General features: G+C 68.2%; 51 protein-coding genes (2 of these 51 only partly in view). 24 read left to right on the forward strand and 27 right to left on the reverse strand.

What is annotated here, in order from left to right:
* A protein-coding gene (locus tag G6N14_RS15420; protein WP_234808781.1) for a TetR/AcrR family transcriptional regulator crosses the window boundary here: on the forward strand, positions 1-231 show its final stretch. Its footprint begins 372 nt before the window's first position; the window shows 231 of its 603 coding nt (coding positions 373-603); its start codon lies beyond the left edge, outside the window; the stop codon is at positions 229-231.
* A 48-nt stretch (positions 232-279) separates the two neighbouring features.
* On the opposite strand, the gene fadA6 is transcribed toward G6N14_RS15420, so the two are convergent.
* From fadA6 to ipdE1, 4 genes are read right to left on the reverse strand one after another with little or no spacing between them, the layout of a single operon-like run.
* Positions 280-1,446, reverse strand: a complete 1,167-nt coding sequence (gene fadA6, locus G6N14_RS15425; RefSeq protein WP_085134008.1) for a steroid 3-ketoacyl-CoA thiolase FadA6 — start codon at positions 1,444-1,446, stop codon at positions 280-282.
* Positions 1,447-1,448: 2 nt separating this feature from the next.
* On the reverse strand, positions 1,449-2,027 hold the full coding sequence (gene kstR2 / locus G6N14_RS15430; protein ID WP_046320835.1) for a TetR family transcriptional regulator KstR2: 579 nt from the start codon (positions 2,025-2,027) through the stop codon (positions 1,449-1,451).
* 4 nt (positions 2,028-2,031) lie between these two features.
* The gene (gene ipdF, locus G6N14_RS15435) at positions 2,032-2,835 is read right to left on the reverse strand and encodes a (5R,7aS)-5-hydroxy-7a-methyl-1-oxo-2,3,5,6,7,7a-hexahydro-1H-indene-carboxyl-CoA reductase (protein WP_085134009.1); all 804 of its coding nucleotides are present in this window, start codon (positions 2,833-2,835) and stop codon (positions 2,032-2,034) included.
* The gene (ipdE1, locus tag G6N14_RS15440) at positions 2,832-3,980 is read right to left on the reverse strand and encodes an acyl-CoA dehydrogenase IpdE1 (protein WP_085134010.1); all 1,149 of its coding nucleotides are present in this window, start codon (positions 3,978-3,980) and stop codon (positions 2,832-2,834) included. The genes ipdF and ipdE1 overlap by 4 nt, the downstream gene beginning before the upstream one ends.
* Before the next feature lie 106 nt (positions 3,981-4,086).
* On the opposite strand from ipdE1, the gene fadD3 reads away from it, so the two are divergent.
* Genes fadD3 through G6N14_RS15485 form a run of 9 tightly spaced genes read left to right on the forward strand, consistent with a single transcriptional unit; the run spans position 4,087 to position 13,764 of the window.
* On the forward strand, positions 4,087-5,628 hold the full coding sequence (fadD3, locus tag G6N14_RS15445; protein ID WP_085134011.1) for a 3-((3aS,4S,7aS)-7a-methyl-1,5-dioxo-octahydro-1H-inden-4-yl)propanoate--CoA ligase FadD3: 1,542 nt from the start codon (positions 4,087-4,089) through the stop codon (positions 5,626-5,628).
* Positions 5,628-6,761, forward strand: coding sequence for an acyl-CoA dehydrogenase family protein (locus tag G6N14_RS15450; protein ID WP_085134181.1), 1,134 nt, complete (start codon positions 5,628-5,630; stop codon positions 6,759-6,761). Before fadD3 ends, G6N14_RS15450 begins: the two co-directional genes overlap by 1 nt.
* Complete coding sequence (locus G6N14_RS15455; protein WP_085134012.1) at positions 6,758-7,723, forward strand: acyl-CoA dehydrogenase family protein; 966 nt, start codon at positions 6,758-6,760, stop codon at positions 7,721-7,723. Before G6N14_RS15450 ends, G6N14_RS15455 begins: the two co-directional genes overlap by 4 nt.
* A complete protein-coding gene (gene ipdE2, locus G6N14_RS15460; protein ID WP_085134013.1) occupies positions 7,724-8,671 on the forward strand; it encodes an acyl-CoA dehydrogenase IpdE2 in 948 nt (315 codons plus the stop codon).
* Between the two features lie 18 nt (positions 8,672-8,689).
* The gene (locus G6N14_RS15465; protein WP_085134014.1) at positions 8,690-9,676 is read left to right on the forward strand and encodes a bile salt hydrolase; all 987 of its coding nucleotides are present in this window, start codon (positions 8,690-8,692) and stop codon (positions 9,674-9,676) included.
* A 47-nt stretch (positions 9,677-9,723) separates the two neighbouring features.
* Positions 9,724-10,854 carry an alpha/beta hydrolase family protein gene (locus G6N14_RS15470; protein WP_085134182.1) on the forward strand — a complete coding sequence of 377 codons (1,131 nt, stop codon included), beginning with the start codon at positions 9,724-9,726 and terminating at the stop codon, positions 10,852-10,854.
* 5 nt (positions 10,855-10,859) lie between these two features.
* A complete protein-coding gene (locus G6N14_RS15475; protein WP_085134015.1) occupies positions 10,860-12,035 on the forward strand; it encodes a pyridoxal phosphate-dependent aminotransferase in 1,176 nt (391 codons plus the stop codon).
* Positions 12,036-12,078: 43 nt separating this feature from the next.
* The gene (locus G6N14_RS15480) at positions 12,079-12,480 is read left to right on the forward strand and encodes a heme-binding protein (protein WP_085134016.1); all 402 of its coding nucleotides are present in this window, start codon (positions 12,079-12,081) and stop codon (positions 12,478-12,480) included.
* 9 nt (positions 12,481-12,489) lie between these two features.
* Positions 12,490-13,764, forward strand: a complete 1,275-nt coding sequence (locus G6N14_RS15485) for a hypothetical protein (RefSeq protein WP_085134017.1) — start codon at positions 12,490-12,492, stop codon at positions 13,762-13,764.
* Here G6N14_RS15485 and G6N14_RS15490 read toward each other — a convergent pair.
* From G6N14_RS15490 to hsaA, 4 genes are read right to left on the reverse strand one after another with little or no spacing between them, the layout of a single operon-like run.
* Positions 13,759-14,229 (reverse strand): hypothetical protein, encoded by a 471-nt coding sequence (locus G6N14_RS15490; RefSeq protein ID WP_133054888.1) that lies wholly within the window; start codon positions 14,227-14,229, stop codon positions 13,759-13,761. The two genes, G6N14_RS15485 and G6N14_RS15490, sit on opposite strands and share 6 nt — an antisense overlap.
* Before the next feature lie 35 nt (positions 14,230-14,264).
* Positions 14,265-14,834, reverse strand: a complete 570-nt coding sequence (gene hsaB, locus G6N14_RS15495) for a 3-hydroxy-9,10-secoandrosta-1,3,5(10)-triene-9,17-dione monooxygenase reductase subunit (RefSeq protein ID WP_085128792.1) — start codon at positions 14,832-14,834, stop codon at positions 14,265-14,267.
* Between the two features lie 2 nt (positions 14,835-14,836).
* Positions 14,837-15,736, reverse strand: a complete 900-nt coding sequence (gene hsaC, locus G6N14_RS15500) for an iron-dependent extradiol dioxygenase HsaC (protein WP_085134019.1) — start codon at positions 15,734-15,736, stop codon at positions 14,837-14,839.
* A 50-nt stretch (positions 15,737-15,786) separates the two neighbouring features.
* Positions 15,787-16,977: a 3-hydroxy-9,10-secoandrosta-1,3,5(10)-triene-9,17-dione monooxygenase oxygenase subunit gene (gene hsaA, locus G6N14_RS15505; RefSeq protein WP_085134020.1), complete on the reverse strand. Its 1,191-nt coding sequence runs from the start codon at positions 16,975-16,977 to the stop codon at positions 15,787-15,789.
* Between the two features lie 173 nt (positions 16,978-17,150).
* Between hsaA and G6N14_RS15510 the strand changes: the two genes are divergently transcribed.
* Positions 17,151-18,239 carry a ferredoxin--NADP reductase gene (locus tag G6N14_RS15510; protein ID WP_085134183.1) on the forward strand — a complete coding sequence of 363 codons (1,089 nt, stop codon included), beginning with the start codon at positions 17,151-17,153 and terminating at the stop codon, positions 18,237-18,239.
* 23 nt (positions 18,240-18,262) lie between these two features.
* Entirely contained in the window at positions 18,263-18,823 is a 561-nt protein-coding gene (locus G6N14_RS15515; RefSeq protein WP_085134021.1) for a hypothetical protein, read from the forward strand.
* A 31-nt stretch (positions 18,824-18,854) separates the two neighbouring features.
* Here the strand turns inward: G6N14_RS15515 and treZ are convergent, their stop codons facing one another.
* From treZ to glgX, 3 genes are read right to left on the reverse strand one after another with little or no spacing between them, the layout of a single operon-like run.
* Entirely contained in the window at positions 18,855-20,597 is a 1,743-nt protein-coding gene (gene treZ / locus G6N14_RS15520) for a malto-oligosyltrehalose trehalohydrolase (protein ID WP_085134022.1), read from the reverse strand.
* Positions 20,590-22,887, reverse strand: a complete 2,298-nt coding sequence (gene treY / locus G6N14_RS15525; protein ID WP_085134023.1) for a malto-oligosyltrehalose synthase — start codon at positions 22,885-22,887, stop codon at positions 20,590-20,592. The genes treZ and treY overlap by 8 nt, the downstream gene beginning before the upstream one ends.
* Before the next feature lie 3 nt (positions 22,888-22,890).
* Entirely contained in the window at positions 22,891-25,023 is a 2,133-nt protein-coding gene (glgX, locus tag G6N14_RS15530) for a glycogen debranching protein GlgX (protein ID WP_085134024.1), read from the reverse strand.
* A gap of 191 nt (positions 25,024-25,214) precedes the next feature.
* On the opposite strand from glgX, the gene malQ reads away from it, so the two are divergent.
* Genes malQ through G6N14_RS15545 form a run of 3 tightly spaced genes read left to right on the forward strand, consistent with a single transcriptional unit; the run spans position 25,215 to position 30,394 of the window.
* Positions 25,215-27,206 (forward strand): 4-alpha-glucanotransferase, encoded by a 1,992-nt coding sequence (gene malQ, locus G6N14_RS15535; protein ID WP_085134025.1) that lies wholly within the window; start codon positions 25,215-25,217, stop codon positions 27,204-27,206.
* Positions 27,207-27,236: 30 nt separating this feature from the next.
* Complete coding sequence (treS, locus tag G6N14_RS15540; RefSeq protein WP_085134026.1) at positions 27,237-29,039, forward strand: maltose alpha-D-glucosyltransferase; 1,803 nt, start codon at positions 27,237-27,239, stop codon at positions 29,037-29,039.
* Positions 29,036-30,394, forward strand: coding sequence for a maltokinase N-terminal cap-like domain-containing protein (locus G6N14_RS15545; protein ID WP_085134027.1), 1,359 nt, complete (start codon positions 29,036-29,038; stop codon positions 30,392-30,394). Before treS ends, G6N14_RS15545 begins: the two co-directional genes overlap by 4 nt.
* On the opposite strand, the gene glgB is transcribed toward G6N14_RS15545, so the two are convergent.
* Positions 30,381-32,600 carry a 1,4-alpha-glucan branching protein GlgB gene (glgB, locus tag G6N14_RS15550; protein ID WP_085134028.1) on the reverse strand — a complete coding sequence of 740 codons (2,220 nt, stop codon included), beginning with the start codon at positions 32,598-32,600 and terminating at the stop codon, positions 30,381-30,383. The genes G6N14_RS15545 and glgB overlap by 14 nt on opposite strands.
* Before the next feature lie 151 nt (positions 32,601-32,751).
* A complete protein-coding gene (locus tag G6N14_RS15555) occupies positions 32,752-34,881 on the reverse strand; it encodes an acyl-CoA dehydrogenase family protein (protein WP_085134184.1) in 2,130 nt (709 codons plus the stop codon).
* A gap of 216 nt (positions 34,882-35,097) precedes the next feature.
* Between G6N14_RS15555 and kstR the strand changes: the two genes are divergently transcribed.
* The 3 genes from kstR to G6N14_RS15570 all read left to right on the forward strand — a co-directional run bounded on the left by kstR (position 35,098) and on the right by G6N14_RS15570 (position 38,013).
* Positions 35,098-35,769 carry a cholesterol catabolism transcriptional regulator KstR gene (gene kstR / locus G6N14_RS15560; RefSeq protein ID WP_085134029.1) on the forward strand — a complete coding sequence of 224 codons (672 nt, stop codon included), beginning with the start codon at positions 35,098-35,100 and terminating at the stop codon, positions 35,767-35,769.
* 82 nt (positions 35,770-35,851) lie between these two features.
* Positions 35,852-36,772 (forward strand): MBL fold metallo-hydrolase, encoded by a 921-nt coding sequence (locus tag G6N14_RS15565; protein WP_085134030.1) that lies wholly within the window; start codon positions 35,852-35,854, stop codon positions 36,770-36,772.
* Positions 36,769-38,013 (forward strand): SLC13 family permease, encoded by a 1,245-nt coding sequence (locus G6N14_RS15570; RefSeq protein WP_085134185.1) that lies wholly within the window; start codon positions 36,769-36,771, stop codon positions 38,011-38,013. Before G6N14_RS15565 ends, G6N14_RS15570 begins: the two co-directional genes overlap by 4 nt.
* Here G6N14_RS15570 and G6N14_RS15575 read toward each other — a convergent pair.
* Genes G6N14_RS15575 through cysS form a run of 3 tightly spaced genes read right to left on the reverse strand, consistent with a single transcriptional unit; the run spans position 38,010 to position 41,251 of the window.
* Complete coding sequence (locus G6N14_RS15575) at positions 38,010-38,861, reverse strand: glycerophosphodiester phosphodiesterase family protein (protein ID WP_179960891.1); 852 nt, start codon at positions 38,859-38,861, stop codon at positions 38,010-38,012. The two genes, G6N14_RS15570 and G6N14_RS15575, sit on opposite strands and share 4 nt — an antisense overlap.
* 38 nt (positions 38,862-38,899) lie before the next feature.
* A complete protein-coding gene (rlmB, locus tag G6N14_RS15580; protein WP_085134032.1) occupies positions 38,900-39,841 on the reverse strand; it encodes a 23S rRNA (guanosine(2251)-2'-O)-methyltransferase RlmB in 942 nt (313 codons plus the stop codon).
* Positions 39,842-41,251, reverse strand: coding sequence for a cysteine--tRNA ligase (gene cysS / locus G6N14_RS15585; protein WP_085134033.1), 1,410 nt, complete (start codon positions 41,249-41,251; stop codon positions 39,842-39,844).
* A 99-nt stretch (positions 41,252-41,350) separates the two neighbouring features.
* On the opposite strand from cysS, the gene G6N14_RS15590 reads away from it, so the two are divergent.
* On the forward strand, positions 41,351-42,373 hold the full coding sequence (locus tag G6N14_RS15590; RefSeq protein WP_085134034.1) for a hypothetical protein: 1,023 nt from the start codon (positions 41,351-41,353) through the stop codon (positions 42,371-42,373).
* Positions 42,374-42,387: 14 nt separating this feature from the next.
* Here the strand turns inward: G6N14_RS15590 and ispF are convergent, their stop codons facing one another.
* Genes ispF through carD form a run of 3 tightly spaced genes read right to left on the reverse strand, consistent with a single transcriptional unit; the run spans position 42,388 to position 44,069 of the window.
* The gene (ispF, locus tag G6N14_RS15595; RefSeq protein ID WP_085134035.1) at positions 42,388-42,864 is read right to left on the reverse strand and encodes a 2-C-methyl-D-erythritol 2,4-cyclodiphosphate synthase; all 477 of its coding nucleotides are present in this window, start codon (positions 42,862-42,864) and stop codon (positions 42,388-42,390) included.
* Positions 42,861-43,526: a 2-C-methyl-D-erythritol 4-phosphate cytidylyltransferase gene (ispD, locus tag G6N14_RS15600; protein WP_085134036.1), complete on the reverse strand. Its 666-nt coding sequence runs from the start codon at positions 43,524-43,526 to the stop codon at positions 42,861-42,863. The genes ispF and ispD overlap by 4 nt, the downstream gene beginning before the upstream one ends.
* Before the next feature lie 54 nt (positions 43,527-43,580).
* Complete coding sequence (gene carD, locus G6N14_RS15605; RefSeq protein WP_085134037.1) at positions 43,581-44,069, reverse strand: RNA polymerase-binding transcription factor CarD; 489 nt, start codon at positions 44,067-44,069, stop codon at positions 43,581-43,583.
* Between the two features lie 260 nt (positions 44,070-44,329).
* Between carD and G6N14_RS15610 the strand changes: the two genes are divergently transcribed.
* On the forward strand, positions 44,330-44,884 hold the full coding sequence (locus G6N14_RS15610; protein ID WP_179960843.1) for a copper chaperone PCu(A)C domain-containing protein: 555 nt from the start codon (positions 44,330-44,332) through the stop codon (positions 44,882-44,884).
* Positions 44,885-44,932: 48 nt separating this feature from the next.
* A complete protein-coding gene (gene radA, locus G6N14_RS15615; RefSeq protein ID WP_085134038.1) occupies positions 44,933-46,342 on the forward strand; it encodes a DNA repair protein RadA in 1,410 nt (469 codons plus the stop codon).
* Positions 46,343-46,373: 31 nt separating this feature from the next.
* Here radA and G6N14_RS15620 read toward each other — a convergent pair whose 3' ends face one another.
* Complete coding sequence (locus tag G6N14_RS15620; protein ID WP_085134039.1) at positions 46,374-47,135, reverse strand: hypothetical protein; 762 nt, start codon at positions 47,133-47,135, stop codon at positions 46,374-46,376.
* Positions 47,136-47,214: 79 nt separating this feature from the next.
* The gene (locus tag G6N14_RS15625; protein WP_085134040.1) at positions 47,215-47,844 is read right to left on the reverse strand and encodes a carbonic anhydrase; all 630 of its coding nucleotides are present in this window, start codon (positions 47,842-47,844) and stop codon (positions 47,215-47,217) included.
* On the opposite strand from G6N14_RS15625, the gene G6N14_RS15630 reads away from it, so the two are divergent.
* Positions 47,843-48,781: an iron-sulfur binding domain-containing protein gene (locus G6N14_RS15630; RefSeq protein ID WP_085134041.1), complete on the forward strand. Its 939-nt coding sequence runs from the start codon at positions 47,843-47,845 to the stop codon at positions 48,779-48,781. The two genes, G6N14_RS15625 and G6N14_RS15630, sit on opposite strands and share 2 nt — an antisense overlap.
* Here the strand turns inward: G6N14_RS15630 and G6N14_RS15635 are convergent.
* Positions 48,748-49,434 (reverse strand): alpha/beta fold hydrolase, encoded by a 687-nt coding sequence (locus tag G6N14_RS15635; RefSeq protein WP_234808790.1) that lies wholly within the window; start codon positions 49,432-49,434, stop codon positions 48,748-48,750. The two genes, G6N14_RS15630 and G6N14_RS15635, sit on opposite strands and share 34 nt — an antisense overlap.
* A gap of 99 nt (positions 49,435-49,533) precedes the next feature.
* Between G6N14_RS15635 and mhuD the strand changes: the two genes are divergently transcribed.
* Together mhuD and G6N14_RS15645 are read left to right on the forward strand one after the other, a co-directional pair.
* Positions 49,534-49,851, forward strand: coding sequence for a mycobilin-forming heme oxygenase MhuD (gene mhuD, locus G6N14_RS15640; RefSeq protein WP_046316128.1), 318 nt, complete (start codon positions 49,534-49,536; stop codon positions 49,849-49,851).
* Positions 49,826-51,196 carry a serine hydrolase gene (locus G6N14_RS15645; protein ID WP_085134043.1) on the forward strand — a complete coding sequence of 457 codons (1,371 nt, stop codon included), beginning with the start codon at positions 49,826-49,828 and terminating at the stop codon, positions 51,194-51,196. The genes mhuD and G6N14_RS15645 overlap by 26 nt, the downstream gene beginning before the upstream one ends.
* Before the next feature lie 73 nt (positions 51,197-51,269).
* Here G6N14_RS15645 and clpC1 read toward each other — a convergent pair whose 3' ends face one another.
* From clpC1 to panD, 5 genes are all read right to left on the reverse strand, one after another.
* Positions 51,270-53,789, reverse strand: coding sequence for an ATP-dependent protease ATP-binding subunit ClpC (clpC1, locus tag G6N14_RS15650; protein ID WP_085134044.1), 2,520 nt, complete (start codon positions 53,787-53,789; stop codon positions 51,270-51,272).
* A gap of 352 nt (positions 53,790-54,141) precedes the next feature.
* Positions 54,142-54,477 carry a histone-like nucleoid-structuring protein Lsr2 gene (gene lsr2, locus G6N14_RS15655; protein WP_019738040.1) on the reverse strand — a complete coding sequence of 112 codons (336 nt, stop codon included), beginning with the start codon at positions 54,475-54,477 and terminating at the stop codon, positions 54,142-54,144.
* A 116-nt stretch (positions 54,478-54,593) separates the two neighbouring features.
* Complete coding sequence (gene lysS / locus G6N14_RS15660) at positions 54,594-56,117, reverse strand: lysine--tRNA ligase (RefSeq protein ID WP_234808782.1); 1,524 nt, start codon at positions 56,115-56,117, stop codon at positions 54,594-54,596.
* A gap of 51 nt (positions 56,118-56,168) precedes the next feature.
* Positions 56,169-56,981 carry a type III pantothenate kinase gene (locus tag G6N14_RS15665; RefSeq protein ID WP_085134045.1) on the reverse strand — a complete coding sequence of 271 codons (813 nt, stop codon included), beginning with the start codon at positions 56,979-56,981 and terminating at the stop codon, positions 56,169-56,171.
* 2 nt (positions 56,982-56,983) lie between these two features.
* Positions 56,984-57,188 carry the 3' end of an aspartate 1-decarboxylase gene (panD, locus tag G6N14_RS15670; RefSeq protein ID WP_085134046.1) on the reverse strand. 212 nt of this gene lie beyond the right edge of the window, so the window shows 205 of its 417 coding nt (coding positions 213-417); its start codon lies beyond the right edge, outside the window — the gene reads right to left on this strand; its stop codon occupies positions 56,984-56,986.

Raw genomic sequence — 57,188 nt, forward strand, 5'->3', positions numbered from 1 at the left:
GGCCAAGTCCCTCCGCCGTTTCGGGCGCTGCTCGAGGCACTCGACGCATTGGCCGACACCGGCGTGCTGCAACCCAAGCGGCGCATAGGCGCAGAATGGCCGTGCTGGTCGGCGGTGCACGGGTTCGCCGAGTTGGCCCTGCGCGGACCGCTGCACGGCGCCCCCCGCGCTGACCTGGACGCGCTGGCGCAACGCACGGTCGACGACATCATCTCCGGGCTGGTGGGCTGAGCCGACCAGCCTGGACTGTGCTGCCGGCGGGCGCCGGCAGCGCCGCCGTCAGCTGCCAAGCCGCTCGATGATCGTGACGTTGGCGGTGCCCCCGCCTTCGCACATGGTCTGCAGGCCGTACCGACCGCCGGTGCGTTCGAGTTCGTTGAGCATGGTGGCGAACAACTTGGCCCCGGTCGCCCCGAGCGGGTGGCCCAGTGCGATCGCCCCACCGTTGGGGTTGACCTTGGCCGGGTCGATCGGGAACTCCTTCATCCAGGCCTGCACCACCGAAGCAAACGCCTCGTTGATCTCGACGACGTCGATGTCGTCGATGCTCAGACCGGTCTTCTCCAGTGCGTAACGGGTGGCCGGAATCGGGCCGGTCAGCATGATCACCGGGTCATCGCCGCGGGCGCTGATGTGATGGATGCGGGCGCGGGGAGTCAGGTTGTGCGCCTGCACTGCGCTTTCTGAGGCCAGCAGCACCGCAGCCGATCCGTCACAGATCTGGCTGGAGACCGCCGCGGTAAGCCGGCCACCCTCCACCAGCGTCTTGAGGCCGGCCATCTTCTCCAGGGTGGACTCGCGCGGGCACTCGTCGACCCGGAAACCGTCGACGTCGATGATCTCGTTGTCGAAGCGTCCTTCGGCGATCGCGGTGAACGCCCGCTCGTGGCTCTGCAGCGCGAAGCGCTCCATGTCCTCGCGGGAGATGTCCCAGCGCTCCGCGATCATCTCGGCGCCGCGGAACTGCGAGACCTCTTCGTCGCCGTAGCGCTCCAGCCACTTCTTCGACTCATTGGTCGGGGAGGTGAAGCCGAACTGCTCACCGACGACCATGGCCGACGAGATCGGAATCCAGCTCATGTTCTGCACGCCACCGGCGACAATCAGGTCCGCGGTGCGCGACATGATCGCCTGCGCGCCGAACGAGATGGCCTGCTGAGACGAACCGCACTGCCGGTCCACAGTGACCCCGGGCACCCCTTCGGGGTAGCCGGCTGCCAACCAGGCCAGCCGGCCGATGTTGCCGGCCTGGCCGCCGATGGCGTCCACGCAGCCGGTGATCACATCGTCGACCGCGGCCGGGTCGACGCCGACGCGGTCCAGAAGTCCACGAAAAGCCAACGCACCCAAGTCGATCGGGTGATAGGAGGCCAGCGAACCGTTGCGCTTGCCGACAGCGGTGCGAACGGCGTCGATGACGTACGCCTGCGATACTTGAGCGGCCATTTTCAGACTCCTTCTTTGGTGATTCCACCCAGCACGATGGCGAGGTATTGCCTGCCGACTTCCGCGGCGGTCAGCGGTCCACCCGGTTGGTACCAGCGCACCGATACCCAGGTGGTGTCACGAATGAAGCGGTAAACCAGGTCGACGTCGAGATCGGGCCGGAAGCATCCCGCTTCAATGCCCTGCTGCAGCACGTCAAGCCACATCTTACGTTGCTGGCGGTTGCGTTCGTCGACGTAGGAGAACCGCTCGTGAGACGACAGCCGCTTGGCCTCGTCCTGGTAGATCACGACCTGGGCGTGCCGATGCTCGATCGCGTCGAACGACGCCAGGAACAATCCCTTGAGCCGTTCCAGGGGATCGCTTTCATGATCGATGATCTGCTGATAGCGGGCGAACAGCCAGTCCAGAAAGTCGCGCAGCACCTCGTCGACCATCTCCTCCTTGGAGGAGAAGTGGTGATACAGACTCCCGGACAGGATCCCGGCGGCGTCGGCGATGTCGCGCACGGTCGTGGCACGCAGGCCACGCTCGGCGATCATCTCCGCCGCCAGATTCAGGAGTTCGTCACGGCGCGTCATGGCATCAGGCCCGCTGGCTGGAAACCGAGATGATCTCGCCGGTCAGGTAACTGGAGTAGTCGCTGGCCAAGAATGCGATGGTGGTGGCGATCTCCCACGGCTCGGCGGCCCTGCCGAATGCTTCGCCGTCGGCGAGGCGATCCAGCAGCTCGGCCGAGCTGGTCTTCTCCAGGAACTTGTGCCGGGCAATGGAGGGTGAGACGGCGTTGATCCGCACCCCATACTCCACCGCCTCGATTGCGCTGCAGCGGGTGAGGGCCATCACGCCGGCCTTGGCCGCGGCGTAGTGCGACTGGGAATGCTGTGCACGCCAACCCAACACGCTTGCATTGTTGACGATCACCCCGCCGTGCGGGGCTTCCCGGAAGTAGCGCAGCGCCGCCCGGGTGGCCCGCATCACCGAGGTCAGCGTCACGTTGAGCACGCGGTCCCACTCGTCGTCGGTCATGTCGATCACCGGGGTCTGCCCGCCGAGTCCGGCGTTGTTGACCAGCACGTCGAGCCGGCCCATCTTCGCCACGGCCTCGTCGAACAGCGCGTCGACCGCGGCGGTGGAGGTGACGTCGCAGACCACGGCCTCGACGCGGCCCAGCCCGAGGCCGACCAGTTCGTCGCGGGTCTCGCCGAGCCGGCGTTCGTGGAAGTCGGAGACCACCACGTCGGCGCCTTCGAGCAGCGCACGCCGCGCGGTGGTGGAGCCGATCCCGGTGCCGGCGGCGGCGGTCACCAGGACCGTCTTGCCTTTCAGCAGGCCGTGCCCGGCGACCTCGTCCGGCGCCTTGGACAGATCCTTATTGGCCGAGCTCATCCCTTTGCCTCCCGGGGTAGGCCGAGAACCCGCTCGGCGATGATGTTGCGCTGAATCTCGTTCGACCCGCCGTAGATGGTGTCGCTGCGGGTGAACAGGTAGAGCCGCTGCCATTCGTCGAACTCGCCGTCGCGCAGCACCATCGAGTCGCGGCCGATCACGTCCATGGCCAGCTCACCGAGATCGCGATGCCAGTTGGCCCACAACAACTTCGATACGTTGTCTTGGCCCGGCTGCTCGACATCCATGGTGGCCATCGCGTAGGACCGCATCGAGCGCAGGCCCACCCAGGACCGGGTCAGCCGCTCCCGGATCAACGGATCCTCGGCGGCGCCATTGCGCTGCGCAAGCTCAGCCAGCGAGGAGAGTTCCCGCGCGTACCGGATCTGCTGCCCCAGCGTCGACACGCCCCGCTCGAAGGTGAGCGTGCCCATCGCCACTTTCCAGCCGTCTCCGGGCTCACCGACCACCAGATCCGCGTCGGTGCGCGCGTCGTCGAAGAACACCTCGTTGAACTCCGAGGTGCCGGTGAGCTGCACAATCGGCCGGACCTCGACCCCGGGCTGGTCCAGCGGCACCAGCAGGTAGGACAGTCCGTTGTGCCGCTTGGAGCCCTTCTCGGTGCGGGCCACCACGAAGCACCACTGCGACAGGTGCGCCAGTGACGTCCACACCTTCTGACCGTTGATGACCCACTGGTCGCCGTCGAGCACGGCGGTGGTGGCCACGTTGGCCAGATCGCTGCCGGCGCCCGGTTCGGAGTAGCCCTGGCACCACAGCTCGGTGACGTTGCGAATGCCGGGCAGGAAGCGTTGCTGCTGCTCGGGTGTGCCGAATGCGATGAGGGTCGGCCCCAGCAGCTCTTCGCCGAGGTGATTGACCTTGTCGGGGGCGTCGGCGCGGGCGTACTCCTCGTAGAACGCCACCCGGTGTGCCACCGACAGGCCGCGCCCGCCGTGTTCCACCGGCCAACCCAGGCAGGTCAGGCCGGCGTCGGCCAGATGGCGGTTCCACGCCATCCGCTCCTCGAACGCCTCATGCTCGCGCCCCGGACCCCCGAGGCCCTTGAGCTCGGCGAATTCCCCGACCAGGTTATCGGCCAGCCATGCACGGACCTCAGCCCGGAACTCCTCGACTGCTTGCACCCCTGTAGGCTAACCTACCAAGCACTTGCTCGGCTACGAGCCGTCGAGCCCAGGGAGCCCGCGCTGGCGGCAATACAGAGTTCAGCGACGGGGAGGAGCAGCGCCTATGAGTACCCAACCGCAGACCACACCTGCGGCCCTGGACCACATCGCCCGTGCGCTTCCCGACCATGACGCCCTCGTCACCGAGGACCACCGCTTTACCTACGCCGCCCTGCGCGACGAGGTGCGGCGGGCCGCCGCGGCCCTGATCGCCCTGGGCGTGGAGCCCGGCGACCGGGTCGCGCTGTGGTCGCCGAACACCTGGCACTGGGTGGTCGCCTGCCTGGGCATCCACTACGCCGGCGGCGTGCTGGTTCCGCTCAACACGCGCTACACCGCCGCCGAAGCGACCGACATCCTGGTCCGCAGCGAAGCCAAGGTCTTGGTGGGCATGGGCCGATTCCTCAAGTCCGACCGCCTCGCCGAGCTGGACCGCGACCAGCTGCCCGCACTGCAACACGTCGTCCGCGTGCCCGTTGGGGACGCCGACGGCACCTGGGACGAATTCATCGCCGCGGGCGACGGTGTTTCTGGCGCCGACATCGATGCCCGCGCCGCCGCCGTTCGCCCCGACGACCTCTCCGACATCCTGTTCACCTCCGGCACCACCGGTCGCAGCAAGGGCGTGCTCTGCGCGCACCGGCAATCGCTGGCCGGACCGGCCGCCTGGGCGGCGTGCGGCCAGATGACCGCGCAGGACCGCTACCTGTGCATCAATCCGTTCTTTCACAACTTCGGCTACAAGGCCGGCATCCTGGCCTGTCTGCAGACCGGGGCGACCCTGATACCGCAGGTCACCTTCGATGCGGCCGGCGCGCTGCGCGCCATCGAAGAACACCGCATCACGGTGCTGCCCGGGCCCCCCACCATCTACCAGACGCTGCTCGATCACCCCGACCGCGACCGCTACGACCTGAGTTCGTTGCGGTTCGCGGTCACCGGCGCGGCCACCGTGCCGGTGGTGCTGATCGAGCGCATGCAGACCGAACTCGACATCGACATCGTGCTGACCGCCTACGGGCTGACCGAGTCCGGCGGCTTTGCCACCATGTGCCGCGCCGACGACGACGCCGTTACCGTCGCGACCACCTGCGGGCGACCGATCGGCGACTTCGAGTTGCGACTGAGCACCGGTGGCGATGCGGATTCCGGCGAGGTACTGCTGCGCAGCTCCAACGTCATGCTCGGCTACCTCGACGACCCGCAGGCCACCGCCGCGGCGATCGACGAGCAGGGCTGGCTGCACACCGGCGACATCGGGACTGTGGATGCCGCCGGGAACCTGCGGATCACCGACCGGCTCAAGGACATGTATATCTGCGGCGGATTCAACGTCTACCCCGCCGAGATCGAGCAGGTGCTGGCTCGCCTCGACGGCGTTGCCGACGTCGCGGTGATCGGGGTACCCGATGACCGGCTCGGCGAAGTGGGCCGTGCTTTCATCGTGCGCCGACCCGACTCGACCCTGGATGAAACCGCGGTGATCGCGTACGCCCGTGAGCATTTGGCGAACTTCAAGGCACCGAGATCGGTGACCTTCACCGACTCCCTACCGCGCAATCCCGGCGGCAAGGTGGTCAAGCATGAGTTGAGAGAGTGGGCCTGATGGACCTGAATTTCGATGACGAGACCGAAGCTTTTCGTGTCGAGGTGCGCGACTTCCTGGCCGCGAACTCCGACAAGTTCCCCACTGAGTCCTACGACACCGCGGAGGGTTTCGAGCAGCACCGTCGCTGGGACAAGGTGCTTTTCGACGCCGGCCTGTCGGTGATCGCCTGGCCGAAGAAATACGGTGGCCGCGACGCCACCCTGCTGCAGTGGGTGGTCTACGAGGAGGAGTACTTCCGCGCCGGCGCACCGGGGCGAGCCAGCGCGAACGGCACCTCGATGCTGGCGCCGACCCTGTTCGCCCACGGCACACAGGAGCAGCTGGATCGGGTGCTGCCGAAGATGGCCAGCGGCGAGGAGATCTGGGCGCAGGCATGGTCGGAGCCGGAGTCCGGCAGTGACCTGGCGTCACTGCGCTCGACGGCGACCAAGGTCGACGGCGGCTGGAAGCTCAACGGGCAGAAGATCTGGAGCTCGCGCGCCCCGTTCGGCGAGCGCGGCTTCGGGCTTTTCCGCTCCGATCCGGAGGCCCAGCGCCATCACGGCCTGACCTACTTCATGTTCGACCTGAAGGCCGACGGAATCACCGTGCGCGCCATCGAACAGCTCGGCGGTGAGACCGGTTTCGGCGAGATCTTCTTCGACGACGTCTTCGTCCCCGACAACGACGTGATCGGTGTGCCGAACGAAGGCTGGCGCGCCGCGATGAGCACATCGAGCAACGAGCGCGGCATGAGCCTGCGCAGCCCCGCCCGGTTCCTGGTGGGCGCGGAAAAGCTGGCGGAAATGTGGCGAGAGCACGGCAGCGACCCGGTGTTCACCGACCGCGTCGCCGACGCATGGATCAAGGCCCAGGCCTATCGGTTGCAGACGTTCGGCACCGTGACCCGGCTGGCCGCCGGCGGTGAGCTGGGTGCGGAATCGTCGGTGACCAAGGTGTTCTGGTCCGATCTCGACGTAGCGCTGCATCAGACCGGCCTGGACATCCGCGGCGCCGACGGGGAACTCGCCGACGCCTGGACCCACGGTTACCTGTTCTCGCTCGGCGGGCCGATCTACGCCGGCACCAACGAGATTCAGCGCAATATCATCGCCGAGCGGCTGCTGGGCCTGCCCCGGGAGAAGAAATGAAATTCGATCTAGACCAAGATCAGCGCGACTTTGCGGCCAGCATCGACGCCGCCCTGGGCGCCGCCGACGTTCCCGGCGCGGTGCGCGCCTGGTCGCAGGGTGACACCGAGCCGGGCCGCCGGGTGTGGAATCAGCTGACCGAGCTCGGCGTGACCGCACTGGCGGTTCCGGAGGAGTTCGACGGCATCGGCGCCCACCCCGTCGACCTGGTGCTGGCCGTCGAGGCACTCGGCCGCTGGTGCGTGCCCGGGCCAGTGGTGGAGTCCATTGCGGTGGCGCCGCTACTGCTCGCCGGCTCCCCCGATGCCGGTTCGCAACTGGCCGGGCTTGCCGCCGGCGAGCTGATCGCCACCGTGGCGCTGCCGCCACACGCCCCCCGGGCCGTCGACGCCCAGGCCGCCGACCTGGTCCTGCTGGCCGAGGACGGCCAGGCCGGCACGGCGCAGGCCGGCGCCCGCCACGCCTCGGTGGACCCCAGCCGCGGCCTTTTCGACGTCGCCGCGACCGGAACCACCTGGGACGCCGACACCTCCCGCGCCTACGAGATAGCTGCCCTGGCCACTGCCGCACAGCTCATCGGGGCCGGTCAGGCGATGCTGAACACGGCCGTCGACTATGCCAAGCAGCGCACCCAGTTCGGTCGGGTGATCGGCGGCTACCAGGCCATCAAGCACAAGCTGGCCGACGTGCACATCGCGCTCGAGCTGGCCCGGCCGCTGGTGTACGGGGCGGCCTTATCGTTCGCCGACGACTCTGCCGATACCGCCCGCGATGTCAGCGCCGCGAAGGTGGCCGCGTCCGACGCGGCGCTGCTGGCCGCGCATTCGGCGCTGCAGACCCACGGCGCCATCGGCTTCACCAGCGAATGCGATCTGTCGCTGTGGCTGCTGCGGGTGCAGGCCCTGCGGCCCGCATGGGGTAACCCGACCGCTCACCGGCGGCGAGTGTTGGAGGCGATCTAAGTGGCCCGTAACGACGAACGCGATCTGTTGCGCCAGACGGTGGCGGCACTGGTCGACAAGCACGCCACGCCCGAGGCGGTTCGGGTGGCGATGGACTCCGAGCGCGGCTACGACGAGACGCTGTGGCAGCTGCTGTGCGAACAGGTCGGCGCCGCTGCTCTGGTGGTGCCCGAGGAACTCGGCGGTGCCGGCGGCGAACTCGGCGACGCCGCGGTCGTTGTCGAAGAACTGGGCAAGGCGCTGGTACCGACTCCGCTGCTGGGCACCATCCTGGCCGAGCTGGCGCTGCTGGCAGCGGCCGAGCCCGACGCCGAAGCGTTGGAGCAGCTGGCCGAAGGCGGCGCGATCGGAGCCGTCGTGTTCGACGACGGCTATGCCGCCAATGGTGACATCGCCGATATCGTCGTGGGCGCCCGCAACGGCCGGCTGGAGCGCTGGACCGGCTTCGACACCGAGCCGGTGGCCACCATGGACCCCACCCGCCGACTGGGGCGAATCACCCCCACCGCGACCACGACCATCGGCGACGACCCCGGTATCGCGGACTACGCGTCGATCCTGCTGGCCGCCGAGCAGATCGGCGCCGCGGACCGCTGCCTGGAGCTGACCGTGGAGTACACCAAGAGCCGGGTGCAGTTCGGCCGCCCGATCGGCAGTTTCCAGGCGCTCAAGCACCGGATGGCCGACCTGTACGTCGCCGTTTCGGCCGCCCGCGCGGTCGTCGCGGACGCCATCGCCGAACCGTCGGCGACCTCGGCTGCACTGGCGCGTGTGGTGGCCAGCGAGGCGCTGTCGAAGGTCGCCGCCGAGGCAGTGCAGCTGCACGGCGGAATCGCGATCACCTGGGAGAGCGACATCCAGCTGTACTTCAAACGCGCGCACGGCAGTTCGCAGCTGCTCGGCCTGCCCGCACAACATCTTCGGCGGCTGCAGGCCGAGGTGCTCTAAGGCCCGTACGGTAGCCGCATGTGTACACGACTGGTTTATCTGGGCCCCAACGGCAACATCATCACCGGACGGTCCATGGACTGGAAGCTGGATTTGGCGACCAACTTGTGGGCGTTGCCGCGAGGCGTGAAACGCGACGGCCGGGCCGGCGCGAACTCCGTTGAGTGGACCGCGAAGTACGGCAGTGTGGTGGCCACCGGCTACGACATCTGTACCACCGACGGCTTGAACGAAGCCGGATTGTCCGCCAACCTGCTGTGGCTGGCTGAGTCTGTGTATCCGAAATACGACGGCAGCCGGCCCGGACTGTGCATCTCGGTCTGGGCGCAGTACGCCCTGGACAACTTCGCCACCGTCGCCGAAGCCGTCGCAGCGTTGAGCACCGAGGCGTTCGAGGTGGTCACCGACGGTGTGCCCGGCGAGGACCGCCTGGCCACTCTGCATCTGTCGCTGTCGGACGCCACTGGTGACAGTGCGATCGTGGAATACGTTGACGGCAAGCAGGTCATTCACCACGGGCGGCAGTACCAGGTGATGACGAACTCGCCGGTTTTTGATCAACAACTCGCGGTCAACGCCTATTGGGAGCAGCTGGGTGGCACCGTCATGTTGCCGGGCACCAATCGGGCTGCTGACCGGTTTGCGCGGGCTTCGTTCTACGTCAATGCGATTCCGCAAACCGACGATATGAAGATCGCACTCGCCTCGGTACTCAGCGTGGTGCGCAACGTGTCGGTGCCGTTCGGCATCTCCACACCGGGCGAGCCGAATATCTCCTCGACCCGCTGGCGCACGGTCGCCCACCACACCCGCAAGCTGTACTGCTTCGAGTCGACGCTGACACCCAACGCGTTCTGGGTGGACCTGACCAAGCTGGACTTGCAGGAGGGTGCCGCGGTGCGCAAGCTCGACCTTGGCTCCGACGACAGCAATATCTTCGCCGGTGAGACATCGGCGGACTTCGAAGTCGCCGAGGCGTTCACCTTCCTCGGTCTGAACAGGTGAGGGCGGCTCGCCGCACGGTCCTGCTCTCGGTTGGGCTGGCCGCCCTGATGTTGGCTACACCGGCCGCGGCCGAACCGGGGCCGCAGTGGTCGGGGCTGGACGCGCGCGCGTACGCCGGCGCGATTCCCGCCGAGGGGGATCTGATCACCGTGGTACCGCTCGACCCGGCACTGTCAGTGACCGGCGCGGCCAAGGCATTCCGGATCCTGTACGCCACGCCCGATCAGCACGCCCGGCCCGCGGTGAGCACCGCCGCGGTCTTCGTGCCGCACGGGGCGCCCCCAGCGGGGGGATGGCCGGTGATCGCGTGGGCGCACGGCACCGTCGGCCTCGGCGACGACTGCACCCCGTCGGCCCGGCCACGCAGTCCCCGCGACAACGAATACCTGTCGCACTGGCTCGACCAGGGTTATGTGGTGGTCGGCACCGATTACGTCGGGCTGGGCACGCCAGGACTGATGAGCTACCTCAACAGCGCCACCGAAGCGCACTCGGTGATCGACTCCGTGCGAGCCGTCCACCAGATGGATCTGCCGCTGTCCCCCAAGTGGGCGATCGTCGGCCAGTCCCAGGGCGGCGGCGCGGCAATCAACAGCGCCTGGTGGGCCACCCGGCTCACCGCCGGCACCGGCCTGGACTATCGCGGCGTGGTGGCCACCGGCACTCCGGCCAACATCGAACGGCTGGTCATGGAGGCCGGACCCGATCTGCCGCCGCAATCGGTGCCTCCCGCGGCGATCAGCTACACCTCATACATCGTGGCCGCCCTGCGCGAAGCGCTACCTGATACTCCCGTCGACAGTGTGCTGACTCCTCGCGGGCGCGAGCTGGCAGACCGGGCGGAAACGATGTGCAAAACAGAGTTGGACCAGCAGGCGGCGGGAACCACTCTGAACGAACTGTTCAGCGCACCGGTGAGTTCGCTGGACGGCATCGGCGCGGCGCTCGACGGCTTCATGGGCACCCCGACCGACGGGTATGACAGGCCGATCTTTCTCGGGCACGGCCTGCGGGACACCGACGTGCCGCCCCGGTCCAGTCAGACGCTGTATCAGCAGCTGATCGATAACCACCAGAATGTCGAGCTGCATATCTACCCCGACCACGACCATTCCGGAACCGTGCTCGCCTCAATTCCGGACTCCACCCGGTTTCTCCATCAACTGATGACAGGGTGAATTGCATGACCAACCATCTCGACCGCACGGCGCTGCGCGCCGGCATTCCACCGTTCCACGTCATGGACGTCTGGCTGGCTGCCGCCGAACGCCAGCGCAGCCACGGCGATTTGGTGAACCTGTCCGCGGGCCAGCCCAGTGTGGGCGCCCCCGAGCCCGTGCGTGCCGCCGCCGCGCGGGCACTGCAGGCCAACGAGCTGGGCTACACCATCGCACTGGGCATCCCCGAGCTGCGTGCGGCCATCGCCGACTCCTACGCCGATCGCTACGGTCTGAGCGTCGACCCTGACGACGTGGTGGTGACCACCGGCTCCTCCGGCGGTTTCCTACTGGCCTTTTTGGCCTGCTTCGACGCCGGCGACCGGGTGGCGATCGCCAGCCCCGGCTATCCCTGCTACCGCAACATCTTGACCGCGCTGGGCTGTGAGGTGGTCGAGATCCCGTGCGGACCCGAGACCCGCTTCCAGCCCACCGCCCAGATGCTCGCCGAGATTCCCGGGCCCCTGGCCGGTGTGATCGTGGCCAGTCCGGCCAACCCGACCGGCACGGTGCTCGAACCGGCGGAACTGGCCGCGATCGCCACCTGGTGCGACGCGGCCGGAGTGCGGTTGATCAGTGATGAGGTGTACCACGGGCTGGTCTACCCCGGCGCACCGCAGACCAGCTGCGCATGGGAGACCTCCCGCAACGCTGTGGTGGCGAACAGCTTCTCGAAGTACTTCGCGATGACCGGGTGGCGGCTGGGGTGGCTGCTGGTGCCACCGGCGCTGCGCCGGGCGGTGGACTGCCTGACCGGCAACTTCACCATCTGCCCCCCGGTGCTGGCCCAGTACGCGGCGGTCGCCGCGTTCACCCCGGAGTCGATCGCCGAATCCGACGGGCACCTGCGGCACTACGCCGCCAACCGGGAGCTGCTGTTGGACGGCCTGCGCGGCTTGGGCATCGACCGGTTGGCGCCCACCGACGGCGCCTTCTACGTCTATGCCGACGTCGCCGAGCACACCGCAGACTCACTGGATTTCTGCGCGCGTCTGCTGGCCGACACCGGGCTCGCGCTGGCGCCCGGAATCGATTTCGACACCGAGCGCGGCAACACCTACGTCCGCCTCTCGTTCGCCGGCCCGACCGCCGACATCGAGGAGGCGCTGCGCCGGCTCCGGGAGTGGCTGCCCCTCCGGTAGGTTTACCCCAAGCTTGAAAAACCTGACCGAAGGGACCACTGCTATGCCCACTACCACGACCTCTCGCCTGGCGCTCGGCGCGGCAGCAGTCGGCATGCTCGGCGCGGTGGCCGCAGCAGCGGCCCCGTGGAGCACCTCACCTGAGGCCGATGCCGCACCCGGCCAGTGCACGGCGGCGGGGCTGTCCAACACCGCCAGTGGCGTGCTGGGCCAGGCGGGTGCGTTCCTGCACGACCACCCGGAGGCCAACGACGTGCTGACCTCCGCGGCCACCATGCCCGCGGACCAGGCCAAGTCCTCGGTTCAGGGCTACTTCATCGGCCACCTCGACCAGCTCTCGACCCTGCAGGGCATCGCCCAGCCGCTGACCGACCTGAAGAACGAGTGCGGGATCGCGGTCTCGCCGACCCAGCTGGCCATGCTGCTGGAGACCGTCAGCAAGTAGGCCCGGGCGATGGCCCTGGTGATCACTGAGCATGAACGGGCCGCGCTGGCGCAGGCGGCCGGTTTCGGGCTGTTCGCCGCCATCACCGGACGCCGCTCGCGCCGGTTTCCGGTGGGCGGCGCCATCCCGGCAGGTGCGCTGGCCTACACCAGCCGCCGGCCGGCGCAGCCGTTGTCCGAGGTCGAGCGCGCCCTGCTGCTGTCGCTGATGGCCGGGGCCACCGGCTGGCATGACGGCATCGCGCACCATCCGGGCTACGCCCCGGCGCTGCCGAATTATCCGGGCAGCGCCACCGGGCGGGCCATGCCGTCGGCGGCCGGTTTTCACACCAGCCAGCTGTTCTTCACCGACGACACCGGCTGTTACCTGCTGCCTACGCGCGACCAGCAGCCACAGCAGTTCGACACCATCGAACAGTGGATAAGCCATACCGCCGATTCCTATGTGCGCCTGTCAGAGTCACGCCTGGAATTGCCGCGCGAAGAGCCCTATATGGAAGGTCACAACACCTGGATCGGCAACCATGCGGGTAGTCTGCTGGCCTTCAACGTGGCCGACCTGGCCGAGCATCTGCTGGAGAATCTGTGGTTCTTCGCGGCGAACGGCTATCCGGTCCGTGATGACATCAACAACCGGGAGATCCCCGGCGTTTCAGCCTTTTCCGGTCTGGCCCATGTCGACGACCCGATACCGTTGTCGTTCGTCGAGCAGTACACCCTGACCGAGGCCAGTGCCGAGCTGTCGATCGCCGCGCACAACGGCGCACTGGCCTTGCAGGCGATGGGTTTGGGCGGCTGGATCTTCGACGGGCTGGACCGGTTGTCGGTGCTCGGCGGCTCGGGCGATCCGCGCGCACCCGGCCTGGGCTTCGTCGCCGACACCGATCCCCGCTGGCCTTTCCCGAACGTCACCGGCCTACCCGGCCACTTCGACACCCTGAGCCCACCGCATGTCAGCTCAGTCGCCGAGGGTGTCCGCAGGCTGGTGGCCCGCAAGTTCGGGCCCGGCGGCCCGTCGCACCCCGAGACGCCGGGTCCGTGGTCAGACAGCGCGACGGTGCGCCGGTCGGCTCTGCCGCCGGACGGCATCGCCGACCTGGTCACGTGCGAGGCGTCCTACATCTACGACACTTTCGGCAAGCTGCCGGGCACCGTCCCGACCGTGCATGTGTTGATGTATCTGCAGGCGCAGCATCTGGACACCGACTTCTACGACCAGTTCTACGCGCCGGGGGCCTACCTGCACACCCACGCCGAGCACCAGCGATGCTGGCACGGCTCATGAGCGGCGGTGCACCGCGCCGGTGATGGTGTAGCCGAGCCCGATTGCCAGCAGTGCGAACTTGACCGACGCCGCGCCGCGGGCGCGCCGGGCGTTGGCGTCGAGGTCGACACCGTCGAGTACCCGCAGCAGCGCCACCCCCTCGACCGCGTCACCGGCAACCGCGGCAATCGGTAACAGCCGCAGTGCGATCGGATGTCCGTGGCGACTGCGGGTGCGCTCGATGAGCAGCAGCGCGGCGGTGCCGTAGGTCAGCATGTAGCCGAAATCGAGCCACAGCGACCAGCGCGCCCAGCGCCGGCCCTCCGGTCCCCAAACGTCCAAGATCTGCTGGGTTCGCTCGCGGTTGCCGGCCAGTTCGAAGGGGATGATGCCGGGCCCGCCGGTCTTGCGCATCCCGCGGTCCAGCACCAGCATCACTGCGGCGTAGGCAGCGGTCGCCGCTGCCGACCAACCAAGTCGCTTCACCCGCTGCATGCTAACCACGCAGCCGGCCCAAAGCACTACAACCAGGTGTCGTCAGTGGTGGCGGTGAGGAACGCCTCCAGGTCATCGCGCCAGTGCGCCGGGGTGGTCTTGTCCGGCTCGATGCCGGTGTAGTCACCGCGATAGAACAGCAGCGGCCGCGGCTTCACCTTCGGCACATCCGAAAGCGACTGCACCGCACCGAAGACCACGAAATGGTCGCCTCCGTCGTGCACCGAGGCCACCGTGCAGTCGATGTGGGCCAGCGACCCGGCCAGGATGGGCGACCCCAGTTCAGAAGGCTGCCAGTCCACACCGGCGAACTTGTCCGGCTCGCGAGAGCCGAACCGGGCGCAGACGTCCTTCTGCTCCTCGGCCAGGATGTTGACGCAGAATTTTCCGCTGGACTCGATGGCCTGCCAGGACCGCGACTGCTTGGTCGGGCAGAACAGCACCAGCGGCGGATCCAGGGACAGCGCGGCGAACGACTGGCAGGCGAACCCGACCGGCACCTCGTTGTCCACCGTGGTGATGATCGTGATGCCGGTACAGAACTGGCCGAGCACATTGCGAAACGCGCGCGGGTCGATCCCGGGTTCTTCGGTCACAGCTATTGCATGCCCACGGTGAAGTCATGCCCCCAGAGGCTGACAGCCGTGCTCTCCCGGGCCACCCAGTCCTCGTCATCGACCTCGAGCCCCTCGCAGCCGAACTCGATCTGAAAACCGCTGGGCGCCTTCATGTAGAACGACAGCATCTTGTCGTTGACATGCCGTCCCAGCGTGGCGGCCATCGGAATCTTGCGGCGTGCGACGCGGTCCAGGCAGAGGCCGACGTCGTCGGCGTTCTCCACTTCGACCATCAGGTGCACGATTCCGGTGGGCGTCGGCATCGGTAGAAACGCCAGGCTGTGGTGACGCGGGTTGCAGCCGAAGAACCGTAGCCAGGCCGGGTCGCCGTCGGCCGGGCGGCCGACCATCTGCGGGGGCAGCCGCATGGAGTCGCGCAGCCGGAAGCCGAGCACGTCGCGGTAGAAGTGCAGAGCCTCGGCGTCGTCCTTGGTGGACAGCACCACGTGGCCCAGGCCCTGCTCCTCGGTGACGAACCGGTGGCCGTAGGGGCTGACCACCCGGCGATGCTGCAGTGCCACACCGTGGAACACCTCCAGGTGATTGCCCGACGGGTCGTCGAAGGCGATCATCTCCTGGACGCAGCGCTCGGCCAACTCGGCCGCGGTCGCCTCCTTGTAGGGCGTGCCCTCGGCCTCCAGACGTTGCCGGATGTCGGCCACTCCTTCGGCGTTGGCGCATTCCCAGCCGGATACCAGCAACCGGTCGGTGTCGCCGGGCACCACCACCAGGCGGGCGGGGAACTCGTCCATCCGCAGGTACAGCGCGCCCTCACAGGTGCCTGATCCCTCGACCATGCCGAGAACCTTCAGCCCGAAGTCCCGCCACGCCGCCATGTCGGTGGCCTGGATCCGCAGGTAGCCCAGTGAACGGATACTCATCGGTGATACCTCCAGCTAGCTCGTCGTTGTCCCAGCCAGGTCCAGTTCGATCAGACCATGGTGTCGCCGGGTGGCAACCCGAACTCGTGGTTACCGAAGATCATGTATGCGCGCTCCGGGTCGTTGGCCGCGTGCACCCGACCCGCATGCGCGTCACGCCAGAACCGCTGCACCGGTGCGTCATTCGACAGCGCCGTGGCTCCGGCGGCCTCGAACAGCCGGTCGATGGAGGCGATGGCCCGGCCGGTGGCGCGGACCTGGTCACGCCGGGCCCGGGCCCGCAGCTCGAACGGGATCTCCCTGCCGGCGGCCAGCAGCGCGTACTCGTCGCCGACGTTGCCGATCAGCTGGCGCCAGCCGGCGTCGATGTCGCTGGCGGCCTCGGCGATGCGGACCTTGGCGAACGGGTCGTCCTTGGCCTTCTCCCCGGCGAACGCCGCACGCACCCGCTTGCCCTGGTGCTCGACGTGCGCCTCGTAGGCGCCGTAGGCCATCCCCATGATCGGCGTCGAGATGGTGGTCGGGTGAATGGTGCCCCACGGCATCTTGTAGACCGGCGCGGTGTTGGTCTGGTAGCCGCCGGCGGTGCCGTCGTTCATCGCCCGGTAGGACAAGAAGCGATGCCGCGGCACGAAGGCGTCCTTGACCACGACGGTGTTGCTGCCGGTGCCACGCAGGCCCACCACGTGCCAGACGTCATCGATGCGGTAGTCGGAGATCGGGATCAAGAAGCTGCCGAAGTCGACCGGCTTGCCGTCCTTGATCACCGGACCGCCGAGGAATGCCCAGGTGGCGTGGTCACAGCCCGACGACCAGTTCCACGAACCGTTGACGATGTAGCCGTCGGCGGTCTCGGTGACCACACCGGCGCCCATCGGCGCGTACGACGAGGAGATCCGGACTCCGGTGTCCTCACCCCAGACGTCTTCCTGGGCCTGCTGGTCGAACAGGGCCAGGTGCCAGTTGTGCACGCCGATGATGCCGGCCACCCAGCCGGTGGAGCCGCAGGCACTGGCCAGGCGGCGCACTGCCTCGTAGAAGATGGTGGGGTCGCACTGCATTCCGCCCCACTGCTCGGGCTGCAGCAGCCGGAAAAAGCCGATCTCCTCGAGCGCCGCGACGTTGGCGTCGGGCAGCTTACGCAGGTCTTCTGTCTCCTGGGCGCGCTCACGCAACTGCGGCAGCAGGTCGTCGATGGCGGCCAACACCGACTGCGCGTCACGCTGTTGAATGGACGTCACTAGATTGCCTCCCAGGAGTGAACAGGTTCTTCCGGCCCGATTTCCAACCAGCCTAGTGTGAGATTAGAACACGTTCCGATTTGTGTCGAGCACGGTGTTCCTGCTGCTGGTGGCGATAGCGGACCGCTTTTCTGTAACCTGTTCTAGTTGTGACCGAAGATGAAGGGCGGCCCGTGACGGAGACCATTCCGGACAAATCACTCGGTGCTCATGTGCTGGAACTGCAGATCACCGCAGTCGTCACCGAAACCGACGACGCCCGGTCCCTGGTTTTCGGCGTTCCCGACGGGCCGGACGACCCAGAGATCCCCGCGCAGCGGCTGAAGTACTCGCCGGGCCAATTCCTGACGCTGCGCGTTCCCAGCGACCAGACCGGCTCGGTGGCGCGCTGCTATTCGCTGTGCAGTTCGCCGTTCACCGACGATGCGCTGACGGTCACCGTCAAGCGCACCGCGCAGGGCTACGCGTCGAACTGGCTGTGCGACAACGCCCACCCCGGAATGCGCATGCACGTGCTGGCGCCCTCGGGCACCTTCGTGCCCAAATCGCTGGACACCGACTTTCTGCTGCTGGCCGCCGGCAGTGGAATCACCCCGATGATGGCCATCTGCAAGTCGGCGCTATCGCAGGGCAGCGGCAAGGTGGTGCTGGTCTACGCCAACCGCGACGAACGGTCGGTGATCTTCGCCGCCGCGCTGCGCGAGCTGACCGCCGCCTACCCTGACCGGCTGACGGTGGTGCACTGGCTGGAGTCGGTCCAGGGCCTGCCGTCCCGTGCGGCGCTGGCACAGCTGGCCGCGCCCTACACCGATCGCCAGGTCTTCATCTGTGGCCCGGGCCCGTTCATGCAGGCCGCCCGCGAGGCCCTGGGGGACTGCGACGTTCCCGCCGAGCAGGTCCATCTGGAGGTGTTCAAGTCGCTGGAGGGCGACCCGTTCGCCGCGGTGACGATCACCGAAGCGCCGGAGGGCGAGCAGGCGGCGGCGCCGGCCACCGTCACCGTGGAGCTGGACGGCGAACAGCACGAGCTGGTGTGGCCCCGACACGTCAAGTTGCTCGACCTGCTGCTGGACAAGGGCATCGACGCTCCGTTCTCCTGCCGGGAGGGCCACTGCGGCGCCTGCGCCTGCGAGTTGAAAAAGGGCAAGGTCACCATGGAGATCAACGATGTGCTGGAGCCTCAGGACCTCGCCGAAGGGCTGATTCTGGCATGCCAGGCCCACCCCGAGACCGATTCGGTGGAAGTGACCTACGACCAGTGATCGCGGGTCTAGGTTGGTGCGGCATGAAGCGGTTGCTGATGGTCCCGGCCGCGTTGACGTTGCTGGCCGCGCTGATTCCGCCGGCGATCGCGTCGGCGGCCAGCGACTCCAAGACGTCACTGTTGCCGGTCAACGAAGCTGATCAGCTCCAGACCCACAGCTGGGTCGACTGCAGCGCACCGCCGCTGTGCAGGTTCACCGTCGGGGTGCGGCTGCAGACGCCCGAGGGCCTGACCGGCTTCCCGCCCGACCTGTGGGCACGCCAGAGCACCGAGATCCGCTCGTCGAAGCGGACCGCCTATCTCGACGTGCACACCGACGGCGGCGAGGGCTGGTTCAAAGACCGCGGCGGACCGGGTACCAAGGTGTTCAAGGACGGAACCGGCGCGGTGATCCAATCGATGTACTACGGCGAGGGCCCGCCGGAGAAATACCAGACCAACGGCAGCATCGACGTCCTGGAGTATTCGACCGGCCAGCCCAAGACGGACGCCAACGTCATTGTCTGCACCCACGTGCAGGTGGTCTACGCCGGTGTCAACCTCACCACGCCGTCGACCTGCGCTCAGACGGTGTTCTCCTAGCCCCGGGCCGCAACGCGCCGCGCGGGCCGGCTCATAACCGGCGGGACGATTCGCCCTCCGGGCGCAAGACCACGAAGGAGTGTCCCGGCAGTACGGTCGCGTCGGCCACCGTCTGGGGCGACCCCCAGGCCAGTACCGGCTCACCCCGGACCGGCACGCTGACCTCGGCATCGCTCAGATTGCAGATCAGCAGCACCGGGCCGCGGCGCATCGCGATCCATCGCCTGTCCTCGTCATAGCCGATCTCGCCGGGTGCCAGCCAGGAACCGTCCGTGCCGGTTTCCCTGCGCAACCCGACCAGTGCCCGGTAGACGCCCAGCAGCTGAGCATGGTGTGGGGCCTCGAGCTCGGCCCAGTCCAGTGTGGACCGCTGAAAGGTCTGGGGGTCCTGCGGGTCCGGGATGTCGTCGGCATCCCAGCCGTGGTCGGCGAACTCGGCCTTGCGGCCCTCGGCGGTGGCCCGCGCCACCTGGGGGTCTTCGTGCGAACTGAAGAACTGGAACGGCGTCAGCGCACCCCATTCCTCGCCCATGAAAAGCATTGCGGTGTAGGGCGACAGCAGCGCCAGCGCCGCCTTGACCGCAAGTTGGCCCGATGTCAGGTTCTGCGACGGCCGGTCCCCCAGCGCCCGGTTTCCGATCTGATCGTGGGTACAGGTGTAGGCCACCAGCCGGGTGGCCGGAATCTGCGACTTGGGCACCGGACGGCCGTGCCGCCGGTGGCGGAACGACGAGTACGTGGCCGCGTGGAAGAAGCCGTTGCGTAGCGTGGTCACCAAGGCGGCCAGGCTGCCGAAATCGGCGTAATAGCCTTGCCGCTCCCCGGAAACCGCCGTGTGGATGGCGTGGTGGACGTCGTCATCCCATTGCGCGTGGATCCCGTAACCGCCGTCTGCGCGGCCGGCAACGGTCCGCGGATCGTTGCGGTCGCTTTCCGCGACAAGCGACAACGGACGGCCCAACTGTGCTGCAAGGGCATCGGTTTCAGCGGCCAGCTCCTCAAGAATATGGATGGCCGTGGTGTCGACCAGTGCGTGCACCGCATCCAGCCGGAGACCGTCGGCGTGAAAGACCCGCATCCAGCGCAGTGCGCAGTCGATGATGTAGCGACGAACTTCGTCGGAGTCGGCGCCGTCGATGTTGATGGCACTGCCCCACGGGTTGCGAGTCTGCGACTGATACGGCCCGAGGCGCGGCAGATAGTTCCCCGAGGGGCCGAGGTGGTTGAACACCGCGTCGATCAGCACACCCAGACCGCGGCCGTGGCAGGCGTCGATGAAGCGCGCCAGCCCGTCTGGCCCACCGTAGGGCTCGTGCACCGCGTACCACAGCAGGCCGTCGTAACCCCATCCGTGGGCACCGGAAAAGGCGTTGACCGGCATCAGCTCGACGAAATCGACGCCCAACCCGACCAGATGATCCAGCTTCTCGATGGCCGAGTCGAACGTTCCGCCCGGCGTGAAGGTGCCGACATGCAGTTCATAGATCACCGCACCGTCGACACGCCTGCCCGCCCAGTCCTGGTCGGTCCAGGTCAGGCCGGTGTCGTCCCACAACGCCGAGCGCGCGTGCACGCCGTCGGGCTGGCGGGCCGACCGCGGATCCGGCAGCACCTGCGGATCGTCGTCGAGCAGGAACCCGTAACGTGCGTCGGGCGCCACTTCGAGAGCCGTGCGCCACCACCCGCCGCCCGTCGGGGACATCGGGTAGGCCACCCCGTCGACATCGAGGCGAACGACTTCCGGAGTCGGGGCCCAGACGGCGAAGTCAGCCATCGACGCGCTCCAGCAGAGCTACCGGCAGTTCGGCGAACAGTTCGACAGCCGACACCGCTCCGCGATGGCCGACACCGGAGAACGCGTCGGTCCAGGTGCCCGGCGGGAGCTCGACGACGGTGCCGTGCCATCCGGTGCCCTGCAGGCGCACCGTCCACCGGCTGACCGCCACCACGACGTCCTCGCCGCGCCGAAACGCCACGACGTGTTCGCCCGCCGGCCCCGAAGCCGGCAGCGGGTGATGCCCGCCACGCAGGAAGGTGTCCGGGCGCGCTCGTCGCATCTGCAACGCCGCGGCGACAACCCGCATCTTCGGGGGGCGCAGGGACCGAAGCGCGTCGCGGCGCGCGGCGTAGTCCACCGCCCGCCGGTTGTCTGGATCCACCAAGCTGTCGTCGCAGAATTCGGTGCCCTGGTAGACATCCGGGATACCCGGAACGGTCAGCGCCAGCAGTTTCTGCCCCAGGACGTCGCTTTCGATATGCGGGGCGAGTTCGCGGGCGAGTTCGGTCATCTCCCGTGCGATGGCTCCGTCCAGGACGGCATCGAGCCAGCGATGCAGGGCGCCCTCGAACTCGGCGTCGGGGGTGTGCCATGTGGTCCGCCTGGCCGCTTCGCGAGCTGCCTTTTCGGCATAGGAGTGCAGGCGCTCGCGCAGCGCGGAACTCACCCGGCCGTCGAGGGGCCATACGCCGAAAATGTTCTGCCACAGAAAAAGCCCGGTCGCCAGATCAGGCGACGGTGTCCGGGCCTCCCATCGGGCGACGAAGTCCGCCCACAACGACGGCACCTGCGACAGCACCGCGATGCGGGCCCGCACGTCCTCGCCGCGTTTGGTGTCGTGGGTGGACAGGGCGGTCATGGCGCGGGACCAGTGTTGAGCTCTGGTGGCGGCACGGTGATGAAACTCCGCGGCGCCCACCCCGAAGCAGCTCGGGTCCCCGCCGACTTCGTTGAGCGACACCAGCCGCGCGTCGCGATAGAACTGACAGTCTTCGATCGCCTTGGCGGTCACCGCTCCGCACAGTTGCTGCAACCGCACCGCGGTATCGCCCCCGCCCGCGATCGCTGCCGCGACCAGCTGCAGTGGCTCGTCGAAATCGGGCCGCTGCGCGCGGACCTGCCCCAGCGCCACCGGCAGGATCGCCGTCAGGCCCAGGTAGTCGCTGCGATAGACGCCGATGCGACCCAGCAAGGCCACGATGGCATCGGTCAACTGCGGATGGTCAGCGCCGGTGGCGGCCACCACACAACGGTGCAACCGCGCCAGCTCGCTGGACAGCGTCTCGGTTGCCGCGATCGCCTTCTGCTCGGCCACCAGGGCCGGCATCGCGCGGTAGTCGATTCCCACGGTTTCGAACAGTTCGGTCAGCGCCGGCTCGCCTTCGGGGTCGATGAACAGCCCGCCGATCTCGCGCAGGGCATCGTAGCCGGTGGAGCCCGCCACCGGCAGGCTCGGTTCGAGTGCCTCGTCGACGGCCAGAATCTTTTCGACGACGATCCAGGCGTCAGGACCCACCAGCTCACGCAGCCACGCGAGATATCCCTGCGGATTCGCCAGCCCGTCTGGATGATCGACCCGCAAGCCGTCGACGAGCCCGTCGGCGAACCAGCGGGACACCTCGGCGTGCCACGCGTCGAATACGGCGCGGTCCTCTTGACGCAGGCCGGCCAACGAGGTGATCGAGAAGAAACGCCGGTATCCGCAGCTGCCGTCACGCCAGCCGACCAACCGATAGTGCTGACGATCGTGGACTTGCGCGCCGCTGCCGCCGCCGGTTCCCGGCGCGATCGGCCACACCAGATCACCGAGCCGCAGCACCTGCCCGTCGACGGTCAGATCGGCCACGTCGGCGTCAGATCCCAGTACCGGCAGTATGACCCGGCCGTCACCGATGTCCCAGTCGATGTCGAAGAACGCGGCATACCGCGAGGAGCGGCCGTGCATCAGTACGTCCCACCACCACGGGTTCTGCTCCGGGTGTTGCACACCGACGTGGTTGGGAACGATGTCGATCACCAGGCCCATGCCCCGAGCCCGGGCCGCGGCGGACAACCGGGCCAACCCTTCTGCGCCGCCCAACTCCGCGGAGACCGTGGTCGGGTCGGTGACGTCATAGCCGTGCGCCGATCCGCGCACCGCGGTCATGACCGGCGACAGATACAGGTGCGAAACGCCGAGTTCGTCGAGGTAGTCGAGCTGGTCTTGCGCATCGGCGAAGGTGAACGCGAATCCGCTTTCCGGGCCCCTCAGCTGTAGCCGGTAAGTGGACAGCACCGGGCGGGTCATACCTCAGCGTACTTTCCGCAGGACGAGCAGCGAACGCCCGCGCACCGATACCTCTTCCCCGGCGCGAACAGGCTGCGCCATGGGCGATGCCGGCTCCGCGGTGTCCATTTCAACGGTCCATTCTTGCGCGTATTCTTCGCCGGGAACGGCAAACCCGACCGTCTCCTCGTGCGCATTGAAGCACAGCACAAACGAGTCATCCACCACCCGCTGACCGCGCATGTCAGGCTCGCGGATCGCCTCGCCGTTGAGAAACACCATGATGCATTTGTCGAATCCGTTGTCCCAGTCATCGGAGCTCATCTCACGGCCGGCGGGATTGAACCAGGCGACGTCGCCGATCTCGTCGCCGTGCCGCACCGGACGTCCCTGCAAGAACCGGCGCCGGCGAAACACCGGATGCTGTTTGCGAAGCTGCGTTAGGCCGCGGGTGAAGCTCAGCAGGTCGGCGTTGGTCTCGGCCAGTGACCAGTCCATCCAGGCCAGCTCGGAGTCCTGGCAGTAGGCGTTGTTGTTGCCGTGCTGGGTGCGGCCCAGCTCGTCACCGTGCGCGATCATCGGTGTCCCTTGCGACAGCAGCAGGGTGGCAAGGATGTTGCGCATCTGTTGTCCCCGAAGCGCCTCGATGTCCGGGTCGTCGGTGGGCCCTTCGACGCCGCAGTTCCACGACCGATTGTGGCTCTCGCCGTCGGAGTTGTCGTCGCCGTTGGCCTCGTTGTGCTTCTCGTTGTAGGACACCAGGTCGCGCAGGGTGAACCCGTCGTGGGCGACCACGAAGTTGATACTGGCGCCGGGCCGGCGCCCGGTGGACTCATAGAGATCAGACGAACCGGTGAGCCGGGATGCGAACTCCCCCAGCGTCTCCGGCTGGCCTCGCCAGTAGTCCCGCACGGTGTCCCGGTACTTTCCGTTCCATTCGGTCCACAGGCCGGGGAAGTTGCCCACCTGATAACCGCCTTCCCCGACATCCCACGGCTCGGCGATCAGCTTGACCTGGCTGACCACCGGGTCTTGCTGAATCAGATCGAAGAACGCCGAAAGCCGGTCCACGTCATAGAATTCGCGAGCAAGCGTCGATGCCAGGTCGAAGCGAAAACCGTCGACGTGCATCTCGGTCACCCAGTAGCGCAGCGAGTCCATGATCAGTTGCAGCGCGTGCGGGTGACGCGCATTGAGGCTGTTGCCCGTGCCGGTGTAGTCCATGTACCGGCTGCGGTCGTCGTCGACGAGCCGGTAGTAGGCGGCGTTGTCGATACCGCGGAAGCTGATGGTCGGCCCCAGGTGGTTGCCCTCGGCGGTGTGGTTGTAGACCACGTCGAGAATCACCTCGATGCCCGCTTCATGGAAGCTGCGCACCATGGTCTTGAACTCCGCTACGGCTGCCCCCGGTTGCCGGCCTGCCGCGTACTGGCTGTGCGGGGCGAAGAATCCGAAAGTGTTGTAGCCCCAATAGTTCCGCAGACCCATCTTCAGCAGGCGGTCGTCGTGCATGAACTGGTGTACCGGCATCAGCTCGACAGCGGTGACGTTGAGGGCCTGCAGGTGGTCGATGACCACCGGATGCGCCAGTCCGGCGTAGGTGCCGCGATGCGCCTCGGGAACATCCGGATGCGTCTGGGTCATGCCCTTGACATGGGTCTCGTAGATGATCGTTTCGTTGTACGGGGTCATCGGCGGCCGGTCGGTCGCCCAGTCGAAGTACGGATTGATCACCACGCTGGTCATCGTGTGCCCCAGCGAATCCACCCGGGGCAGCGAATCGGTCTGCGGAAAGTCGCCTCCGGCCGCCATGTCGTAGGAGAACAGGGCCTGGTCGAAGGCGAAGTCGCCCGCGAACGCTCTGCCGTAGGGGTCGAGCAACAGTTTGCTGGGGTCGCATCGGTGTCCGGACGGCGGGTCGAACGGCCCATGGACCCGGAATCCGTAGTGCTGTCCCGGCGCCACCGACGGCAGATAGGCGTGCCAGACGTAGCCGTCGACCTCCTCGAGTGGGATCGCGGTCTGCTGGCCCTCGTCGTCGATCAGGCACAGCTCAACCCGCTCGGCGATCCCGGAGAACAGTGCGAAGTTGGTTCCCCCGCCGTCATAGCTGGCGCCGAGCGGGGCGCGGTTGCCCGGCCAGAACTCAAGCGGCATGGGCGGGTCGCCGATGCGATCCGCGGCGGCGGTCACGGCCTCGGCCTGGTCTGGGGTAACGCTCATACTCACTCCATCTCGTCGGCACCGCCGGCGCCGTTGCCTGAGGCGGGGCTACCCGCCTGCTGGGCGGTCAAACAATCGCCGCGCAGCGACGGTGAAACGCACCGCAGGCGGGTATAGGGGTTGTCGTGGTGCCCGAGGACCTACGCCGGCTGGCGGCGGCGCACGGTGTGGCCACGGCCTATCGCAATGAGCGCCGCGATTTGGTGCAGGTCGACGCCGATGTCGTGATCCGGGTGCTCGGGTTGCTCGATGTCGCGGCCGGCAGCGCAGCCGACCGGCAGCGCGAGTTGCTCCGGCTTGCACAGGGCGACCGGCCCGGGGCGGCACCGTCTACCGCCGCCGTCCGGGTGACCGGCCGGCCGCAACCATTTCCCGGAGCCGTTGCGCTGGTGGGCGAGGACGGGCAGCGCACGGTGGTGCACGACGAACTGCCCGCGGGCCTGCCGCCGGGCTGGTACGACGTGGAGCTGCGTTCGGGCCGGCGGATGACCCTGGCCGCCGCTCCCCCGCAGGTGCCGCAGGCGCCACGCGCGTGGGGATGGATGCTGCAGCTGTACGCGTTGCGGTCCGCCCGCTCCTGGGGCATCGGTGATCTGGCGGATCTGCGGGATTGGATCACGTGGACCGCCGCCGAGCACGGCGCCGCAGCGGTGCTGCTCAACCCGCTGCATGCGCCGGGGCCGACGCATCCGGTTCAGCCTTCGCCGTATACGCCGTCGAGTCGGCTGTTCGCCAACCCCCTGGCACTGTGCATCGGCGACCTCGGCGCCTACCACCGTGCCGACCCGGACACCCGCGCCGAAGTCGATGCGCTGCGTGTGTCCGCCGACACCGCGCGCATCGACTACGACCTGGTCTGGGCAGCCAAACGCGCCGCCTTGGAGTTGCTCTGGCGCGCTGACGGGCGCCCGGGACTCGCGGAACCGGCCGGCGCTGCCCTGCGTGACTGGGCCACCTACTGCGCGCTGGCCGAATGCCATGGCGGTCGCTGGTCGACATGGCCGGCGCCGCTGCACGACCCGGCCGGGCCCGCGGTGGCGGCGGCCCGGCGGGAGCTCGCGCCACGGATCGCATTTCATGCCTGGGTCCAGCAACGCTGCAGCGAGCAGCTTCTCGCGGTGCAGACCGCGGCCAAGGACGCGGGCGTGGGCGTGCTGCACGATCTGGCCGTCGGCGTCGACCCCGATGGCGCCGATGCCTGGGCCCTGTCCGACGTGCTGGCCGGTGCGGCCAGCGTCGGGGCACCGCCGGACACCTTCAGCCCGCACGGGCAGGATTGGCGGCTGCCGCCCTGGCGGCCGGACCGCCTGGCCGCCACCGGCTACCGCGCGGTGCGCGACATGCTGCGCGCCGTGCTGGCCCATGCGGACGGCGTGCGTATCGACCACGTCGCCGGGTTGTGGCGGCTGTGGTGGATCCCGCCCGGCGAGACGCCGGATCGCGGCACCTACGTCCACTACGACGCCGACGTGATGCTCGCGGTGCTGGCCCTGGAGGCGCATCGCGCCAACGCCGTCGTCATCGGTGAGGACTTGGGAACGGTCGAGCCGGAGGTCTCGCGGGCGCTGGCCGACAACGGCATACTCGGGTGCGCGGTCTCCTGGTTCGTCCGCGATCAGTCCGCCTCCGGCCAGCCGCTGCTGCCGCCGGCGAAGTGGCCGGCACAGGTGGCCGCCAGTATCTCCACCCATGACCTGCCCACCGCGGCCGGATTCTTGCGGGCGGAGCACGTGCGGGCACGCGCCGACCGGGGCCTGCTCGACGACGTCGCGGCCGCGCAGGCCGCCGCCGAGGCCGAACGGGCCGAGTGGCTGGCGCTGCTTCGGTCCGAGGGCCTGCTCGAGCCGGTAGACGACACCTTGGCCCCGGACGATTCGCGGATCATCGAGGCCATGCACCGCTTCTTGGCTGCCACGCCCTGCCTGCTGAAGCTGGTCTCGCTCTACGACGTGCTGGCCGATCCCTGCCAGCCAAACCTGCCCGGCACGGTCGACCAATACCCGAACTGGCGTCTGCCGCTGGCGGAGTCTTTGGAGCAGCTGCGCGGCGACGCGCGCATCGCGCGCACGGCGGCGGTGTTCTCCCACCGTCGAGGTCACCAAGCGCCCGGCCGGTAGCCGCGGCCGGATTGGGGTACATGTCGAGATATGGCCACCGACGCCGACGACGTATCTGGTCAGAACCTGCCAGACCCGACAGCGGGGAGCCACGTCGAGCACGGCATAGTCGAGCACCCACGCGCGGAGGACTTCGGCGACGCCGCGGCCCTGCCCGCCGATCCGATCTGGTTCAAGCGTGCGGTGTTCTACGAGGTACTGGTCCGGGCGTTCTACGACTCCAACGGAGACGGCATCGGCGATCTGCGGGGCCTGACGGAGCGGTTGGACTATCTGCAATGGCTCGGTGTCGACTGCCTGTGGCTGCCGCCCTTCTGCGATTCACCGCTGCGCGACGGCGGCTACGACATCCGGGACTTCTACAAGGTGTTACCGGACTTCGGCACCGTCGACGATTTCGTCGAACTGCTCGATGCCGCGCACCGGCGCGGCATCCGGGTGATCACCGACTTGGTGATGAACCACACCTCCGAGAGCCACCCGTGGTTTCAGCAGTCCCGCCAGGACCCGGACGGTCCGTACGGCGACTTCTACGTATGGAGCGACACCAGCGAGCGGTACACGGGAGCCCGGATCATCTTCGTCGACACCGAGGAGTCCAACTGGACGTTCGACGGTGTGCGCAAGCAGTTCTATTGGCACCGGTTCTTCTCCCACCAGCCCGACCTGAACTACGACAACCCGGCGGTGCAGGAGGCCATGATCGACGTGCTGCGGTTCTGGCTGAATCTCGGCATCGACGGTTTTCGCCTGGACGCGGTGCCCTACCTGTTCGAAAGAGAGGGTACGAACTGCGAAAACCTGCCCGAGACACATGACTTCCTGAAGCGGTGCCGAAAGGTGGTCGACGACGAGTTCCCCGGCGCGGTGCTGTTGGCCGAGGCCAATCAATGGCCCACCGATGTGGTCGCGTACTTCGGCAACCCCGAGACCGGCGGCGACGAATGCCACATGGCCTTCCACTTCCCGCTGATGCCACGCATTTTCATGGCGGTACGCCGCGAGTCGCGCTTCCCGATCTCGGAGATCATGGCGCAGACTCCGCCGATTCCTCAGCGTGCGCAGTGGGGAATCTTCCTGCGCAACCACGACGAACTGACATTGGAGATGGTCACCGACGACGAGCGCGACTATATGTACGCCGAATACGCCAAGGATCCCCGCATGAAGGCGAATGTCGGAATTCGGCGCCGCTTGGCCCCGCTGTTGGACAACGACCGCAACCAGATCGAACTCTTCACGGCGTTGCTGCTGTCGCTGCCCGGTTCCCCGATCATCTACTACGGAGACGAGATCGGAATGGGCGACATCATCTGGCTGGGCGACCGCGACGCGGTGCGCACCCCGATGCAGTGGACCCCCGACCGCAACGCCGGCTTCTCCACCGCGAACCCCGGCCGGCTCTACCTGCCTCCGATCCAGGACGCGGTCTATGGACATCAGTCGATCAACGTCGAAGCGCAGCGCGACACCTCGACGTCTCTGCTCAACTGGACCCGCACCATGTTCGCCGTTCGACGCCGCTATGCGGCTTTTGCCCTCGGTGAGTTCCGCGAACTGGGCGGGTCAAACCCGTCGGTGCTGGCCTACGTGCGCGAAATCCCGGGCGAGTGTGGGCGCGTCCAGGGGGACACGGTGCTCTGCGTCAACAACCTGTCCCGCTTCCCCCAGCCGATCGAGTTGAACCTGCAGCACTGGGATGGCCACACACCGGTGGAGCTCACCGGCTCGGTGGCGTTTCCGCGGATCGGAAAGCTGCCGTACCTACTCACGCTGCCCGGGCACGGCTTCTACTGGTTTGAGCTGTGCGAGCCGAAGGAGAAACGGTCATGACTGCTGGCACCGGAGACCCGGCGCGCCTGCCGTGGGCGGAGTGGTTACCTACGCGACGGTGGTACGCGGGACGAAACCGGCAGGTGGCCGAGGCCAAAACCGCTCTGGTGGTGGAGCTGGGCGACGGGCTGCAGCTGGTGATGCTCGACATCGGCTACACCGACGGCACCGCCGATCGCTATCAGGTGATGGTCGGCTGGGATGTGGACCTGGCTCCCGAGTACGCCCAGATCGCCGTGATCGGGACCGCCGGTGGCCGTACCGCTTACGACGCGCTGTACGACTCTGCGGCTACCCGAGCCTTGTTGTCGCTCATCGATTCCGCGGCGCGGCGCGGCGACATCACGTTCGCCCCGCAGCCGGGGGCGACGCTGCCGACGGGCGCCGAGTCTCGGGTCTCGGACGCCGAGCAGAGCAACACCAGCGTCATCATCGAGGACAAAGTGGTTCTCAAGGTGTTCCGGCGACCCAGGGCCGGTATCAACCCCGACATCGAGCTGAACGCGGCGCTGGGACAGGCGGCCAATCCCCATGTGCCGCGCCTGATGGGCTCTTTCCAGCTTGAGCTGCCCGGCGACTCGGGCGTGGTGCCCTACGCGCTGGGCATGGTCAGCGAGTATGTGGTGAACGCCGCCGAGGGCTGGGCGATGGCGACCGCGAGCGTGCGCGACCTGTTCGCCGAGGCCGACCTGTATGCCTATGAGGTGGGCGGCGATTTCGCCGGCGAGTCCTACCGGCTCGGTGAGGCGGTCGCCTCGGTGCACCAGACGCTGGCCGACACCTTGGGAACTTCGCGATCCGCCTTCCCCGCACCGACACTGCTGTCGCGTTTGGCGGCGACGGCTGCGTCGGTGCCGCAGGTGCGTCCCCACCTGGCCGCCATCGAGCAGCGCTATACGGCCCTGGCCGGGCAGACCGTCGCGGTGCAGCGAATCCACGGCGACCTCCATCTGGGTCAGGTGCTGCGCACCCCGGCCGGCTGGCTGTTGATCGATTTCGAAGGTGAACCCGGCGCTCCGTTGTCGGAGCGCCGCAGACCGGACTCCCCCCTGCGGGATGTCGCGGGGATCTTGCGGTCCTACGAGTACGCCGCGTACGGCAAGTTGGCCGACCTGCCGCGCGACGGGCTCGACCGGCAACTGGCGACCCGGGCCCGTGAGTGGCTGGACCGCGCCCGCAGCGCATTCTGCGAGGGTTACGGCGCGCAGTCCGGTACCGACCCGCGCGAGTCGGCGGCGTTGCTCACCGCCTACGAGGTCGACAAAGCGGTCTACGAGGCCGGCTACGAGGCCAGCCACCGGCCCGCCTGGCTGCCGATTCCGCTGCGGGCACTGACTCGGCTCACGGCTGCGTGAGTGGCTCGAGCCACAGGGCCGACAGCGCGGGCAGTACCAGCATCGCCGATGCGGGGCGGCCGTGCCAGGGTTCGTTTATGGCGTCCACGCCCCCGAGGTTGCCGACGCCCGCACCGCCGTAGTCGACGGCATCGGTGTTGAGTATCTCGCGCCACCTGCCGGCGAACGGCAGGCCCAGGCGGTAACCGCTGTGCACCACACCGGAGAAGTTGAACACCGCAGCCAGCACCGATCCGTCAGCCGCATGGCGCAGAAAGCTCAGCACGTTGTTGGCGGAGTCGTTGGCGTCGATCCAGGAATAGCCGGCCGGACTGACATCTGCGCTCCACAGCGCGGCATGGCGGCAATAGATGGCATTGAGATCGCTTGTCAGGAACTGTATCCCGGCTGACAACCCGGATTCCTCCTCTCGTGGGTCGAGCTGGAACCAGTCCAGGCCGTGTTCCTGCGACCACTCTGCGCGCTGGCCGAACTCCTGGCCCATGAACAACAGTTGCTTGCCGGGATGGGCCCACTGATAGGCCAGCAGACTGCGCACCCCGGCCGCCTTGGCGCAGTCGTCCCCGGGCATACGGCTCCACAGCGTTCCCTTGCCGTGCACCACTTCGTCGTGGCTGATGGGCAGCACGAAGTTCTCGCTGTAGGCGTAGAGCATCGAGAAGGTCAGCTCCTGGTGGTGGTAGGAGCGGTGCACCGGGTCGTGGCCGAGGTAGGCGAGCGTGTCATGCATCCATCCCATATTCCATTTCATGGAAAAGCCCAGTCCACCAAGACTTGTCGGCCGAGTGACGCCCGGCCACGATGTCGACTCCTCGGCGATGGTGACGATGCCTGGCGCCGACTTGTGCGCCGTCGCGTTCATCTCCTGCAGGAACTGCACCGCCTCGAGATTCTCTCGACCGCCGTAGACGTTGGGGGTCCAGCCGCCCTCGGGCCGCGAGTAGTCCAGGTAGAGCATTGACGCGACGGCGTCCACGCGCAGCCCGTCGATGTGGAATTCGCTGAGCCAGAACAGCGCGTTGGCCACCAGGAAGTTGCGCACTTCGGGGCGGCCGAAGTCGAACACATACGTTCCCCAGTCCAGCTGTTCGCCGCGCCGCGGATCGGCATGCTCGTACAACGCGGTGCCGTCGAAACGCCCCAGCGCCCAAGCGTCTTTCGGGAAGTGCGCCGGGACCCAGTCCACGATGACACCGATCCCGCCGCGGTGCAGGGCGTCGACCAGCGCCCGGAAATCGTCGGGAGTACCGAAACGAGCGGTTGGGGCGTAGTAGGAGGTGACCTGGTACCCCCACGATCCCCCGAAGGGGTGTTCGGCGACCGGTAGCAGCTCCACATGGGTAAACCCCTGCTCCACAACGTAGTCCGTCAGCTCCTCGGCGAGCTGTCGATAGCTGCGCCCCGACCGCCAGGATCCGAGGTGTACCTCGTAGATGCTCATCGGTTCGAACACCGGATGTGCCGCCGCACGCCGGGCCATCCAGTCTTGGTCGCTCCAGGTGTGGTGACTGACGGTTACCCGGGAAGCCGTCCGCGGCGGAGTCTCGGCGGCGAAGGCCATCGGGTCGGCCCGTTGCGTGACGACGTCGTCCGCGCCGTGAATCCGGTATTTGTACAGACCACCGATGGGGAATCCCGGCAAGAACAGCTCCCATACGCCGGAGCCGCCGAGCACCCGCAGAGGTGCGCCGATGCCGTCCCAGCCCGTGTTGTCGCTGATCAGGCCGACACCTTTGGCGCCCGGCGCCCACACCGCGAACGACACCCCGGTCACCACCCCGTCCGGGGTGTCGAAGGTACGCGGATGCGCACCCAGCACCTGCCACAGCCGTTCGTGGCGGCCCTCCCCGAACAGGTGCAGGTCGACCTCGCCCAGGGTCGGCAGAAAGTGATAACCGTCGGCCTCGATCCGGGGCTGTCCGGCGTCGGGACAGTCGACCTGCAGCCGGTAGTCGATCAGCCCGGTAAAGGGCAGCGTGGCGGCGAACAGTCCGTTGCCCCGGGGTTTCATGGGCACCCGGTCGTCGCCCACCACGACTGTCACGCCGCGCGCGGCCGGGCGCAGCGTTCGAATCACCGTGTGTCCGCCGTGCTCGTGGGCGCCCAGGATCGCGTGCGGGTCATGATGGGTTCCCGACAACAACCGCGCGATGTCCTCGGGCCTGACGTCCTCGGCCTTCATGCGCGGCCCGCCGCGCCTGGACATGCGCGCCCGGGGCGGCGCACCACCACCTCGATTCGGCCCGGCACCCACCACTCCGTTCGTCGGCTGCGATCCGGGCAGTGGGTACCCGCGGCGGCCGAAAGCTACGCGAAGTGGCGACACGCGTCCCGGCGGCGAACGCCGCCGGCGGGGTCTAGCCGCGCGGCAACCCCAGCAGCCGCTCGGCCGCCAGCGTCAACAGGATCTGCTCGGTCCCGCCGGCGATCGACAGGCACCGGGTGTTGAGGAAGTCGTGCACCTGGCGACCGGCCACCGCCCCGGCCCCCTCGGCCACATCCATCCGGAACTCCGCCAGGTTCTGCCGGTAGCGCACCCCGATGAGCTTGCGCACCGAGGACTCCGAACCCGGGTCTTGGCCGCCGACGGCGAGCTGGGCGATGCGTTGGTCCAGCAGCGAACCCGCTTGAGCGGCGATGATCAGCCGGGCCAACCGCTCGGCGGTGGCCGTGTCGGGTTCGGATTCCGCCAGGGTCTGCAGCAGTTCCTCCATCGGATTGCCCAGCGCGGTTCCGCCGGCGATGGCGACCCGCTCATTGGCCAGGGTGGTCCGGGCAAGTCGCCAGCCGTCGTTGACGTTGCCCACCACCAGTTCGTCGGCGACGAACACGTCGTCGAGGAAGACCTCGTTGAACAGGGCGTCACCGGTGATCTCGCGCAGCGGGCGGATGTCGATGCCCTCGGAGGCCATGTCGATCAGGAAATAGGTGATGCCCTTGTGCTTCGGCGCCTCCGAGTCCGTCCGGGCCAGGCAGACGCCCCACTGCGAGTCGTGGGCCCGCGAGGTCCAGACCTTCTGGCCGGTCAGTCGCCAGCCACCGTCGACCTTCACGGCCTTGGTGCGCAGCGCCGCCAGGTCCGAGCCGGCGCCGGGCTCGGAGAACAGCTGGCACCAGAAGATCTCGCCGGTCAGTGTGGCCGGGATGAATCGCTCGATCTGTTCGGGGGTGCCGTGCTCGAGAATGGTCGGCGCCGCCCACCAGCCGACCACCAGGTCCGGACGCTGGACGCCCGCGGCCGCCAGCTCTTGGTCGATCACCAGTTGCTCGGCCGGCCCGGCGGCCCGCCCGTAGGGAACCGGCCAATGCGGCGCCAGCAGGCCCGCTTCGGCCAGCGCCGCCTGTTGCTGCTCGGCGGGCAGCGCGGCGATGCGGGCCACCTCCGCGGCGATCTCGGGCCGGACATCGGTGGCCTCGCCGAGGTCCACCTCCAGCCGGCGCCGCACCCCGTCGCGGGTCAGCGCCGCGGTGCGCCGCAACCAGCGCTCGGGCCCGCCCAACGCCTGCCCGATGCTGTAGGCGCGGCGCAGGTACAGGTGCGCGTCGTGTTCCCAGGTGATGCCGATGCCGCCGAGCACCTGGATGCAGTCTTTGGCGTTGGCCTTGGCGGCGTCGATGCAGATGGCGGCGGCGACAGCGGCGGCGATCGCGAACTGCTGGTCGTCGGGGTCGCCGGCAGCGCGCGCCACATCGCTGGCTGCCACCGCGGCCTGGTCGGCCCGGCACAGCATCTCCGCGCACAGGTGCTTGACGGCCTGGAAGCTGCCGATCGGCTTGCCGAACTGTTCACGCACCTTGGCGTAGGCGACGGCGGTGTCCAGCGCCCAGCGGGCCACCCCGGCCGCTTCGGCGGCCAGCACCGTGACCACCAGGTTCTCGATTCGGTTGCCGGACTCCAGGAGCACCGCCGGCGCGGCCGACAACGTGACCTTGGCCAGCGGCCGGGAGAAGTCGGTGGCCGGCAGGGGTTCGACAGTCACCCCGTCGGCGCGGGCGTCGACCAGCACCCAGTCCTGGCCGTCGGGGCCGACCGGCACCAGCAGCAGCCCGTCGGCGGTGGCACCGAGCACCCGCTCGGCGGTCCCGGAGGCCTGGCCCGTCGCGGCGTCGAAGCTCACCGCCGCCGAGTCGGTGTCGGTTGCCACCCCGGCAACCCGCTCGCCCGCGGCCAGGGCTTCGGCCAGCTGGGGATCGGTGATCACCAGCGTGGCCAGGGCGGTGGTCGCCACCGGCCCTGGGACCAGGGCTTTTGCCGCCTCATCGACCATCGCGCAGAGGTCCTCCAGGCGCCCGCCGGCGCCACCGGCTTCCTCGGGGACCGCCACTCCGAACAGACCCAATTCAGCCAGACGAGCGAAAACGGTTCGCCAGGAATCGGTTTCGCCCAGTTCCGCGGCGCGAATCGCCTCGGTGGTACCCGCCGCAGCGGCCCAGTCGCGGACCAGCTCGCGGGCGGCGAGCTCGTCGTCGGTGATGGTCACGGACACGCTGGGCACCTCCGGGTCGAAACTGACTGATGGCGGGTGGACCTGGAAGACCACCCCACCTACTAGAACGTGTTCTAATAGTGCCAGCGTCGGAGCGTCAAGTCGAACCGTTATGGCTGGACACGTCGGGTCCGGCCGATGTCGGGAGTAATAAATTCAACTACGCGGTGCGTATCGTTATCAGCCAGAGGATCGACGGAGGGAGGCGCGCAGCACATGTCGTCACCAGCCGAGGGCAACTCAGGCCGAGGATCGGCCAGCCAACCGCGCGAGGTGGTCAATGTCGCTGTGCTCAACGAATCCGACCTAGGCTCCGAAGCGCAGCGCGAACGGCGCAAGCGCATCCTCGACGCGACGCTGGCGATCGCTTCCAAAGGCGGATACGACGCGGTGCAGATGCGTGCCGTCGCCGACCGCGCCGACGTGGCCGTCGGCACGCTGTACCGCTACTTCCCCTCCAAAGTTCACCTGCTGGTCTCGGCGATGGGCCGGGAGATCGCGCGGGTGGACACCAAGACCGATCCCGCGACGTACGCCGCGACCACCCGCCACCAGCGGCTCAACCTGGTGGTCAACAAGCTCAACCGCGCCATGCAACGCAACCCGCTGCTCACCGAGGCGATGACGCGGGCCTACGTCTTCGCCGACGCCTCGGCGGCCGGTGAAGTCGACCACGTCCAGAAGCTGATCGACTCGATGTTCGCCGGAGCGATGAGCGACGGGGAGCCCACCGAGGAGCAGTACCACATCTCGCGGGTGATCTCGGATGTGTGGCTGTCCAACCTGCTCGCCTGGCTGACCCGGCGCGCGTCGGCCACCGACTTCACCACCCGGCTGGACTTGGCTGTCCGGCTGCTGATCGGCGACGACGACAGACCCAAGGTCTGACCCGAGGACAACGACGAAGCCCGTCGGCTCGCCGATCGCGACCGCCGGGACCATCGGCGGCCCATCCCGATAGCCTGACCGGATGCGCTTCAAGCTCGGCCGCCCCGACATCGGCCGGTACGCCGATCGATTCGACGTGGCACCCGCGTCGCCGGCCACACCGCTGTCGGTGACCTGGCTCGGCGTCACCAGCCTGCTCATCGATGACGGCTCGTCGGCGCTGATGACCGACGGCTTCTTCTCCCGGCCCGGCCTGGCCCGAGTGGCGCTGGGCAAAGTGGCGCCGTCTGAGGCACGCATCCACGGTTGTCTGGCGCGGGCCGGAGCGCGTGAGCTGGCCGCGGTGATCCCGCTGCACTCGCACATCGATCACGCGATGGACTCCGCCGTGGTGGCCGAACGGACCGGGGCGGTACTGGTCGGCGGCCAGTCGACGGCCAACGTGGGTCGCGGCCAAGGGCTCTGCGAGGACCGGCTGATCGTGGCCGCAACGGGTGCGCCCATCGCCCTGGGCGCCTACGACGTCACCCTGGTGGAGTCGCGGCACTGCCCGCCTGACCGCTTCCCCGGCGTCATCACCGCCGCGGTGGTGCCGCCGGTACGGGCGTCTGCCTACAAGTGCGGTGAGGCCTGGTCGGCGTTGGTGGTTCACCGGCCCTCGGGACGCAGCCTGCTGATCATGGGCAGTGCGGGTTTCGTCCCGGGGTCGTTGGCCGGCCGCAACGCCGACGTGGTCTACCTGGGCATCGGCCAGCTCGGCGTTCAGCCCCGGCAGTATCTGGTCGACTACTGGAATGAGACGGTCCGGGCCGTCGGGGCTTCGACGGTGGTGTTGACCCACTGGGACGACTTCTTCCGGCCGCTGTCGAAACCGTTGCGCGCCTTGCCCTATGCCGGTGACGATCTCGACGTCACCATGCGGGTTCTCAGCGAACTCGCCGAGGCCGACGGAGTGGGACTGCACCTGCCCACCGTGTGGCGCCGTGAGGATCCGTGGGCCTGAATCTGGCTCTTGCGCTGCTGCTGCTTGCTGTGGTGCTGGGCTTTGCGGTGGTCCGCCCACGCGGCTGGCCGGAGCTGGTCGCAGCGGTACCCGCCGCCCTCATCCTGGTTGGCGCGGGCGCGATCTCGATGCACGACGCACTGTCCGAGGCTGCCACATTGCTGCACGTCGTGGCGTTCCTGGGCGCCGTGCTGGTGCTGGCGCAACTCTGCGACGACGAGGGCCTGTTCGAGGCGGCCGGCGCGGCCATGGCACGCGCCGACGTGGGTCCGCCGCAGCACCTGCTGCGCCGCGTCTTCGTCATCGCCGCGGGTCTGACCGCGGTGCTGAGCCTGGACGCGACTGTCGTGCTGCTGACGCCGGTGGTGCTCACGATGGCCCGGCGACGCAACGCCCCGATCCGCCCGCACGCCTATGCGACCGCCCACCTCGCCAACACCGCATCGCTGCTGCTGCCGGTGTCCAACCTGACGAATCTGCTGGCGTTTCACGAGGCGGGCGTCTCCTTCCTGCGGTTCGCGGCGCTGATGGCGGCTCCGTGGTTGGCCGCCACAGCGGTCGTCTACCTGATCTTCCGCTGGTTCTTCCGCGCCGATCTGCGTGCCACGCCGGTGCACGAGCATGCCGGGCCACCGCCCCCCGTCCCGGTCTTCGTGCTGGTGGTGCTCGCGCTGACCCTGGCCGGCTTCGTGGTCGCCGAGACCCTCGGCGTGCCGCCGGCGTGGGCGGCCGTCGCCGGTGCTGCGGTACTGGCCGCTCGCGGCCTGGCGCAGCGGCGCAGCACGCCGGGCAGCATTGTCCGGGCGGCCAACCCGGGGTTTCTGGTGTTCGTGTTGGCACTGGGCGTGGTGGTGCGCGCCGTGGTCGACAACGGCCTGGGCGACCGGATGACCATGGTGCTGCCGGATGGATCGGGCCTGTGCGCCCTGCTCGGTGTCGCGGCGGTGGCCGCGGTGCTGGCCAATGTGGTCAACAACCTGCCCGCAACGCTGGTGCTGGCGCCGCTGGTGGCGCCGAGTGGACCGGTCGCGGTACTGGCCGTGTTGATCGGCGTCAACATCGGACCCAACCTGAGTTACACCGGTTCCCTGTCGAACCTGTTGTGGCGCCGGGTGTTGCGCCGGTACCGTGTGCCGGCCGGAGTGGGCGAATACACCCGCCTGGGCCTGTGCACGGTGCCGGTCACCCTGGTGGTGGCCGTCGTCGCCCTATGGGCAAGTGCCCGGCTGCTGGGGGTCTAACCGACCCGGTAGGCCGGTGGCAGCGGCATGCCCAGTTCGGCCAGCACCGCGCGCGCCCGCGCCGGGTAGTCGGTGATGAGCCCGTCGACTCCGGCGGCGATCTGCCGGCGCATGTCGTCGGCCTCGTTCACGGTCCACGGGATCACCCGCAGCCCGGCAGCGTGTGCGCGTTGCACGAAGGGCCGATCCACCACCGAGTAGTCCGGGGACACGACGGCGGCACCGGCCGCCTGCGCTCCGGAGATCGGGTCGGGGCCCTGCTCCCACAGCGCGACCAGGGGGATGGCCGGTTCGGCGGCACGCACCAACGGCAGGACGCTCCAGTCGGAACTCTGGATAGCGACGGCATCGAGCCGACCGGCCGCCCGCACCGCCGCCAGCACCACCTCGACGATCCGCTGCTGGTTTCCGGAGTCGACCTTGGTCTCGATGTTGTAGCGGATGCCGGTATGTGCGGCCAGCGCGAAGACGTCCGGCAAAGTCCCGATCATATTGCCGGCCACCATTTCTGCGTCGGGAAACTCCGGCAGCAGGTGTCCGCAGTCCAGGGTGCGAATCTGGGCGAGAGTCAACTCGGCGACCCGCCGGCCCACGTACGGGTAATCCGGATCGCCGGCGAAAGCCGGTCCGGTGTCGGCACATTTGGCCGGTTCGATCACCAGGTCGTGCCACACCAGTGGCTGGACGTCGCGGGTCAGCACGACGTCGAGCTCCAACGTGCTGACACCCAGCTGGAGCGCCTTGGCGAAGGCGCGCAGTGATTCCTCGGTGGTCTCGCCCCGCCCGCCCCGGTGAGCCTGCAGATCGAATGCCGGCGACTGCGCGCTCGCCGAGGAAGGGTTCAGCATCGCGGTGAACAACACCGCCGCCAGGACGACGCGGCCGATCACCGCCGCTGACGCGCGATTTCGGCCAACACCACCCCGGCAGCCACCGAGGCGTTGAGCGACTCAGTGGGCCCGGCCATCGGGATCGACACGATGGCGTCGCAGTTCTGCCGGACCAGCCGGGACAGGCCTTTGCCCTCGGAACCGACGACCAGCACCATCGGGCCGGTGCCGTCCAGCTCATCGACCATGGTCTCGCCGCCGGCGTCCAACCCGACGACCTGCAAGCCGCGGTCCGCCCATGCCTTCAGTGTCTGGTTGAGGTTTGCCGCCCGCGCCACCGGAATGCGTGCTGCTGCACCGGCACTGGTGCGCCAGGCCACCGCCGTCACCGACGCCGATCGGCGCTGCGGAATGACCACGCCGTGTCCGCCGAACGCCGCTACCGAGCGCACGATGGCACCGAGATTGCGCGGATCGGAGATGTTGTCCAAAGCGACCAGCAGCGCGGGCGCGGCGTCTTGCCGCGCGGCGGCCAGCAAATCGTCGGGATGGGCGTATGCATACGGGGGAACCTGCAGCGCGATGCCCTGGTGCAGACCGTTGGTGGTCATCTTGTCCAGGTCCGACCGGGGAACCTCCAGGATCGGCAATCCGGAGTCGGCCGCGCGGGTAACCGATTCGGTCAGCCGCTCATCGGCTTCCGCGCCGAGGGCCACATACAGCGCGGTGGCCGGTATTCCGGCGCGCAGGCACTCCAGAACCGGGTTGCGGCCCAGCACGGTTTCGCTCTCGTCGGCACGCTTGGCGGTCCGGTAAGCACGCTGTTTGGCTGCGCGCTTGGCCGCTTTGGCCGCCGGGTGATACTCCCGCTTGTGCGCCGGCGGGGTGGCGCCGCGACCCTCCAGCCCGCGGCGGCGCTGTCCCCCGGAACCTACCGTCGGCCCCTTCTTGGTGCCGGGCTTGCGCACCGCACCTTTGCGCTTGGAATTTCCAGCCACCTAATCCACTCCATCCACCAGCAGAGACCATTGCGGACCGTCGCCGGTGTCGGTGACCTCGATGCCGGCATCCTTGAGCCGACCGCGGATCTCATCGGCCAGCTGCCAATCCCGTTCCGCGCGAGCAGTTTCCCTGCGATCCAATTCGGCACGCACCAATACGTCGACCGCGGCCAGCGCCGCCGAGGTCTGATCGCGCGATTCCCAGCGTTCGTTGAGCGGATCGCAGCCCAGCACGTCCATCATCGCCCGGATCGAGCCGGCGGCGCCCAGCGCAGCCTCGTGGTCGCCGGTGTCCAGCGCCCGGTTGCCCTCAGCCCTGGTCCGGTGCACCTCGGCCAGGGCGATCGGCACCGACAGGTCGTCGTCGAGTGCGGCGGCGAACCGCGGAGTCCAGCTGCCCGGTGTCACCGCACCGACCCGGCTGCGCACCCGGTGCAGGAACTCCTCGATACCGACGTAGGCATTGACGGCGTCACGCAATGCCGTCTCGGAGAACTCGAGCATCGATCGGTAGTGGGCGCTGCCAAGGTAGTAGCGCAGCTCGGCGGGCCGGACCCGCTGCAGCACCGCCGCCATCGACAGCACATTGCCCAGCGACTTACTCATCTTCTCGCCGCCGAGGGTGACCCAGCCGTTGTGCAGCCAGTAGTTGGCGAATCCGTCTCCGGCAGCGCGGCTCTGCGCGATCTCGTTCTCGTGGTGCGGGAAAACCAGATCCATGCCCCCGCAGTGGATGTCGAACTCAGCACCGAGGTAGGACCGGGCCATCGCCGAGCATTCCAGGTGCCAGCCCGGCCGGCCGCGGCCCCACGGTGTGGGCCAGCTGGGCTCACCGGGCTTGGCGCCCTTCCACAGCGTGAAGTCGCGCGGATCGCGTTTGCCGGTGGCGACGCCCTCGCCCTGATGCACGTCATCGATCCGGTGACCGGACAGCTTCCCGTAGTCGGGGTAGCTGAGCACGTCGAAATACACGTCGCCGTCGCCGGTGTAGGCGTGCCCGGTGTCGATCAAGCGCTCGATCAGCTCCACCATCTGGGTGATGTGCCCGGTGGCGCGCGGTTCCACCGACGGCGGCAGCACCCCCAGCGCGTCGTAGGCGGCGGTGAACTCGCGTTCGTGGGTGGCGGCCCACTCCCACCAGGGCCGGCCGGCCGCGGCGGCCTTGGCCAGGATCTTGTCGTCGATGTCGGTCACGTTGCGCACGAAGGCGACGTCGTAGCCGCGGGCGGTGAGCCACCGGCGCAGGATGTCGAACGCCACGCCGCTGCGGACGTGGCCGATGTGCGGCGCGGCCTGAACGGTGGCGCCGCATAGATAGATGGACACCTGACCGGGCCGCAGCGGGACGAACTCACGCACGGCGCCGGTTGCCGTGTCATGCAGTCGCAGGCCGGGGCGTTCGGTCACGACGGGCCAGCTTACCGGGCGTCCTGACCGCGGCCTCCGCACCCGCCGCCACCTGCCGTATCGGTGGACAGGGATTGTGACGTGGCATATATTGCGGCAGTGAGCAAACGTCTGGTGGCAGTCTCGGGAACCTTCTTGGCTGCGGTCGCATTCGTCGGCAGCGCGACCGCCTACGCCGACGAACCGAACAACAACAACAACCAGTCCCAGCAGGCTGAGCTTGTGGCGGCCCCAGTAGAGGCGCCTCCCGCTCCGGCCCCGGTTGCCCCCGTCGATGCCGCCGCCTTGCCCTCCGCCGCAGACCAGGCGGCGCTGCAGGAAACCCAGCAGGACATGCAGGCCGAGCAGCAGCGGCAGCAGGCCGAGCAGCAGGCCGACTTGGTCGGTACCTCGGCCACGACCGCAGGTGCCAGCCAGGCCGCAATGGGCAGCCAGATCGGTATGTCGATGGCGATGATGGCGCCGATGCTGGCCATGATGGCGCCGTCGCTGGTCATGCCGCTCATGACCCCGATGCTGAGCAGCCTCGCCCAGTCAGGCGCGGGCACCGGCGCAAACGCGCTTACCGAAACCGCCGGTGCGGCCGCCTCAACCGACGCATTCTTCGGCCCCGGTTCAGCCGCCGCGACGGAGCTCTTCAGCGCTCCGGCCGTCGAAGCCTTCAACACGCCCGCCGAAGCCTTCTCGCCCGCTTTCGAGGCCGTCAGCGTTCCCGCTGTCGAAGCCTTCAGCACGCCCGCTGTCGACCTGCCTTTCGGCCTGGGCGACTTTGACTTCCTGTCCACCGTGGGCGCCGACGCCCTCACGGGGGTAACTGGGGACATCATCGGTGGCACCCTGGTCGACGTCGGGGCCGCCGGTGCTGATGTCGCCGGTGACGCCGCGCTCACTGCTTCCAGCGCATTTCTCGATGGCGGTGCTGCCCTGGGTGACGGCATCACTGACGCCGTCGCCATCGGCGTCACCGACGCGGTCACGCAGGGTGTCGTCGACACCGTCACCGAAGGCGTCACCGAAGGCATCACCGACACCGTCACCACGGGCCTCGCCGAGGCCGGTGCATCGTTGGGCGGCGATATCGCCCTCTGCATCATCGGCACCATCTTCGGCGGGAACTGCTAGTCCCGTCGGTTGATTTAAGCCGGTACCACCAGCGCGGTAGCCACCGCGGCAAGCCCCTCACCCCGGCCGGTCAGTCCCAGGCCGTCGGTGGTGGTTGCCGATACCGAAACCGGTGCGCCCAGCAGTTGCGACAGCAGCTGCTGGGCTTCGGCGCGGCGCGGCCCCACCTTGGGCCGGTTACCGATCACCTGCACCGCGGCGTTGCCGACCACAAAACCGCTCTGGTCGAGTAGTTCGCGCACGTGCCCGAGCATCACGGCACCCGTTACGTGTGCCCAGCGGGGCTCGTCGACCCCGAAAACCGCCCCGAGGTCCCCCAAGCCTGCCGCCGACAGCAGCGCGTCGCACAGGGCGTGTACGGCTACGTCGCCGTCTGAGTGGCCGGCACAGCCGTCGGCATCGGGAAAAAGCAGGCCCAGCAGCCAACAGGGCCGGCCCGGCTCGATCGGGTGGACATCGGTGCCCACCCCGACCCGCGGCAGCCCGCTCACCGGTTCACGACCGCCTGGGCCAGCAGCGCATCCAGGGCCGTGGTGATCTTGAACGCCAGGGGGTCCCCCTCGACGGTCTGGACCTGGCCGCCGACGTGCTCGACCATGGACGCGTCGTCGGTGAAGTGGGTTCCCGCGCCGGCCTGCCGATAGGCCCGCAGCAACAGGTCGGCGGCGAAGCCCTGCGGGGTCTGTACGGCCCGCAGGCCGGCCCGCTCGGGGGTGCCCAGCACCATGCCGTTGGCGTCGACCGCCTTGATGGTGTCGGCCACGGCAAGAGCCGGGACCACCGCCCGGTGGCCGGCGTGTAACGCCTCCACAACCCGCCGTACCAGCGCGGGTGGGGTCAACGGCCGGGCGGCGTCGTGGACCAGCACATAGTCGGACTCTGTGACACCGGCCAGCGCCAGCCGGACGGACTCGACGCGGTCGGCGCCGCCGGCCACCACGGTGGCGGCCTCGCCGAGGATCAGCTTGGCCTCATCGGTGCGGTCCGGCGGTACCGCGACCACCACCTGGTCGACGACTCCGGACTCACGCAGGCCCGCTACGGCACGCTCGATCAGGGTCTGGCCACCCAGCAGAAAGAACGCTTTCGGTACGCCGGCGCCCAGCCGGACACCCGCACCAGCCGCCGGCACCACAGCTACTGTGCTTGGCAACTATTCTCCGAGATTCGCCGAAAAGCTCGAAACGTCGCGGTCAGGACGCCGCGGTCAGGACGCAGCGGCCAGCACCTCGTCGAGGATGATCCCCGCCTTGGCGTCATCGGTGTTCTCGGCCAGGGCCAACTCACCGACCAGAATCTGCCGCGCCTTGGCCAGCATCCGCTTCTCGCCCGCGGACAGGCCGCGCTCCTGATCCCGCCGCCACAGGTCGCGAACGACCTCGGCTACCTTGTGCACGTCTCCCGAGGCAAGCTTTTCCAGGTTCGCCTTGTAACGACGCGACCAGTTGGTCGGTTCCTCGGTGTGCGGGGCCCGCAACACCTGGAAGACCTTGTCCAGACCCTCCTGGCCGACAACGTCACGCACACCAACATATTCGGCATTGTCAGCGGGAACTCGGACGGTGAGGTCGCCCTGCGCCACCTTCAGGACCAGATAGTCCTTTTGCTCGCCTTTGATGGTCCGGGTTTCAATCGCCTCGATCAACGCTGCACCGTGGTGTGGATATACGACGGTTTCTCCGACCTTAAAGATCATCTGATTTGAGCCCCTTTCGCTACCCCATCCTAACACGCCGTCGCGACACGCGACCAACAACGGCGCAGGTCAGGGGCACTGCCGGGCCAGGAGGGGGGTTGACAGCAGTGGAGAAGCGTGCTGGGCCGATCCCGATGAGAGCCTGATCAGGGCTGGTCGGCGGGGGTCGCGGCACACCTGCAACCCTGAGCTATCGTCACGGGAGCGTTGCTACTACAGTGCATAGTCACACCTCGCGACGGCCGGGCAGGAGACCATACGTGAACTCGTTCAGCAGGGCCTTTAACAGGGCTGCGATCGCGCTAGCCGCTGCAGCGACGATCGCTGGCTGCGGCACCGGCCAGATATCGCAGACTGCTGAACAGGCATCCGCGGTCAACGGCGCCTCAGCCGATGTCGGCACCCTGGCGCTGCGCGACGTTCGGATCCAGGCGACTCAGACCGGCGCGGCGCTCGAGCCCGGCCAGACCGTCGACCTGGTATTCGTGGTCAGCAACCAGTCGACCGAGACCGACGACGAGCTGACCGACATCAAGACCTCCATCGGCAAGGTGTCGCCGCTGGCCGGCGGCAAGACCGTCCCGGTCGGCGGTGTCCTGGTGGTCAGTGCCCCGGCCGGACCGGACCTGCCCGCGGCGCCCGCCGCCAGGGCTCTGTCGGACGTCGCCAACGCCAACACCGCCTCGGCGACGGTGACGTTGGACAAGCCGATCCGCAACGGGCTGACCTACGACTTCACCTTCAACTTCAAGAACGCCGGATCAGTGAGCGTGGACGTGCCGATCTCGGCCGGCCCGCTCACCTCGCATCACTGAACGCCGTAGCACGCCGGCCCTGTCGGACCTAGCCGATACGGTCTGCCCGTGGCCAAGGCACGTTCGTTTTATCGCTGTTCGGAATGCGGGAACACCACCGCGAAGTGGCTGGGTCGCTGCCCGGAATGCGGCAGTTGGGGCGGTATCGACCCGGTAGCCGAAGCGGCCGCACCGGCGGGGGGCCTGCGGCCCGCCGCACCGGCCCGGCCCGCGGTTCCGATCAGCTCGATCGCGGCGGGCAGCTCCCGGCCGGCGGCCACCGGGGTCACCGAGCTCGACCGGGTGCTGGGCGGCGGGGTGGTTCCCGGTTCGGTCACGCTGCTGGCCGGGGATCCCGGCGTCGGCAAGTCCACCCTGCTGCTCGAAGTCGCTCACCGCTGGGCGCTGGGCGGGCGGCGGGCGCTGTACGTCTCCGGGGAGGAATCCGCGGGCCAGATCCGGCTGCGCGCTGAGCGCACCGGATGCAGTCACGACGAGATTTACCTGGCCTCCGAAGCCGACCTGCAGACCATCTTGGGACACATCGAGGCGGTGCGTCCCACCCTGGTGGTGGTCGATTCGGTACAGACCGTGGCGGCCGCCGACACCGACGGCGTAGCCGGCGGGGTCACCCAGGTACGGGCCGTGACGGCCGCCCTGACAGCGGCAGCCAAGAGTGCCGATGTGGCGCTGATCCTGGTCGGGCACGTGACCAAGGACGGTGCCATCGCCGGGCCCCGGTCACTGGAGCACCTCGTTGACGTGGTGCTGCATTTCGAGGGCGACCGCAACTCGGTGCTGCGGATGGTGCGCGCGGTCAAAAACCGGTTCGGCGCCACCGATGAGGTGGGCTGCTTCCTGCTCCGTGACGATGGCATCGAGGGCATCGCGGACCCTTCCGGCCTGTTCCTGGAGCAGCGCAGCGAGCCGGTGCCGGGCACCGCTATCACCGTCGCCCTGGACGGCAAACGACCGTTGATCGGCGAAGTACAGGCGTTGTTGGCCAAACCGGCGGGCGGCTCGCCGCGCCGGGCGGTCAGCGGCATCGACCACGCTCGCGCCGCCATGATCACCGCGGTGCTCGACAAGCACGCCGGCCTGCCCATCGCGGCCGGCGACATCTACCTGTCCACGGTGGGCGGTATGAGATTGACCGACCCGTCTACTGATCTGGCTGTCGCCATCGCACTGGCCTCGGCCTATGCCGATCTGCCGCTGCCGGCCACCACCGTGGTGGTGGGCGAGGTCGGCCTGGCCGGCGACCTGCGCCCAGTCAGTGGGATGGATCGTCGGCTCGCCGAAGCGGCTCGGCTGGGATTCACCAGCGCCCTGACTCCACCGGGCGCCCCGGCAACGGTTGGCGGCCTACGCACGGTTGCCGCCGCCAACATCGTCGCCGCGCTGCACCACCTGTCCGAAATCGCTGACCGGCAAGCCGGTTACGCGCCCCCGCAGCTGCTGGACCGGAGTTCTGGCTGACCCCGGCGCGGTTACGCGCGAGCCGGTCGGTCTAGTTGCCCGGCGGCGGCAGGCCCGGCGGGAGCCCGTCCTGGGGCGGCGGAGGCAGGTCCGGCGACGGCTCGGTAAGCATGAACGGCACCGTCGCCGACCGTAGATTGCCCAGTTGGACCACCAGGTTGTAGGTCCCCGGTCCGATCGGTTGTCGTGGCAGCGGGCACTGCGGCGCCGAACCCATGCCGGTCCAGGTCACCGTGGTGGTGACCTGCTCCCCGGGATCGAACGTCTTGACCAAGGTCTCGTTCGAGGGCGCGCAGTCCAAGTTCGACCACAACCGCTGATTGTCCAGCGTGTACACGTAGGCAGCCAGCACCGCGGCGCCCACGTCGCGCTTGCAGGCAACCAGTCCGATGTTGGTGACCACCATGGTGAACTGCGGTTGTTCACCCACCGTGTACTGCGGAGCGGTCAGACCCTTGACTGCCAGCGTCGAATCGGGGCAGTCGTCGCCCTCTTTGAGCACCGGCGGCGGGACCACCGCTTCGGTCGGGGTCGGCGAGGGTGGCGGCGCCTGTTGGTCGGGCGCCACCACGGGCGTCTTGACCCCTTCCGGGGAGGCGTTCGGCGGTTTGGCGTGTTGCGCGGCGGCGGTCTGCTTCCCGTCGGCTTTGTCGGCACCGGCGCTGCCGCGCACGATGCCGAAGATGACGGCCGACACCACAGCGATCACGATGAGCGCAATGCCCAGCGCGAGGCCACGTCGTCGCCAATAGATCTGCGAAGGCAGCGGACCCTGCGGTTCCAAATCGAGCACGTTCTCACGGTAGGACGACCTCAGCGCGAGTTGTCCGACCCTTCGCGGCGTGTCGTAGCCGCGTTGTGACCTTCGGCGACTATTCCGTGCCGTAGTCGCCGATGTCGCCCAGGTGGTCGCGCGCCGACACCCGCCCGTCGGCCAGGTGATAGGTGGCGCCGACGATCGCCAGCGAGCCCGCAGCGATACCGTTGGCGATCACCGTGGATCGACTGGCCAGCATCGACACCGTCTCGTTGACGTGCCGGGTCTCGAACTCGTCGACGGCGCGCAGCCCGTCACGGCGGCCCAGCAGGATCGACGGCGTCACCCGTTCCACGATGTCGCGCAGGTAGCCACCCGGAACGGCGCCTCCGTCCAGCGCTGCCAGCGTTGCCTTGACCGCGCCGCAGCTGTCATGGCCGAGCACCACGATCAGCGGAACGCTGAGGACGTCCACGGCGAACTCGAGCGAGCCCAGCACCGCCGAGTCGACGACATGGCCGGCGGTGCGGACCACGAACATGTCGCCCAGCCCCTGATCAAAGATCAGTTCGGCGGCCACCCGGCTGTCGCCGCAGCCGAACACGGCCGCGGTCGGCTTCTGTCCCGAGGCCAGCGCGGCGCGGCGCGCGACGTCCTGGCTGGGGTGAATGGGCTCGCCGGCGACGAATCGCTCGTTACCCTCCTTGAGTGCTTTCCACGCTGACACCGGGTTTGAGTTGGGCATGCCCCATATTTTGCACGCCATCCCGCGCGAGCGCTCGGTGACCGTCCACCCCGAGGACGTGCTCAGCTGGTTCGCCACGGCCGAACGCGATCTGCCCTGGCGCGCCGGTGATGTCACGCCGTGGCAGATCCTGGTGAGCGAGTTCATGCTGCAGCAAACCCCGGTCGCCCGGGTGCTGCCGATCTGGCCGGACTGGGTGGCGCGCTGGCCGACCCCGTCGGCTACCGCGGCAGCCAGCCAAGCCGATGTGCTGCGGGCCTGGGGCAAGCTCGGCTACCCCCGGCGCGCCAAACGCCTGCACGAATGCGCCGGCGTGATCGCCCGGGACTTCGCCGACGTAGTACCCGACGACGTCGAACTCCTGCAGCAGCTACCCGGTGTCGGCAGCTACACCGCCAGAGCGGTGGCCTGCTTCGCCTACCGCCGACCGGTCCCGGTGGTCGACACCAACGTGCGGCGGGTGGTGGCCAGGGCGGTACACGGCCAGGCCGACGCGGGCCCTGCCTCTGCCAAGCGCGACCACGCCGACGTCTCCGCCCTGCTGCCCGGCGACGACCAGGCAGCCCGGTTCTCGGCAGCCCTGATGGAGCTGGGCGCCCTGGTGTGCACCGCCCGGTCACCGCGCTGCGACGGCTGCCCGCTGCGCAGCACCTGCCGGTGGCGGCTGGCCGGCTCGCCGCCGCCGGTCGGGCCCAAGCGGCCCGCCCAACGCTATGCCGGCACCGACCGCCAGGTCCGCGGGCGCTTACTGGACGTATTGCGGGACACTGACTCTGCGGTGAGCAGGGCCGACCTCGACCTGGCCTGGCCGGTGGACCCGGTTCAGCGCGAGCGCGCCTTGGCCTCCCTGCTCGGCGACGGCCTGGTCGAACAGCTCGCCGACGGGCGCTTCGCCCTGCCCGGTCAGGACAGAAACGACTCGACGGCCTCGCGGTAGGTCTGCGGCGCCTCGTCGTGCACCAGGTGTCCCGCCTCGGGAACGCACAGGTAGGTGCTCTTGAAGCCGACGCTGTGCATCTGGCGCATCTGCCCCGGCGGGGTCACCGAGTTGCCGGCCTCGATCAACAACGTCGCGCAACGCACCTGCTGCCACTGCTCCCAGTAATCGCGGGTGCCCCATTCGGCGGCGATCTGCAGCCACCACTCGGGACGACCATGCAGCCGCCAGCCGCTCTCGGTGCGGTCGAAGGCCTCCAGGAAGTAGCGTCCGGCGACGTCGCCGAATTCGGCGATCACCTGCTCGGCGCTGCCGAACTCGACAGGCAGGGCATGCACCCAGGGTTCCCACGCGCCGGTGGTGCGACCCCGGAAGTCCGGTGCCATGTCCTCGACCACCAGCTCGGAGACCAGCTCGGGGCGACGGGCGGCCAGACACCACGAGTGCAGCCCACCCATCGAATGCCCGACCAGGCGCACCGGGCCGGGCAACTGCTCCACCGCGCAGGCCAGGTCGGCGACGAAGCGTTCGGTGCTGATCGGGTGAGGGTCGGCCACCTCACGGCCCCGGTGCCAGGGCGCGTCGTAGGTGTACACCGCCCCCAGCCGCGTCAGCCACGGCAGCTGACGCCCCCAGGTGGTGCCGCGGCCCATCAGTCCATGAACCAGCACCAGCGGCGTCCCGTGCCCGCCGCGGTAGGTCAGCAACTCGGTCGACGCGGTCTTCACCCGGGGCACGGTAGCCTAGGCCACATGTCAGTGGTGAAGATCAACGCAATCGAGGTGCCCGCCGACGCCGGGCCCGAATTGGAGAAGCGATTCGCCCACCGGGCACACGCGGTGGAGAACCAGCCCGGTTTCCTTGGCTTCCAGCTGCTGCGTCCGGTCAAGGGCGACGACCGCTACTTCGTGGTCACGCACTGGGAGTCCGACGAGGCTTTCCAGGCATGGGCCAAGGGCCCGGCCATCGAAGCCCACGCCGGGGAGCGGGCCAAGCCGGTGGCCACCGGGGCCTCGCTGCTGGAGTTCGAGGTCGTGCTCGACGTTGCCGGAAACGCCGCTTCGGACTAGTCCTGTGCGGCGCCGACTGGCGGCCTGGACAACCTCTCTGACCCTGGTCACCGTCGCCGGGGCTGTCGCCGGTTGTGTCCCTTCGCCGGCCTCACCGGCCGACCCCGGCGCCGGGGCCGGCGGGGTGACGATTTCGACCAAGACACCGCCGGGTCTACGCGCCAAGCAGACCATGGACATGCTGAACTCCGACTGGCCCATCGGTCCGATCGGAGTGGCGACCCTGGCGGCACCCGACAAGGTCGAGCAGGTGGTCACGACGATGGAGTCGCTGTGGTGGGACCGTCCGTTCCGCCTCGATGGCGTCGACATCAGCGCCGGCGCCGCCACCCTGCACCTGATCACCTCCTACGGGGCGCGTCAGGACATCCGGCTCCGCACCGATGACAACGGCATGGTGGACCTGTTCAAAGCGACCACCGAGGCGCCGGACATCGGTTCCTGGCACGACGTCGACGAGGTGCTGAGCAAGACCGGGGCCCGGTACTCCTACCAGGCCGCACGGGTGGACCGGGGCGCCTGTAAACCGGTTGCCGGCGCCAACACCGCCGCGTCGCTGCCGCTGGCGTCCATCTTCAAGCTGTACGTGCTGCTGGCCGTGGCCAACGAGGTGAAGGCCGGGAGACTGTCCTGGGATGACCCGCTGACCATTACCGCCCGAGCCAAAGCGGTGGGCTCGTCGGGCCTGGAGGAACTGCCCGACGGCGCCCATGTCTCGGTACGCAGGGCTGCCGAGAAGATGATCGCCACCAGCGACAACATGGCAACCGATCTGCTGATCGGCCGGGTGGGCACGCGTGCGGTCGAGCGGGCGCTGGTCGCGGCCGGCCACCACGACCCGGCCAGCATGACACCGTTTCCCACCATGTACGAAATGTTCTCGGTGGGTTGGGGCAAGCCGGATCTGCGCGAGCAATGGCAGCAGAGTTCACCGCAGGAACGGGCACAGTTGTTGCAGCAGGCCGATTCGCGGCCCTATGATCCCGACCCGGTCCGGGCGCACGACCCCGCGTCGGCCTATGGCGCCGAGTGGTACGGCAGCGCCGAGGACATCTGCCGGCTGCACGTCGCGTTGCAGGCCGCTGCGGTCGGCGCGGCCGCACCGGTACGCGAGATCCTGTCGGAAGTTCGCGGCATCGACCTGCCCCGCACCGAGTGGCCCTACATCGGCGCCAAGGCCGGCGGCCTGCCCGGCGACCTGACTTTCAGCTGGTACGCCGTGGACCGGGGCGGTCAGCCCTGGGTGGTGAGCTTTCAGCTCAACTGGCCGCGCGATCACGGCAAGAGCGTCGGCAGCTGGATGCTGCAGGTCGCCAAGCAGGCGTTCGCGCTGTTGCCCGGCTAGGGCGGCGACGGGCCGAAAATGAATCTGGCGACGTGACCCGCCGGGTCACGTCGCCAGAATTCAGCGATCGAAACTACTCCGCAGCCGCCTTGGCCAGGTCGGTCGCCTCGGCTGTCGGCTTCGGGCTGCCGGCGAAGGTGAACACGGCGTTCTCGTGCGCCCCCTCGCCGTCCCAGTTCTCCACGTCGACGGTCACCAGCTGACCGGGACCGATCTCTTCGAACAGGATCTTCTCCGAGAGCTGGTCCTCGATCTCGCGCTGGATGGTGCGCCGCAGCGGGCGAGCCCCCAGCACCGGGTCGAAGCCGCGCTTGGCCAGCAGTGCCTTGGCCCGGTCGGTCAGCGCGATGTCCATATCCTTGGCCTTGAGCTGCTTGGCCACCCGGCCGATCATCAGATCGACCATCTGGATGATCTCGTCCTTGGACAGCTGGTGGAAGACGATGATGTCGTCGATGCGGTTGAGGAACTCCGGGCGGAAGTGCTTCTTAAGCTCGTCGTTGACCTTCAGCTTCATCCGCTCGTAGTTGTTGTCCCCGCCGCCCTGGGTGAAGCCCAGACCAACCGCCTTGGAGATGTCCGCGGTGCCCAGGTTGGAGGTGAAGATCAAGACACAGTTCTTGAAGTCCACCGTGCGGCCCTGCCCGTCGGTGAGCCGGCCGTCCTCGAGTACCTGCAACAGGCTGTTGTAGATCTCGGAGTGGGCCTTCTCGATCTCGTCGAACAACACCACCGAGAACGGCTTGCGCCGCACCTTCTCGGTGAGCTGCCCGCCCTCTTCGTAGCCGACGTAGCCCGGAGGGGCACCGAACAGCCGCGACGCGGTGAAGCGGTCGTGGAACTCGCCCATGTCGATCTGGATGAGCGCGTCGTCGTCGCCGAACAGGAACTCCGCCAGCGCCTTGGACAGCTCGGTCTTGCCGACGCCGGACGGCCCGGCGAAGATGAACGAGCCCGAGGGCCGCTTGGGGTCCTTCAGGCCGGCGCGGGTACGCCGAATCGCCTTCGAGACGGCCTTGACCGCGTCTTCCTGGCCGATGATCCGCTTGTGCAGCTCATCTTCCATCCGCAGCAGGCGGGTGGTCTCCGCCTCGGTCAGCTTGAACACCGGGATACCGGTCCAGTTGCCCAGAACCTCCGCGATCTGCTCGTCGTCGACCTCAGCCACGACATCCAGATCACCCGAGCGCCACTGCTTCTCGCGCTCTGCCCGCTGCGCGACGAGTTGCTTCTCCCGGTCCCGCAGACTGGCCGCCTTCTCGAAGTCCTGCGCGTCGATCGCAGACTCCTTCTCCCGACGCGCGTCGGCGATCTTCTCGTCGAACTCGCGCAGGTCCGGCGGCGCGGTCATCCGGCGAATCCGCATCCGGGCACCGGCCTCATCGATCAGGTCGATCGCCTTGTCCGGCAGGAACCGGTCGTTGATGTAACGGTCGGCCAGGGTGGCCGCCGCCACGATCGCCGAGTCGCTGATCGAGACGCGGTGGTGAGCCTCGTAACGATCCCGCAGACCCTTGAGAATCTCGATGGTGTGCTCGACGGTCGGCTCGCCGACCTGCACCGGCTGGAACCGGCGCTCCAGCGCCGCGTCCTTCTCGATGTACTTGCGGTACTCGTCGAGGGTCGTGGCGCCGATGGTCTGCAGTTCACCGCGGGCCAGCTTCGGCTTGAGGATCGAGGCCGCGTCGATGGCGCCCTCGGCCGCGCCGGCACCCACCAGGGTGTGCAGCTCGTCGATGAACAAGATGATGTCGCCGCGGGTGTTGATCTCCTTGAGAACCTTCTTCAGGCGCTCTTCGAAGTCGCCGCGGTAACGGCTGCCGGCCACCAGTGAACCCAGGTCCAGGGTGTAGAGCTGCTTGTCCTTGAGCGTCTCGGGGACTTCGCCGGCGACAATGGCCTGCGCCAGGCCCTCCACCACGGCGGTCTTGCCGACGCCGGGCTCCCCGATGAGCACCGGGTTGTTCTTGGTGCGGCGAGACAGCACCTGCATGACCCGCTCGATTTCCTTCTCGCGGCCGATCACGGGGTCGAGCTTGCCCTCCATGGCGGCGGCGGTCAGGTTGCGGCCGAACTGGTCGAGCACCAGGGAGGTCGACGGTGAGCCGGACTCGCCGCCGCGCCCGCCGGTGCCGGCCTCCGCGGTCTCCTTGCCCTGGTAGCCGCTGAGCAGCTGGATCACCTGCTGACGGACCCGGGTCAGGTCGGCGCCGAGCTTGACCAGCACCTGGGCTGCCACGCCCTCGCCCTCACGGATCAGGCCGAGCAGAATGTGTTCGGTCCCGATGTAGTTGTGGCCGAGTTGCAGCGCCTCACGCAGGCTCAGCTCGAGCACCTTCTTGGCGCGGGGCGTGAACGGGATGTGCCCGGATGGCGCCTGCTGGCCCTGGCCGATGATCTCTTCGACCTGGCTGCGCACCCCTTCCAAGGAGATGCCCAGCGACTCCAGCGACTTGGCGGCCACGCCCTCGCCCTCGTGGATGAGACCCAGCAGGATGTGCTCGGTCCCGATGTAGTTGTGGTTGAGCATCCGGGCCTCTTCTTGGGCCAGGACGACGACCCTGCGGGCACGGTCGGTGAATCTCTCGAACATCGGTGGCTACCTGCTCTCCCTCGCGATCGGCACGATCGGCCTCGGCTCGGCCGGCGTGCCTGCCGTCCACTCTAGTGGGCGGCGCACTGTGCTGTGACCTGCCTTGCAGTGCGCGGGCAGATCGTTCACCCGATGCCGGGTCCCGAAAGACCCAACCGCGGATACAAGGGGACAACGTCCAAACCCGCGAAAAACGTTTCCGGCGGCGGTCAGGTTCGCCAGCAGCGAAACCTACTCGGCCCATGCGGCGGTCCCAGCTTCGCCTCTCCTTCGTCGAGGCTCGCTGAACCGCCGGTCAGTTACGGCGGTCCCAGCTTCGCCTCTCCTTCGTCGAGGCTCGCTGAACCGCCGGTCAGGTTGCGGCGTGAAATGCGTCGATGATGTCGGCCGGGATACGCCCGCGGGTGGACACGTTGTGACCGTTGCGCCGGGCCCATTCCCGGATGGCCGCACTCTGCTCGCGGTCTATGGCGCCCCGGCGACCCCCACCCGAACGTCCGCGGCGACGGCCACCGACCCGGCGGCCCGCGTCGGCCCACTTCTTCAGTTCTGCGCGCAGTTTCGCGGCATTTTTGCTCGAAAGGTCGATCTCATAGGTCACCCCGTCCAGGCCGAATTCGACCGTTTCGTCGGCGGCACCCTCACCATCGAAATCATCGATCAAGGTGACGGTCACTTTTTTCGCCATTGGAACCCCTTGGTTAGCTTTCCTCGCGCAAACGGGTGCGCAAAGCCGTATTCGACCTCGCCGCCTAATGTGCCATAAAAATACGCCTGCTTCAACACAACAGGTGTCGGCGCAGTTCAGTTGCCTTGCCGGCGAACAATCGGAAACAAAACCGTGTCCCGAATTGATAGTCCCGTCAAGACCATCAACAGACGGTCGATACCCATTCCGGTTCCGGTGCAGGGTGGCATAGCGTGTTCCATCGCCGCCAGGAAGTCCTCATCCAGTGCCATCGCCTCGTCGTCGCCCGCCGCCGCCGCCGCGGCCTGCGCCGCGAACCGCTCACGTTGCACCACCGGGTCGATGAGTTCGGAGTAGCCGGTGGCCAGTTCGACACCGCGCATATAAAGGTCCCACTTCTCGGTGACGCCGGGGATACTACGGTGCTGGCGGGTCAGCGGTGTCGTCTCCACCGGGAAGTCCCGGACGAACGTCGGGGCGCTCAGGTCATGACCCACGGCATGTTCCCAGAGTTCCTCGACCAGTTTGCCGTGCCCATAGCCACGGTCGGTCGGGATTTCGACGCCGAGACGATCGGCGATCGCCCACAGCTGCGCGACTGGGGTGGCCGGGGTGATCTCCTCGCCGAGTGCGGCCGACAGCGAGGGATACATTTCAACGGTCGCCCATTCGCCGTCGATGTCGTAGACACTGCCGTCGGGAAGCGGCAGTTGACGGGTTCCGATCACCTCGTCGGCGACTTCTTGAATTATCTCCCGCGTAGCCAAGGCGGAGTCGTCATAGGTGCCGTAGGCCTGGTAAGTCTCCAACATCGAAAACTCGGGCGAATGAGTGGAATCAGCGCCTTCATTCCGGAACACTCGATTGAGCTCGAAGACTCTGTCGAAACCGCCCACAACGCACCGTTTGAGGAACAGTTCTGGTGCGATTCTCAGGTAAAGGTCGGCGTCCAGGGCGTTGGAATGGGTGACGAAAGGTCGGGCGGCCGCCCCGCCGGCCAATGTCTGCAGCATCGGCGTCTCGACTTCCAGGAATCCGCGCCGCTCGAGCGCGTTGCGCACCGACCGAATGACCGCGATCCGCTGGCGCGCCACGGTCCGCGCCTCCGGCCGGACGATCAGGTCGACGTAGCGCTGCCGCACCCGCGACTCCTCGCTCATCTCCTTGTGCGCGACCGGAAGGGGCCGCAACGACTTCGAGGCCATCTGCCAGGAGTCCGCCAACACCGACAACTCGCCGCGGCGGGAGCTGATCACCTCGCCGTGCACGTAGACGATGTCGCCGAGGTCGACGTCGGCCTTCCACGCCTCCAACTCCTGCTCCCCGACACTGGCCAGGCTGATCATCACCTGCAGCTGGGTTCCGTCGCCCTCCTGCAGGGTCGCGAAGCACAACTTGCCCGAGTTGCGGGCGAACACCACCCGCCCCGCGATGCCGACGACGTCGCCGGTGGCGGTGTCGGCGGCCAGGTCGGGGTACTGGGCCCGGATCTCGGCGAGGGAATGGGTGCGCTGCACCGCCACCGGATAGGGGTCGCGGCCTTCGGCCAGCAGTCGAGCCCGCTTGTCGCGGCGGATCCGGAACTGCTCGGGGAGGTCGGATTCGTCCTGCGTAAGGCGGGAGATGTCGGCGGAGCTCACGACCCGCCAGCTTAGAGGAACAGGGCAGCCAGAACGAAAAGCCGACGGCCGTCAGCGCGCCGGGCGCAGCCTGCCGCGCTGGTTGTTGCGGTTGCGTTCGAACACCAGCCGCAGCCCGTCCAGGGTGAGGTTGGGGTCGTGGTGGTCGACGGACTCCAGATCGGCGAGCAACAGCGGCGCGGAGTGGCCGGTGGCCACCACGGTCACGCCGTCGCCGGCGCTCGCGGCCTCCTCGCGTACGCGGCGGACCAGCCCGTCGACCAGCCCGGCGAACCCGTAGATCGCGCCGGCCTGCATGCATTCGACGGTGTTCTTGCCGATCACCGAACGCGGACGGGTGAGTTCGACCCGCCGCAGCCCCGCAGATCGTGCCGCCGCGGCATCCGAGGAGATCTGCAGGCCCGGGGCGATGGCGCCGCCGAGAAATTCGCCCTTGGCCGAAACCACGTCGACGCAGATCGACGAGCCGAAGTCGACGACGATGGCCGCCGTCTTGAACTTCTGGTAGGCGGCCAGTGCATTGACGATGCGGTCGGCCCCGACTTCCTTGGGGTTGTCCACCAGCAGCGGGATCCCGGTGCGCACACCGGGCTCGATCAGCACCGCCGGGACCGCGGGCCAGTATTGGTCGAGCATCAGTCGCACCTCGTGCAGCACCGAGGGGACTGTGGACAGCGCGGCGACACCGGTGAGCTGTTCGCCGTCATCGCCGATGAGACCGTCGAGGGTCAACGCCAGCTCGTCGGCCGTGATCTCCGCCTCGGTGCGGATCCGCCACTGCTGCACCACATTTGCGTGCTCACCGGAACCGGTGAGCAGGCCGATGACGGTGTGGGTGTTGCGGACGTCGATCGCCAGCAGCACGGCTAGCGCACGCTTCGGGGCGAGAGCAGATCAGAGACGTCGTCGGGCACGAAAGCCGGGTCGTTGCCGAGATCCACCTGCTTGTTCTCGGCGTCGACGAACACGATCCGCGGGCGGTACTGGCGCGCCTCGGCGTCCTCCATGGTGCCGTAGGCGATCAGAATCACCAGGTCCCCGGGATGCACCAGATGCGCGGCCGCACCGTTG

It is taken from the genome of Mycolicibacter hiberniae (genome assembly GCF_010729485.1).
GTDB classification, from domain to species: domain Bacteria; phylum Actinomycetota; class Actinomycetes; order Mycobacteriales; family Mycobacteriaceae; genus Mycobacterium; species Mycobacterium hiberniae.

Excerpts from the sequence above, each read along its gene's own strand:
- fadA6 (WP_085134008.1), bottom strand. The coding sequence starts at position 1,446 with ATGGCCGCTCAAGTATCGCAGGCGTACGTCATCGACGCCGTTCGCACC.
- kstR2 (WP_046320835.1), bottom strand. The coding sequence starts at position 2,027 with ATGACGCGCCGTGACGAACTCCTGAATCTGGCGGCGGAGATGATCGCC.
- ipdF (WP_085134009.1), bottom strand. The coding sequence starts at position 2,835 with ATGAGCTCGGCCAATAAGGATCTGTCCAAGGCGCCGGACGAGGTCGCC.
- fadD3 (WP_085134011.1), top strand. The coding sequence starts at position 4,087 with ATGAGTACCCAACCGCAGACCACACCTGCGGCCCTGGACCACATCGCC.
- G6N14_RS15450 (WP_085134181.1), top strand. The coding sequence starts at position 5,628 with ATGGACCTGAATTTCGATGACGAGACCGAAGCTTTTCGTGTCGAGGTG.
- G6N14_RS15455 (WP_085134012.1), top strand. The coding sequence starts at position 6,758 with ATGAAATTCGATCTAGACCAAGATCAGCGCGACTTTGCGGCCAGCATC.
- G6N14_RS15465 (WP_085134014.1), top strand. The coding sequence starts at position 8,690 with ATGTGTACACGACTGGTTTATCTGGGCCCCAACGGCAACATCATCACC.
- G6N14_RS15470 (WP_085134182.1), top strand. The coding sequence starts at position 9,724 with ATGTTGGCTACACCGGCCGCGGCCGAACCGGGGCCGCAGTGGTCGGGG.
- G6N14_RS15475 (WP_085134015.1), top strand. The coding sequence starts at position 10,860 with ATGACCAACCATCTCGACCGCACGGCGCTGCGCGCCGGCATTCCACCG.
- G6N14_RS15480 (WP_085134016.1), top strand. The coding sequence starts at position 12,079 with ATGCCCACTACCACGACCTCTCGCCTGGCGCTCGGCGCGGCAGCAGTC.
- G6N14_RS15485 (WP_085134017.1), top strand. The coding sequence starts at position 12,490 with ATGGCCCTGGTGATCACTGAGCATGAACGGGCCGCGCTGGCGCAGGCG.
- hsaC (WP_085134019.1), bottom strand. The coding sequence starts at position 15,736 with ATGAGTATCCGTTCACTGGGCTACCTGCGGATCCAGGCCACCGACATG.
- G6N14_RS15515 (WP_085134021.1), top strand. The coding sequence starts at position 18,263 with ATGAAGCGGTTGCTGATGGTCCCGGCCGCGTTGACGTTGCTGGCCGCG.
- treZ (WP_085134022.1), bottom strand. The coding sequence starts at position 20,597 with ATGGCTGACTTCGCCGTCTGGGCCCCGACTCCGGAAGTCGTTCGCCTC.
- treY (WP_085134023.1), bottom strand. The coding sequence starts at position 22,887 with ATGACCCGCCCGGTGCTGTCCACTTACCGGCTACAGCTGAGGGGCCCG.
- glgX (WP_085134024.1), bottom strand. The coding sequence starts at position 25,023 with ATGCCGCTTGAGTTCTGGCCGGGCAACCGCGCCCCGCTCGGCGCCAGC.
- treS (WP_085134026.1), top strand. The coding sequence starts at position 27,237 with ATGGCCACCGACGCCGACGACGTATCTGGTCAGAACCTGCCAGACCCG.
- G6N14_RS15545 (WP_085134027.1), top strand. The coding sequence starts at position 29,036 with ATGACTGCTGGCACCGGAGACCCGGCGCGCCTGCCGTGGGCGGAGTGG.
- glgB (WP_085134028.1), bottom strand. The coding sequence starts at position 32,600 with ATGTCCAGGCGCGGCGGGCCGCGCATGAAGGCCGAGGACGTCAGGCCC.
- kstR (WP_085134029.1), top strand. The coding sequence starts at position 35,098 with ATGTCGTCACCAGCCGAGGGCAACTCAGGCCGAGGATCGGCCAGCCAA.
- G6N14_RS15565 (WP_085134030.1), top strand. The coding sequence starts at position 35,852 with ATGCGCTTCAAGCTCGGCCGCCCCGACATCGGCCGGTACGCCGATCGA.
- G6N14_RS15575 (WP_179960891.1), bottom strand. The coding sequence starts at position 38,861 with ATGCTGAACCCTTCCTCGGCGAGCGCGCAGTCGCCGGCATTCGATCTG.
- carD (WP_085134037.1), bottom strand. The coding sequence starts at position 44,069 with ATGATCTTTAAGGTCGGAGAAACCGTCGTATATCCACACCACGGTGCA.
- G6N14_RS15630 (WP_085134041.1), top strand. The coding sequence starts at position 47,843 with ATGCCCCATATTTTGCACGCCATCCCGCGCGAGCGCTCGGTGACCGTC.
- G6N14_RS15625 (WP_085134040.1), bottom strand. The coding sequence starts at position 47,844 with ATGCCCAACTCAAACCCGGTGTCAGCGTGGAAAGCACTCAAGGAGGGT.
- G6N14_RS15635 (WP_234808790.1), bottom strand. The coding sequence starts at position 49,434 with ATGGGCCGCGGCACCACCTGGGGGCGTCAGCTGCCGTGGCTGACGCGG.
- mhuD (WP_046316128.1), top strand. The coding sequence starts at position 49,534 with ATGTCAGTGGTGAAGATCAACGCAATCGAGGTGCCCGCCGACGCCGGG.
- clpC1 (WP_085134044.1), bottom strand. The coding sequence starts at position 53,789 with ATGTTCGAGAGATTCACCGACCGTGCCCGCAGGGTCGTCGTCCTGGCC.
- lsr2 (WP_019738040.1), bottom strand. The coding sequence starts at position 54,477 with ATGGCGAAAAAAGTGACCGTCACCTTGATCGATGATTTCGATGGTGAG.